The organism is Streptomyces sp. RG80 (assembly GCF_040446465.1).
Lineage (GTDB): Bacteria > Actinomycetota > Actinomycetes > Streptomycetales > Streptomycetaceae > Streptomyces.
In genome coordinates, this window is the sequence record NZ_JBEAAJ010000005.1 from 446,355 (window position 1) to 502,613 (window position 56,259).

At 72.1% G+C, this 56,259-nt stretch carries 51 protein-coding genes and 1 pseudogene (2 of these 52 running past the window's edge); 21 read left to right on the forward strand and 31 right to left on the reverse strand.

Annotated elements, in window-relative coordinates:
- On the reverse strand, nt 1-255 hold the beginning of the coding sequence (locus ABKA17_RS19770; protein ID WP_353693415.1) for a DNA-binding protein NsdB. Its footprint begins 1,236 nt before the window's first position; 255 of the gene's 1,491 nt are visible here — the first part of the coding sequence; the start codon lies at nt 253-255; the stop codon falls past the left edge of the window.
- A gap of 255 nt (nt 256-510) precedes the next feature.
- Between ABKA17_RS19770 and ABKA17_RS19775 the strand changes: the two genes are divergently transcribed.
- Nucleotides 511-1,650 (forward strand): aminoglycoside phosphotransferase family protein, encoded by a 1,140-nt coding sequence (locus tag ABKA17_RS19775; protein WP_353693416.1) that lies wholly within the window; start codon nt 511-513, stop codon nt 1,648-1,650.
- Nucleotides 1,651-1,909: 259 nt separating this feature from the next.
- The gene (locus tag ABKA17_RS19780; RefSeq protein WP_353693417.1) at nt 1,910-3,862 is read left to right on the forward strand and encodes an N-acetylmuramoyl-L-alanine amidase; all 1,953 of its coding nucleotides are present in this window, start codon (nt 1,910-1,912) and stop codon (nt 3,860-3,862) included.
- Between the two features lie 57 nt (nt 3,863-3,919).
- Here the strand turns inward: ABKA17_RS19780 and ABKA17_RS19785 are convergent, their stop codons facing one another.
- The 8 genes from ABKA17_RS19785 to ABKA17_RS19820 form a co-directional block, all read right to left on the reverse strand.
- The gene (locus ABKA17_RS19785; RefSeq protein WP_353693418.1) at nt 3,920-4,417 is read right to left on the reverse strand and encodes a glycosyltransferase family protein; all 498 of its coding nucleotides are present in this window, start codon (nt 4,415-4,417) and stop codon (nt 3,920-3,922) included.
- 102 nt (nt 4,418-4,519) lie between these two features.
- Nucleotides 4,520-7,402, reverse strand: a complete 2,883-nt coding sequence (locus ABKA17_RS19790; RefSeq protein WP_353693419.1) for an ATP-binding protein — start codon at nt 7,400-7,402, stop codon at nt 4,520-4,522.
- 183 nt (nt 7,403-7,585) lie between these two features.
- Nucleotides 7,586-8,488, reverse strand: coding sequence for a universal stress protein (locus tag ABKA17_RS19795; RefSeq protein ID WP_353693420.1), 903 nt, complete (start codon nt 8,486-8,488; stop codon nt 7,586-7,588).
- A 160-nt stretch (nt 8,489-8,648) separates the two neighbouring features.
- Complete coding sequence (locus tag ABKA17_RS19800; protein ID WP_353693421.1) at nt 8,649-8,891, reverse strand: DUF397 domain-containing protein; 243 nt, start codon at nt 8,889-8,891, stop codon at nt 8,649-8,651.
- Between the two features lie 106 nt (nt 8,892-8,997).
- Nucleotides 8,998-10,164, reverse strand: coding sequence for a thiolase family protein (locus tag ABKA17_RS19805; protein ID WP_353693422.1), 1,167 nt, complete (start codon nt 10,162-10,164; stop codon nt 8,998-9,000).
- Nucleotides 10,161-11,210: a thiolase family protein gene (locus tag ABKA17_RS19810; RefSeq protein WP_353693423.1), complete on the reverse strand. Its 1,050-nt coding sequence runs from the start codon at nt 11,208-11,210 to the stop codon at nt 10,161-10,163. The genes ABKA17_RS19805 and ABKA17_RS19810 overlap by 4 nt, the downstream gene beginning before the upstream one ends.
- Nucleotides 11,207-12,148, reverse strand: coding sequence for a Zn-ribbon domain-containing OB-fold protein (locus tag ABKA17_RS19815; RefSeq protein WP_353693424.1), 942 nt, complete (start codon nt 12,146-12,148; stop codon nt 11,207-11,209). The genes ABKA17_RS19810 and ABKA17_RS19815 overlap by 4 nt, the downstream gene beginning before the upstream one ends.
- Before the next feature lie 13 nt (nt 12,149-12,161).
- On the reverse strand, nt 12,162-12,962 hold the full coding sequence (locus ABKA17_RS19820) for a crotonase/enoyl-CoA hydratase family protein (protein ID WP_353693425.1): 801 nt from the start codon (nt 12,960-12,962) through the stop codon (nt 12,162-12,164).
- 165 nt (nt 12,963-13,127) lie between these two features.
- Here ABKA17_RS19820 and ABKA17_RS19825 point away from each other — a divergent pair, with 165 nt between their 5' ends.
- On the forward strand, nt 13,128-14,738 hold the full coding sequence (locus ABKA17_RS19825; RefSeq protein ID WP_353693426.1) for an acyl-CoA synthetase: 1,611 nt from the start codon (nt 13,128-13,130) through the stop codon (nt 14,736-14,738).
- Nucleotides 14,739-14,854: 116 nt separating this feature from the next.
- On the forward strand, nt 14,855-16,666 hold the full coding sequence (locus tag ABKA17_RS19830; protein WP_353693427.1) for an alkaline phosphatase family protein: 1,812 nt from the start codon (nt 14,855-14,857) through the stop codon (nt 16,664-16,666).
- Here ABKA17_RS19830 and ABKA17_RS19835 read toward each other — a convergent pair.
- Nucleotides 16,644-17,359 (reverse strand): annotated as a pseudogene (locus tag ABKA17_RS19835) (alpha/beta fold hydrolase). The gene ABKA17_RS19830 and the pseudogene ABKA17_RS19835 sit on opposite strands and share 23 nt — an antisense overlap.
- Nucleotides 17,360-17,397: 38 nt before the next feature.
- Entirely contained in the window at nt 17,398-18,252 is an 855-nt protein-coding gene (locus tag ABKA17_RS19840; RefSeq protein WP_353693428.1) for an alpha/beta fold hydrolase, read from the reverse strand.
- 193 nt (nt 18,253-18,445) lie between these two features.
- Between ABKA17_RS19840 and paaK the strand changes: the two genes are divergently transcribed.
- Entirely contained in the window at nt 18,446-19,741 is a 1,296-nt protein-coding gene (gene paaK, locus ABKA17_RS19845; protein WP_353693429.1) for a phenylacetate--CoA ligase PaaK, read from the forward strand.
- Between the two features lie 22 nt (nt 19,742-19,763).
- On the opposite strand, the gene ABKA17_RS19850 is transcribed toward paaK, so the two are convergent.
- A complete protein-coding gene (locus ABKA17_RS19850) occupies nt 19,764-21,257 on the reverse strand; it encodes an acyl-CoA synthetase (RefSeq protein ID WP_353693430.1) in 1,494 nt (497 codons plus the stop codon).
- 108 nt (nt 21,258-21,365) lie between these two features.
- Here ABKA17_RS19850 and ABKA17_RS19855 point away from each other — a divergent pair, with 108 nt between their 5' ends.
- Entirely contained in the window at nt 21,366-23,756 is a 2,391-nt protein-coding gene (locus ABKA17_RS19855) for a penicillin acylase family protein (protein WP_353693431.1), read from the forward strand.
- 6 nt (nt 23,757-23,762) lie between these two features.
- On the opposite strand, the gene ABKA17_RS19860 is transcribed toward ABKA17_RS19855, so the two are convergent.
- Together ABKA17_RS19860 and ABKA17_RS19865 are read right to left on the reverse strand one after the other, a co-directional pair.
- Entirely contained in the window at nt 23,763-25,316 is a 1,554-nt protein-coding gene (locus ABKA17_RS19860; RefSeq protein ID WP_353693432.1) for an acyl-CoA synthetase, read from the reverse strand.
- Nucleotides 25,313-26,422: an NAD(P)H-dependent flavin oxidoreductase gene (locus ABKA17_RS19865; RefSeq protein WP_353693433.1), complete on the reverse strand. Its 1,110-nt coding sequence runs from the start codon at nt 26,420-26,422 to the stop codon at nt 25,313-25,315. The genes ABKA17_RS19860 and ABKA17_RS19865 overlap by 4 nt, the downstream gene beginning before the upstream one ends.
- A gap of 85 nt (nt 26,423-26,507) precedes the next feature.
- On the opposite strand from ABKA17_RS19865, the gene ABKA17_RS19870 reads away from it, so the two are divergent.
- The gene (locus ABKA17_RS19870) at nt 26,508-28,268 is read left to right on the forward strand and encodes a serine hydrolase domain-containing protein (protein WP_353693434.1); all 1,761 of its coding nucleotides are present in this window, start codon (nt 26,508-26,510) and stop codon (nt 28,266-28,268) included.
- Nucleotides 28,269-28,286: 18 nt separating this feature from the next.
- On the opposite strand, the gene ABKA17_RS19875 is transcribed toward ABKA17_RS19870, so the two are convergent.
- Nucleotides 28,287-29,624 carry an aminotransferase-like domain-containing protein gene (locus ABKA17_RS19875; protein ID WP_353693435.1) on the reverse strand — a complete coding sequence of 446 codons (1,338 nt, stop codon included), beginning with the start codon at nt 29,622-29,624 and terminating at the stop codon, nt 28,287-28,289.
- Nucleotides 29,625-29,719: 95 nt separating this feature from the next.
- Here ABKA17_RS19875 and ABKA17_RS19880 point away from each other — a divergent pair, with 95 nt between their 5' ends.
- On the forward strand, nt 29,720-30,343 hold the full coding sequence (locus ABKA17_RS19880; RefSeq protein ID WP_353693436.1) for a DJ-1/PfpI family protein: 624 nt from the start codon (nt 29,720-29,722) through the stop codon (nt 30,341-30,343).
- 12 nt (nt 30,344-30,355) lie between these two features.
- On the opposite strand, the gene ABKA17_RS19885 is transcribed toward ABKA17_RS19880, so the two are convergent.
- From ABKA17_RS19885 to ABKA17_RS19910, 6 genes are all read right to left on the reverse strand, one after another.
- Nucleotides 30,356-31,921 (reverse strand): phytoene desaturase family protein, encoded by a 1,566-nt coding sequence (locus tag ABKA17_RS19885; protein ID WP_353693437.1) that lies wholly within the window; start codon nt 31,919-31,921, stop codon nt 30,356-30,358.
- A 275-nt stretch (nt 31,922-32,196) separates the two neighbouring features.
- A complete protein-coding gene (locus ABKA17_RS19890; RefSeq protein ID WP_353693438.1) occupies nt 32,197-34,434 on the reverse strand; it encodes a serine/threonine-protein kinase in 2,238 nt (745 codons plus the stop codon).
- 56 nt (nt 34,435-34,490) lie between these two features.
- Nucleotides 34,491-35,333, reverse strand: a complete 843-nt coding sequence (locus tag ABKA17_RS19895) for an oxygenase MpaB family protein (RefSeq protein WP_353693439.1) — start codon at nt 35,331-35,333, stop codon at nt 34,491-34,493.
- Between the two features lie 9 nt (nt 35,334-35,342).
- Nucleotides 35,343-36,521 carry an acyl-CoA dehydrogenase family protein gene (locus tag ABKA17_RS19900; RefSeq protein WP_353693440.1) on the reverse strand — a complete coding sequence of 393 codons (1,179 nt, stop codon included), beginning with the start codon at nt 36,519-36,521 and terminating at the stop codon, nt 35,343-35,345.
- Between the two features lie 126 nt (nt 36,522-36,647).
- A complete protein-coding gene (locus ABKA17_RS19905) occupies nt 36,648-37,409 on the reverse strand; it encodes a CbtA family protein (protein ID WP_353693441.1) in 762 nt (253 codons plus the stop codon).
- Nucleotides 37,410-37,434: 25 nt separating this feature from the next.
- The gene (locus tag ABKA17_RS19910) at nt 37,435-37,656 is read right to left on the reverse strand and encodes a CbtB domain-containing protein (RefSeq protein ID WP_353693442.1); all 222 of its coding nucleotides are present in this window, start codon (nt 37,654-37,656) and stop codon (nt 37,435-37,437) included.
- 287 nt (nt 37,657-37,943) lie between these two features.
- On the opposite strand from ABKA17_RS19910, the gene ABKA17_RS19915 reads away from it, so the two are divergent.
- The gene (locus ABKA17_RS19915; RefSeq protein ID WP_353693443.1) at nt 37,944-38,510 is read left to right on the forward strand and encodes a histidine phosphatase family protein; all 567 of its coding nucleotides are present in this window, start codon (nt 37,944-37,946) and stop codon (nt 38,508-38,510) included.
- A 21-nt stretch (nt 38,511-38,531) separates the two neighbouring features.
- On the opposite strand, the gene ABKA17_RS19920 is transcribed toward ABKA17_RS19915, so the two are convergent.
- Nucleotides 38,532-38,903 carry a four-helix bundle copper-binding protein gene (locus ABKA17_RS19920; protein WP_353693444.1) on the reverse strand — a complete coding sequence of 124 codons (372 nt, stop codon included), beginning with the start codon at nt 38,901-38,903 and terminating at the stop codon, nt 38,532-38,534.
- A 106-nt stretch (nt 38,904-39,009) separates the two neighbouring features.
- On the opposite strand from ABKA17_RS19920, the gene ABKA17_RS19925 reads away from it, so the two are divergent.
- The 5 genes from ABKA17_RS19925 (at nt 39,010) to ABKA17_RS19945 (ending at nt 42,047) form a co-directional block, all read left to right on the forward strand.
- The gene (locus tag ABKA17_RS19925; protein WP_353693445.1) at nt 39,010-39,375 is read left to right on the forward strand and encodes a DUF6479 family protein; all 366 of its coding nucleotides are present in this window, start codon (nt 39,010-39,012) and stop codon (nt 39,373-39,375) included.
- A 50-nt stretch (nt 39,376-39,425) separates the two neighbouring features.
- Nucleotides 39,426-39,776 (forward strand): DUF8129 domain-containing protein, encoded by a 351-nt coding sequence (locus tag ABKA17_RS19930; protein ID WP_353693446.1) that lies wholly within the window; start codon nt 39,426-39,428, stop codon nt 39,774-39,776.
- 228 nt (nt 39,777-40,004) lie between these two features.
- Nucleotides 40,005-40,997: a dihydroxyacetone kinase subunit DhaK gene (dhaK, locus tag ABKA17_RS19935; RefSeq protein WP_353693447.1), complete on the forward strand. Its 993-nt coding sequence runs from the start codon at nt 40,005-40,007 to the stop codon at nt 40,995-40,997.
- A 47-nt stretch (nt 40,998-41,044) separates the two neighbouring features.
- On the forward strand, nt 41,045-41,644 hold the full coding sequence (gene dhaL / locus ABKA17_RS19940; RefSeq protein WP_353693448.1) for a dihydroxyacetone kinase subunit DhaL: 600 nt from the start codon (nt 41,045-41,047) through the stop codon (nt 41,642-41,644).
- A complete protein-coding gene (locus tag ABKA17_RS19945; protein ID WP_353693449.1) occupies nt 41,637-42,047 on the forward strand; it encodes a PTS-dependent dihydroxyacetone kinase phosphotransferase subunit DhaM in 411 nt (136 codons plus the stop codon). The genes dhaL and ABKA17_RS19945 overlap by 8 nt, the downstream gene beginning before the upstream one ends.
- Nucleotides 42,048-42,290: 243 nt before the next feature.
- On the opposite strand, the gene ABKA17_RS19950 is transcribed toward ABKA17_RS19945, so the two are convergent.
- Nucleotides 42,291-42,986, reverse strand: coding sequence for a glycoside hydrolase family 75 protein (locus ABKA17_RS19950; RefSeq protein ID WP_353693450.1), 696 nt, complete (start codon nt 42,984-42,986; stop codon nt 42,291-42,293).
- 380 nt (nt 42,987-43,366) lie between these two features.
- On the opposite strand from ABKA17_RS19950, the gene ABKA17_RS19955 reads away from it, so the two are divergent.
- On the forward strand, nt 43,367-44,332 hold the full coding sequence (locus ABKA17_RS19955; RefSeq protein WP_353693451.1) for a fibronectin type III domain-containing protein: 966 nt from the start codon (nt 43,367-43,369) through the stop codon (nt 44,330-44,332).
- A gap of 178 nt (nt 44,333-44,510) precedes the next feature.
- Nucleotides 44,511-45,038, forward strand: a complete 528-nt coding sequence (locus ABKA17_RS19960; protein ID WP_353693452.1) for a hypothetical protein — start codon at nt 44,511-44,513, stop codon at nt 45,036-45,038.
- Nucleotides 45,039-45,044: 6 nt separating this feature from the next.
- On the opposite strand, the gene ABKA17_RS19965 is transcribed toward ABKA17_RS19960, so the two are convergent.
- From ABKA17_RS19965 to ABKA17_RS19985, 5 genes are all read right to left on the reverse strand, one after another.
- The gene (locus tag ABKA17_RS19965; protein WP_353693453.1) at nt 45,045-45,593 is read right to left on the reverse strand and encodes a PadR family transcriptional regulator; all 549 of its coding nucleotides are present in this window, start codon (nt 45,591-45,593) and stop codon (nt 45,045-45,047) included.
- A 32-nt stretch (nt 45,594-45,625) separates the two neighbouring features.
- The gene (locus ABKA17_RS19970; RefSeq protein ID WP_353693454.1) at nt 45,626-47,641 is read right to left on the reverse strand and encodes an oxidoreductase; all 2,016 of its coding nucleotides are present in this window, start codon (nt 47,639-47,641) and stop codon (nt 45,626-45,628) included.
- Between the two features lie 129 nt (nt 47,642-47,770).
- Nucleotides 47,771-48,031, reverse strand: a complete 261-nt coding sequence (locus tag ABKA17_RS19975; RefSeq protein ID WP_353693455.1) for a Rossmann-fold NAD(P)-binding domain-containing protein — start codon at nt 48,029-48,031, stop codon at nt 47,771-47,773.
- A 51-nt stretch (nt 48,032-48,082) separates the two neighbouring features.
- Entirely contained in the window at nt 48,083-48,265 is a 183-nt protein-coding gene (locus ABKA17_RS19980) for an SDR family NAD(P)-dependent oxidoreductase (RefSeq protein WP_353693456.1), read from the reverse strand.
- Nucleotides 48,262-49,134 (reverse strand): helix-turn-helix domain-containing protein, encoded by an 873-nt coding sequence (locus ABKA17_RS19985; RefSeq protein WP_353693457.1) that lies wholly within the window; start codon nt 49,132-49,134, stop codon nt 48,262-48,264. The genes ABKA17_RS19980 and ABKA17_RS19985 overlap by 4 nt, the downstream gene beginning before the upstream one ends.
- A 128-nt stretch (nt 49,135-49,262) precedes the next feature.
- Here ABKA17_RS19985 and ABKA17_RS19990 point away from each other — a divergent pair, with 128 nt between their 5' ends.
- A complete protein-coding gene (locus ABKA17_RS19990; RefSeq protein ID WP_353693458.1) occupies nt 49,263-50,030 on the forward strand; it encodes an SDR family oxidoreductase in 768 nt (255 codons plus the stop codon).
- An 18-nt stretch (nt 50,031-50,048) separates the two neighbouring features.
- A complete protein-coding gene (locus ABKA17_RS19995; protein WP_353693459.1) occupies nt 50,049-51,221 on the forward strand; it encodes a M20 family metallopeptidase in 1,173 nt (390 codons plus the stop codon).
- Here ABKA17_RS19995 and ABKA17_RS20000 read toward each other — a convergent pair.
- Nucleotides 51,182-51,544 carry a hypothetical protein gene (locus ABKA17_RS20000; RefSeq protein WP_353693460.1) on the reverse strand — a complete coding sequence of 121 codons (363 nt, stop codon included), beginning with the start codon at nt 51,542-51,544 and terminating at the stop codon, nt 51,182-51,184. The genes ABKA17_RS19995 and ABKA17_RS20000 overlap by 40 nt on opposite strands.
- A 294-nt stretch (nt 51,545-51,838) precedes the next feature.
- Here ABKA17_RS20000 and ABKA17_RS20005 point away from each other — a divergent pair, with 294 nt between their 5' ends.
- Complete coding sequence (locus tag ABKA17_RS20005; RefSeq protein WP_353693461.1) at nt 51,839-53,917, forward strand: SpoIIE family protein phosphatase; 2,079 nt, start codon at nt 51,839-51,841, stop codon at nt 53,915-53,917.
- A 116-nt stretch (nt 53,918-54,033) separates the two neighbouring features.
- On the forward strand, nt 54,034-54,735 hold the full coding sequence (locus ABKA17_RS20010) for a hypothetical protein (protein ID WP_353693462.1): 702 nt from the start codon (nt 54,034-54,036) through the stop codon (nt 54,733-54,735).
- Here the strand turns inward: ABKA17_RS20010 and ABKA17_RS20015 are convergent.
- Nucleotides 54,725-55,516: a putative protein N(5)-glutamine methyltransferase gene (locus tag ABKA17_RS20015; RefSeq protein ID WP_353693463.1), complete on the reverse strand. Its 792-nt coding sequence runs from the start codon at nt 55,514-55,516 to the stop codon at nt 54,725-54,727. The two genes, ABKA17_RS20010 and ABKA17_RS20015, sit on opposite strands and share 11 nt — an antisense overlap.
- Nucleotides 55,517-55,630: 114 nt before the next feature.
- Between ABKA17_RS20015 and ABKA17_RS20020 the strand changes: the two genes are divergently transcribed.
- On the forward strand, nt 55,631-56,065 hold the full coding sequence (locus tag ABKA17_RS20020) for a MarR family winged helix-turn-helix transcriptional regulator (protein ID WP_353693464.1): 435 nt from the start codon (nt 55,631-55,633) through the stop codon (nt 56,063-56,065).
- Nucleotides 56,066-56,071: 6 nt separating this feature from the next.
- On the opposite strand, the gene ABKA17_RS20025 is transcribed toward ABKA17_RS20020, so the two are convergent.
- A protein-coding gene (locus ABKA17_RS20025; RefSeq protein ID WP_353693465.1) for a GNAT family N-acetyltransferase crosses the window boundary here: on the reverse strand, nt 56,072-56,259 show its 3' end. Its footprint extends 565 nt past the window's final position; only the last 188 of its 753 coding nucleotides appear in the window; the start codon falls outside the window, past its right edge — the gene reads right to left on this strand; the stop codon is at nt 56,072-56,074.

The window sequence follows — 56,259 nt, forward strand, 5'->3', positions numbered from 1 at the left end:
CCGGACCAGACCGAGGTCCTCGATGGTCACGACACGGCCGAGACGCTCGGTGAACAGGGCAGCCAACACACGGGGCACCGGGTCGCGCGGGACTTCTCCCATGTCGATCCAGCGCCGGACCCTCGAGGTGTCGGTCGAAAGCTGGGGGTGGCCCATGGCCGCCGCCTGCCGATTGACCAGCCTCGCGAGTTCACCCTTGGACCAGCCGGCCAGGCCGAACAGGTCCGAAAGTCGGGTGTTGGGTTGTCCGCTCACGTCAAGCCCCCAGGTTCTCGGCTGAGTTGACAGTAGCCCGGTGAGAGTTGCCGGGCGACTATTCGCCAGGGTTCGCCAGGGTGCGCCAGATGGTGTGCCACTGGGCGATAGGTGTCAGGTAGGAACGCGCCACCCCGACCCGGTCGCTGCCATATGACGGGTGCATTCCCCAGGGTGCCCCCCGTGGGCGACCGGGCCGGGTAGCGCACTTGCGCAGACATGCACTGCTGGCACACGAAGGGATCTGTTTCGCCCATGTACGCAGCATCGTCCTCCGTGTCCGCCCCGCCCCGGTCGCTGCACCCCCGCCCGGCGGGCAGCGGCCCCTACCTCGACCCCGCTCGCCCGGCGGCCCCCGTGCTCGGTGCCGGCAGGACGCGGCGCGTGCCGGGGCTCGGCACCCAACCGCTCAGCGGGAGACTCGACTTGTCCGGCCCTCAGGGCGCGCAGCTGCGTACGGCGATCGCGTCGGTGCACCGGATCTGCCCGGAGTTCGCTCCGGTCCAGGTGCTGCGCCGCAGCGGACGCTCCGTCCTCCTGGTGGGGACGACCGGGCGCAGCACGGCCGTCGCGAAGTGTTTACTGGACCACTCCCCCGCGTGGGCCGAGCGGATCCGGCACGAGATAGCGGCATACCGCTCGTTCGTCCGGCATCGCCCGCCCGTGCGGGTGCCCCGGCTGATCGCGGCGGATCCGGACAACTGCACTCTGGTGATCGAGCGGATGCCCGGGCGGGTGGCGGCACTCCACCGGCATCCGGCGGAGGCACCGCCGCGGGCGGACATCCGGGCGGCGCTCGGCGCGATCTGCCGGCTCAACGCCTGGCGGCCGCCGGCGGGCACCTTCGACGCCCCGGTGGACTACGCGGCCCGTATCTCCCGCTACCACGAGCTGGGGCTGCTCACCGACCGCGACATGGGCGACCTGCAGAAGCTGCTGCACGGCATCGCGGCGACCGCGGGCCGGCACGGCATGGGCCAGTTCTGCCACGGCGACGCCCTGCTCTCGAACATCCTTCTCTCACCGGCCGGTCCAGTGCTGGTGGACTGGGAGCACGCGGGCTGGTATCTGCCGGGGTACGACCTGGCGACGCTGTGGTCGGTGCTCGGGGACGCGCCGGTGGCCCGTCGCCAGATCAGCCAGATCGCGCAGTCGGCGGGCCCGGCCTCGCGCGACGCCTTCCTGGTGAACCTGATGCTCGTACTGACGCGTGAGATCCGTACCTATGAGACGGCCGTGCAGCGTTCGATGCACGACACGACCCCGGCGGCACCGGGAGTGGCCCACCCGGGTGCTGCGCCGTCCGGCGAGGAGCAGCGGCTGCTACTGAGGCGGCTGCACGACGACTGCCAGCTGGCCCGCCGGGCCGTACGCGCGGCGGTCGGCACTCGCTGAGGGGACGACGGTCCGCGGTGCGCCCGGGAGAGTGGCGCACCGCGGACCTTCGTATGTCCCCTCGCAAACGGCCCATTGGTGTAAGCCACTGACGCCTCGCAGGCCTGCGAGGCGTCGGCGCGAAACTCCCGGCACCCCTGCTTGACAAGGGAATTCCTCCTTCCCTGGGCATGATTGACGGATCGTCGGCAAGCCGGTACCACTGACGCACGCCCGGCCCCGCACGGCTCATCGCGCCCGACCGTCCCAGGAGGCTGCCTTGCGAGTCACTGCCACCAGAGCCCCCGGCCACAGACGCACCTGCACCGTCCTCGCCACGGCGGCCCTGCTGCTCCCCCTGCTCGGGGCGGCACCGTCCGCGGGCGCGCCGGCGTCCGCTTCCGCGAACGGCCTCCAGCTGGCGTTCGCCTCGGCCGCCGCCCGGTACGAGGTGCCGCAGAGCGTCCTCCTCGGCGTCTCCTATCTCCAGTCCCGATGGGACTCCCACGCCGGGGCGCCGAGTGTGACCGGCGGCTACGGCCCGATGCACCTGACCGACGCCCGGACCGCGCTGGCCGATGCCCCGCACCACAGCGAGGGCACGGAGGACGCGCGCGGTGACAGCGCCCGGCCGGCCGTGCTGCCCGAGACCGAGGTGCCGGCGCCGACCTCCTTCCCCGCCCGTCTGACGACCTTGCCGAAGGCGGCGGAACTGACCGGTCTGAGCGCGGCGGAGCTGCGCACCGACCCCGCGGCCAACGTCGCCGGCGGCGCCGCGCTGCTGGCCGACGCCCAGCGCGACCTCGGCGAGCCGCTCAGCGACGACCCGGCGGACTGGTACGCGGCGGTGGCCCGGTTCTCGGGCGCGGACGACACGGCTACGGCGACGGCGTACGCGAACGACGTGTACGAGGTGATCCGGACCGGCGAGGAGCGCACCACCGACGCCGGCCAGCTGATGGCCCTGGCCGCCCAGCCGGACCTGTCCCCCGACACCGGGCAGCTGCGCGGGACGGGCCTGCGGACCCTCGACGCCAAGAAGACGGAGTGCCCGAAGTCGGTGTCCTGCGAGTGGATCCCGGCGCCGTACGAGCAGTTCGGCGACAACGACTACGGCAACCACGACCTGGGCAATCGTCCGAAGTCCCAGAGCATCAGGTACATCGTCGTCCATGACACCGAGGGCGCCTGGGAGGGCGTCCTGAACCTGGTGCAGGACCCCACGTATGTGTCGTGGCAGTACACGCTGCGTTCCACCGACGGTCATATCGCCCAGCATGTGAAGGCCAAGGACGTGGCCTGGCACGCGGGCAACTGGTACGTGAACGCCAAGTCGATCGGCCTGGAGCACGAGGGCTTCCTCGCGAACCCGGACGCCTGGTACACGGAGGCGATGTACCGGTCCTCGGCGCGGCTGGTGAAGTACCTCGCCAAGAAGTACGACATCCCGCTGGACCGGCAGCACATCCTCGGGCACGACAACGTGCCCGGCCCGACCACGTCGACCGTCGGCGGCATGCACACCGACCCCGGCCCGTACTGGGACTGGCGGCACTACTTCGAACTGCTCGGCAGCCCCTTCAAGGCCACCGGCGGCAAGCAGGCCGGGCTGGTGACGATCCGGCCGGACTACGCGACGAACCAGCCGGAGTACACCGGCTGTGTGACCAAGGGTGTGCCGTGCGCGGCGCACGGCTCCAGCGAGGTGCGGCTGTACTCCGGACCCGGTGAGAGCTATCCCCTGATCAAGGACATCGGTCTGGGCACGGTGCCGGGCACCGGGGTGAACGACATCTCCTCACGGGTCTCCACCGGCCAGCAGTACGCGGTCGCCGCGCGCGACGGCGACTGGACGGCGATCTGGTACCTGGGCCAGAAGGCCTGGTTCAAGAACCCGGTGAAGGACCCGACCGCGGTCCGCGCCAAGGGCCGGGTGGTCACGCCCAAGGCCGACGTGGAGAGCGTCCCGGTCTACGGGCGCGCCTACCCCGAGGCCTCCGCGTACCCGGCGGGAGTGCCCGCGCAGGCGGTGTCGCCGCTGCCGTACAAGCTGCTCAAGGGCCAGAAGTACGTGGTCGGCGAGAAGGTTCCGGGTGAGTACTACTACGCGGTCACGTTCACCACGGACTCGCACCGGGTCGTGGTCGGCAAGGATCTCTACTACGAGATCCAGTTCGGTCACCGGGTGGCGTTCGTGCGGGCGGCCGACGTCGACGTGCAGGTGTCCCGGTAGCGAAGGCCCGGCGGGTGGCGGCGCCACTCGTCGGGCCCAGCGGTCGTGCCGGCTGGGTCAGCCCTGCTGGAACAGCTCTGCCGGCAGCGGCTTGAGAAGGGCGTAGAGGTCGTCGGTGATCGGACGGTCCCACGCGGCGATGGTCACCAGGACGTTGTCGCTGCGGTCGAACTGGACGCAGGAGATCCGGCTCTCGGAGAGCTTCAGGCGCCGCACGATCAGGAGGTTGTCGCCCTGCATCACCGGTACGTCCTCGGCGCCGACGACGGTCACCTCCTCGTCGTTCTCCAGCGCGATCAGCAGCTGGGCCACCTCGAAGGGAACCTCGCCCTCGGCCAGCTCACGGGCCGGGGAGCCTTCCGGGAGGTTGCCGATGACCATCGCGGGGCCGCGGCCGCCGAAGAGGTCGTAGCGCAGGAAAACGCCCTGGCAGGTGCCGTCGGGGGCGGGCAGCAGGCCGGCGCCGAGGTTGCCGGGCCAGTCGCCCGGGTCCATGGCCAGGACGTCGAAGTCGGGGCCGGCGGGAGTTGCGCTGCGGCGGCGGAGGAACGACATGGGCCCATGGTACGGGTTGCCGTTCGGCGATGGGCGCGCGCGGTCCTGGGGCGCTGGGGTCGCCGTCCGGGCAGGGGGCGTGGTGAGCCGGTGGGTCGGTCCTCACATGGGGTTCAAAGCCGCCGCAAGTCCGGTGGGGTCCGTGCCCACCTTGCGGTAGACCGCCGAGAGCAGGCGGGTGACGGCCGGCTCGTCGACGTGCAGCGTCTTGGCGATCTCCGTCTTCGTCCGGCCCTCGGCCGTCATGGTGGCCGCTGTGCGTTCGCGGGTCGTCAGGGTGTCCGTGTCCGTCGTGTGCAGGCGACGGGGGCGCAGTCCCGCCGCGGCCAGCTCGTCGCGGGCGGCCTCCACCAGGCCGTCGGCGCCGCAGTGCACCGCCGCGTCGAGCCCTCGGTAGAGGTGCTCGGCCGCCTCCGCCGCCCGACCCGCCCGGCGCAGTTCCGTGCCCAGGGCAACGAGTGCGCACGCCAGCTCGTACGCGGCCGGCGAGCATTCCAGGTGGGCGACCGACTCCTCCAGGTACTTCACGCGCACCGACCCCGAGGACACCTCGGCCGCCGTACGCAGTGCTGCCCCGATGGTGGACGGCGTGCCGAACTGGCGGGCGCGGGTCACCGCTTCGAGGGCGGTGGCGACGGCGCGTTCCGGGGTGTCGTGGCTCTCGGCGCGGGCGAGGTGCAGCTGCCAGGGGCACCAGGCGGGGCTGCGGATGCCGCGCGGGTCGAGGCGGCGGCCCGCTGCCCCGAGCTGGTGGGCCGCTTCCTTGGTGAGGCCGCGGGCCAGGAGCAGTTCGCCGTACACGGTCTGGGCGTCGGGGAAGACCACGGCGGCCGGGAAGGGTTCGGTGAAGGAGTAGTCCTCGGCGATCCGCGCGGCCTCCGTGACGCGGCCGCGGGCGAGCAGGACCTCGATGAGGATGCCGACGGCGTACCAGTGGGCGGGGGTGCCCGGCCCGACGCGCTCGGCCAGTCTGAGCCCGGCCCGCACGAAGTCCTCGGCCTCGGCCAGCCTGCCGCGGCGGAAGCGGACGTAGGCGAGCAGGGTGTAGCCGAAGGAGAGGTGGGCGCCGCGCCAGCCCTGCCGCTCGAAGTCGGCGATCCCGGCGGCGAACAGTTCTTCGGTACGGCCGGGGCGGTCGGCGTACATGAAGGCCAGCGCCACCAGCACGGGTACCTCGAAGCCGCGGTCGGGCTCGGCCCAGCCGAGGCCGCCGGCGAGGGCACGTTCGGCGTGGTGGAGGGCGACCTTGGCGGGTTCGCCGCGCAGGGTCGCGTCCCAGGCGCGCAGGCCGATGATGTACCGCTCGGTGAGGTCGCGGCCCTTGAGGCGGTCGGCGAGCTGGGTGAGGCGGCGGGAGCGGGAGGGGTGGTCGGGTTCGTCGGCGCGGAAGGCGTCCCACATGAACTGCTCGGCGACCATGCGCAGCTTGACGCGGGCGTCCTCGGTCACGCGGATCTCGCGCGCGAGGGTCTCGGAGGCCTCGGCGAGGCGGTCGCTGTGGGCGAGGACCTGGGAGAGGCGGTAGACGATGTGGTGGCGCAACTGCCGGTCCGCGATGGGCTCTTCGAGGGCGGCTCGCAGGTGGTTGACCGTGGTCGCCGGTTCGGTGAGCAGGGACGCGCTGCCCAGTTCGTACAGGACGGCGGCCCGGTCCTCGAAGGGCGGGGGTTCGCGCAGGGCGCGGGCGAGGTAGCTGCGGGCGGCGTCGGGGGCGCCGGAGCGCAGTGTCTCGCCGGCGGCGGCGCGCAGTTGCTGTACGACCCAGTTGTCGCCGTCGGGGTGGGTCTCCAGCAGGTGGCGGGCGGCCGCGGCGGGGCCCTGGCCGTCGTTGATGACGCACCAGGCGGCCTGGCCGTGCAGGGCGACGCGGACACCGGAGGGGATGGCCCGGTAGACGGCGGTGGCGATGAGCGGGTGGACGAATTCCAGGGTCTCGGCGCCGGTGAGGATCCGGGCGCCGCGCAGGGCGTCGGCGGCGTCGGCGGCCTCCTCGTGACCGAGTCCGGCGACGGCGGCCGCGAGCAGGGGGTGGATCTCGGTGCCGAGCACGGCGCAGGCCCAGGCGAAGCGGACGGTGGAGGTGCCGAGGCGTTCGAGGCGGGCGACCAGTCCGCTGCCCTTCACGGCGGCGGCGAGGTCGCGCAGCAGATGCGCCCCGGCCTCGGTGGGGGTCAGGCCGCGGTCGCGGACCTTGGCCGTGAGCTCGACGGTCTCGAAGGGGTTGCCCGCGGTGACGGCCCAGCACTCGCGGCAGAACGCGTCGTCGGCGTATCTGCCGAGTGCCTCGCGTACGAGACCGGCGACGGCGACCGCGCTGAGCGGTTCGAGGTCGATCGGCCGTCCGCCGGCCCGTCCGGGAAGGCCCCTGAACGACTCGGCGTGGTCGGGGAGTTCGTCGGGCCGGTAGGCGACGACGAGCAGCAGCGGGAGTTCCTCGGCGCGCGGCGCGAACGCGGCCAGCCAGCCCAGCGACTCCGGGTCCGCCCAGTGCGCGTCGTCGAGGGCGAGGACCATCGGGGCGCGCTGGACGGCGAGATGGGTGAGCACCCAGTCGAGGCCGTCGCGCAGTCCCTGCTGGTCGGGCGGGGCGCCGTCGGTGGGGGCGCACAGCCCGAGGGCCGGTCCGACGATGTCGTACCAACTGCCCAGCTGTGCCCGGACATCGGCCTCCGCCGCACCGGCGAACTGGGGTTGCAGCAGCTGTCGGGCGACGTGGAAGGCCACCCGCTGCTCCTGGTCGCCGCCCCGGGCCGACAGTACGGTGCAGCCTCGGGCGGCGGCCCGCCGACGGACCTCGGCCAGCAGCGTCGTCTTGCCGATCCCGGCCCGCCCGGCGAAGGCGAGCAGCGCGCCGCGGGGCCGGCCGACCGGCTCGGCGCCGTCCGCACGCAGCCCGGTGAGCTCGCCCAACGCCTCGTCGACGGCGGCGAGTTCACTCTCACGCTCGAAGAGCGTCCGGTTGCTCCTGGTGCTGCGCCGACCCATGGTTGCACCCCCTGCCGCGGCGATGCACCCGCGCGGGGAGCGGGCACGCACCGCGACCTACAGGCACCTCAGCGTACGCCTGACGGGGGTCGCGCGACCCGGTTCGACCACTACTGACCGACGCTGTCGGCAGGTCTTTTGTGCCCGACGTGATGCTGAGCCGCCCGTGCCCGTGGCGCCCCCTCAGGCCTCCACCGACTCCGGCGGCACCACCGCCACCGGACTCACCGCGTGGAGCAGCACCGCCTGGGTCACCGAGCCCATCATGCGGGCCGGTGCCAGGAGGCGGCGTCGGTGGCGGCCGACGACGACCAGTTCGGCGTCCTGGGAGGCGCCGACGAGGTGGCCGGCCGCGTCGCCGGGTGCCACGTACAGATCGACGCGCACGTCCGGGTGGTGCTTGCGGTGCGGGGCGAGGAAGCCCTCGGCGAGGGTGCGGGTCTCGCCCTCGACGGCGTCCTGGTCGACCATCACCGGGACGAGTTCGCCGGGCATCGCCCAGGTCTGGAGCGGCCACTGGTAGGCGGTGACGACCTGGAGGCGGGCACCGCGCAGTGCGGCCTCGGCGAAGGCGAAGGCGAGCGTGGTCTCGTCGGGGCTGTCGGCCTGGAGTCCGACGACGACCCGCGGTCCGGGTTCGGCGGGCACCGTCGCCTCGACCGCACGGCCCGGTCGGGGCACCACGACCACCGGGCACTCCGCGTCGCGCGCGGCGGCCATGCCGTTGGAGCCGAGGAGCAGGCTGGCAAAACCGCCGCGCCCCCGGGAGCCGAGCACCAACAGCTGTGCGGTGGAGCCCAGTTCGGGCAGCACGGCGGCCGGCGCGCCTTCGAGGGCGAGGTACTCCAGCACCGGCCGGTCGGCGACCTCCGCCAACCGGGCGCGTACCTGTTCCAGCACCGCGTCCTCGTCCGGCTCGGGCGGCCCGGCGACCAGCACGTCGGGCTGGGCCCACGCGGCGTACTGCCGCACATGGACCACCCGCAGCGGTGCCCGGCGGGCGCGCGCGGCGTCCAGGGCCCAGTCCAGGGCACGCAGGCTGTCGTCCGAACCGTCGACCGCCGCGATGACCGGCAGAGTGCTCATGGGTTCCTCACCTCCGGAGTACGACCTCCCCCCGGTGCCAGCGTCGCCCAGGCGACGGCCCCGGGAGGCTGCTCAAGGTCGCGTGTCCGGAAAAACGGGTGGAACACCCCCGGTTCGGCCCGCCATCACGCGTGCGGGCCCTGTCACACGGGACAGCACGTCACGTGAGGTCGAACTCCCCTTCCCGCGCCCCCGACACGAACGCGCCCCACTCGGCGGGTGTGAAGATCAGGGAAGGGCTCTCCGGGCTGCCGCTGTTGCGCATCGCGATGAAACCCTCGACAAAGGCGATCTGGACATCCCCCAGGCCACGGCTGCTGGAGTGCCAGTCGGCACCGCTGAGGTCCAGCTCGGGCTTGTCCCAGCCCATGAGCGGCTGCTGCTGGATGGTGGTCTCGGCCACGTCCGTGCTCCTCCCGATTGCGTCGTCCGCGGCCAGCCTAGCGATCGACTTCGACCGCCGACAGGCCACGTGAGGGGGACCTTTCGGTGACCTTCGGGAGGGCATTTCACGCATCAGGGGGTTCGGCCCCCACGAGCCACATCGAGAAGAACTGGGATCCGCCGCCGTAGGCGTGCCCGAGCACCTTGCGGGCCCCGTCCACCTGGTGTTCTCCGGCCTGGCCGCGCACCTGGAGGGCCGCCTCGGCGAAGCGGATCATGCCGGAGGCGCCGATGGGGTTGGTGGAGAGCACCCCGCCCGACATGTTGACGGGCAGATCGCCGTCGAGTTCCGTCACCCCGGACTCGGTGAGCTTCCAGCCCTCGCCCTCGGCGGCGAAGCCGAGGTTCTCCAGCCACATGGGCTCGTACCAGGAGAACGGCACGTACATCTCCACGGCGTCGATGTCCCGGCGCGGGTCGGCGATGCCGGCCTGCCGGTACACGTCGGCCGCGCAGTCCTTGCCGGCCTGCGGCGAGACGGCGTCCTTGCCGGCGAAGAGGGTGGGTTCGCTGCGCATGGCACCGCCGAGCATCCAGGCGGGCGGTCGTGGCGCGCGGGCCGCCCCGGCCCGGTCGGTCAGCACCATCGCGCAGGCGCCGTCGGAGGACGGACAGGTCTCGGAGTAGCGGATCGGGTCCCAGAGCATGGGCGAGGCCTGGACCTTCTCCAGGGTGATGTCGTGCTCGTGGAGATGCGCGTAGGGGTTCTTCAGCGCGTTGCGCCGGTCCTTGTACGCCACCAGTGAGCCGACCGTGTCCGGGGCGCCGCTGCGCCGCATGTACGCGCGTACGTGCGGCGCGAAGAAGCCGCCCGCCCCGGCCAGCAGGGGCTGCTGGAAGGGGATGGGCAGGGACAGGCCCCACATGGCGTTGGACTCGGACTGCTTCTCGAAGGCCAGGGTGAGGACGGTGCCGTGGACCCGGGCCGCGACCAACCCCGCGGCTACCAGGGCCGTGGAGCCGCCGACGCTGCCCGCCGTGTGCACCCGCAGCATCGGCTTGCCCACGGCGCCGAGCGCGTCCGCGAGATACAGCTCGGGCATCATGACGCCCTCGAAGAAGTCGGGCGCCTTGCCGATGACGACGGCGTCGACGTCCGCCCACTCCAACTCGGCGTCGTCCAGGGCGCGTCGGGCCGCCTCCCGCACCAGCCCCGCGATCGACACGTCCCGGCGGGCCGCGACATGCTTGGTCTGGCCGACACCCACGACGGCCACGGGTTCCTTGCTCATCGCGGATCCCCTTCCAGTACGGCGACCAGGTTCTGTTGGAGACAGGGACCGGAGGTGGCGTGGGCGAGGGCCCGGTCGGAGTCGCCGCGATGGATCCGGGCGGCGGCCTCTCCGATGCGGATCAGCCCGGCGGCCATCATCGGGTTGGCGGCCAGCGCCCCGCCGGAGGGGTTGACCCGTACCTCGTCGCCGAGCCCCAGCGCCTTGCGCAGCACGACCTCCTGCGAGCTGAACGGCGCGTGCAACTCCGCGGTGTCGACGGGCCGCTCGAAGGCACCGGCCCGTTCGGCGGCCAGCCGCGCGGAGGGCGAGTCGGTGAGGTCGCGGACGCCGAGGCTGTGCGGTTCGATGCGGTGGTCGATACCGCGGATCCAGGCGGGCCGCGCGCACAGTTCGCGGGCCCGCTCCCCCGCCGCGAGGATCACCGCGGCGGCGCCGTCGCCGATGGGCGGGCAGTCGCCGGTGCGCAACGGCCGTACGACGTACTCCCCTTGGGGGACCGGACCCCGCAGTTGGGCACGGGTGTTGTCGGCGGCGTCCGTGCGGCTGCGGGCGGCGACGGAGGCGAGGGCGGGCTCGTCGGTCTCGCCCGCGTCGATGAGCGCCTGCGCCTGGAGGGCGGCGAGGGCCACGGAGTCGGGCCACAGCGGCGCCACGTAGTACGGGTCCAACTGCCGGGTCAACACGTCCCGCAGGGAGCCCGGCGAGGACTTGCCGTAGGAGTACACGAGCGCGGTGTCCGCGTCACCGGTGAGCAGCTTGGTCCAGGCCTCGTACAGCGCCCACGCGCCGTCCATCTCGACGTGCGACTCGGAGATCGGCGGCCAGGCGCCGACCCCGTCCAGGGCGAGGGTGAAGGAGAAGGCACGGCCCGCGAGGTAGTCGCTGGAGCCGGAGCAGGTGAAGCCGATGTCGGCGGTCTTCAGGCCGGTCTGCGCCAGGACGTCGTGCAGGACCGGCATCAGCATCTCCACCTCGGACATGTCCTCGGTGGTGCGCAGGGTGTCGGACTGGGCGAAGGCGACGACCGCGATGTCCCGGGTCACAGCAGCTCCCTGTAGGTGTCGTAGTCCGCGTCGGGTTCGCCGGTGGGCCGGTAGTGGTCGGGATAGCGGCCGCCCTCGGTCCACACCGGCTCGACCCGGAGCCCCATCCGCACCTGGTCGTACGGGATGCCGCCGATCCGGCCGTGCAGGGCGAGCCCCGCGCCGTCGAGGGCGATGTGGGCGTAGACGTACGGGACTTCGATGTCGAGGTTCTTCGCCTTGATGTTGACGATGCAGAAGGTGGTGACCGTGCCGCCGGGGCCCACCTCCACCTGTTCCGACGTGGCGACACCGCAGGTGGGGCAGGCGCCGCGCGGCGGGACGTACACCTTGCGGCAGGAGGGGCAGCGTTCGCCGACGTTGCGGTGTTCGGCCAGGGCGTTGATGTACGCGGTCTGGGCGCGGCCGGGCGAGTAGGTGTAGTCGAGGCGTGCCTGGGCGACTATGCCGGCGACCGGGTTCTCGACCTCGCCGGCTTGGACGGTGACCACGGACTCCTCGCCGTCGTACGGCTCGAAGCAGGCGATGTCGGTGATGGCGCCGGACCGTTCCTCGGCCCAGCGGATGCGGACGCGCATGCCGGTGCATACGACGTCGGGGCCGGGGGCGTCGAGGGCGTGCAGGAGGGCGGTGTCGGCACCGTCGAGCTGCACCAGGACCCAGGCGAAGGGCGTGTCGAGCGGCTGACCACGGCGTGGAGCGGGGTTCCAGGCCCAGGTGGTGACGGTGCCGGTGACGCCGACATGGACGAGATCCTGGATCTCCTCGGCGGTGACGGGGTCGTACTCGACCGGCGGGACGAGGGTACGGCCGTCCCGGGTCCGTACCCCGAGGACGAACCGCTCGCGCAGGCCGGTGAGGAAGGCGCTCTGGACCGGGCCGAGGGAGCGGGTGAAGGGGAACTCGACGACGAGCGGCGCTTTGAGGACTTCGGGCACGGTGACTCCCTCGTCAGGCTCGTTTGTAGACGGGCGGTCGCTTCTCCGCGAAGGCGCGGGCGCCCTCCTTGGCGTCGGCGGTGTCGAAGATCGGCCAGCCGCGCTTGAGTTCGGCGGCGAGGCCGTCGGTCTCGGTCAGCTCGGCGGTCTCGTACACCGATGCCTTGACGGCCTCGACGGCCAACGGGCCGCAGGCGTTGATCTGTTCGGCGATCTCCAGGGCCTTCGCCAGTGCCGTGCCGTCCGGTACGACGTGGCCGACCAGGCCGATGTCGGCTGCCTCGCGGGCTGTGTACGGGCGACCGGTGAGGAGCATCTCCAGGGCGTGGGTGCGCGGGATCTGGCGCTGGAGGCGGACCGTCGAGCCGCCGATCGGGAACAGCCCCCGCCTGACCTCGAACAGGCCGAAGGTCGCCGACTCGCCCGCCACCCGGATGTCGGTGCCCTGGAGCATCTCGGTGCCGCCCGCCACGCAGTGGCCCTCGACGGCGGCGATCACCGGTTTGCGGGGGCGATGGTGGCGCAGCATCGCCTTCCAGTGCAGGTCGGGGTCGGCCTTGAGCCGGTCCCGGTACTGCTCCCCTTCCATGCCCTGGCCGGCCAGGGCCTTGAGGTCCATGCCCGCGCAGAACGAGCCGCCCGCGCCGGTGAACACGATCGAGCGGACCGAGTCGTCGGCGTCGGCCTCGACCCAGCCGTCGTACAGGCCGACGAGCATTGCCAGCGAGAGCGCGTTCTTGACCTCCGGCCTGTTGAGCGTGAGCACCAGTGTGGCGCCTTCGCGCTGCACGGTGAGGTGTTCCGTCCCACCCATCGCCCATCTCCCCTCTGAAAGAACGAGAACAGGTTGCAGGAGCCGACCGGGCTCTTCAAGAGTTTTCTGACAGACAGTCAGATTTCTTCGCGCGGAGCCTTCACAGTTGGGTCGCCCTTTGCTCTGATGACCGGCAACCGGTGCGGAGTGAGGTCAGGAGGAGCGGTGGAGTACAACCTTGCCGACCTGTTCGAGTCGGTCGTCGACGTGGTCCCGGGCCGTGAGGCGCTCGTGTACGTGGACCACCCCGGCACGGGCGTGGAGCACCGTCTGACGTACGCGCAACTGGACGCGGCCGCCAACCGCGTGGCCCACCATCTGATCGACAGCGGAATCCGCCCGGGCGACCATGTCGGGCTGCATCTGTACAACGGCATCGAGTACCTCCAGATCGCGATCGGCTGTCTGAAGGCCCGGGCCGTACCGGTGAACGTCAACTACCGGTACGTGGAGGACGAGTTGGTGTACCTGTACCGGGACGCCGACCTGGTGGGGCTCTTCTTCGACGCGGAGTTCGAGCACCTGGTTTCGGCCGCGCTGCCGCTGACGGAGAAGCTGCGGTACGTGGTGCGGGTGGGTGAGGGCGGGTCCGGCGTGGACGCCGTGGCCTTCGCGGAGGTCGAGGCGGCCGGTTCCCCCGAGCGCGGGTTCCCGCGGCGCTCGGGCGACGACCAGTTCATCATCTACACGGGCGGCACCACGGGCATGCCGAAGGGTGTGATGTGGCGTCAGGAGGACCTGTTCTTCGCGGGCATGGGCGGTGGCGCGCCGACCGGCGAGCCGGTGAACAAGCCCGAGGAACTCGCCGAGCGGGTCGCCGCCGGCGGCGAGGGGATCACGTTCTTCCCGACCGCCCCGCTGATGCACGGCACCTCCACGCTCACCGCGTTCATCGGCTTCAACTTCGGCCAACGGATCGTGATCCACCGCAAGTTCGCGCCCGAGGAAGTGCTGCGGACCATCGAGAAGGAGAAGGTCACCAGCATGTCGCTGGTCGGCGACGCGATGCTGCGACCGCTGATCGACGCCCTCGAAGGGCCCATGAAGGGCACGGACACCTCGTCGATGTTCAACGTGTCCTCGTCCGGGGCGATCATGTCGGACACCGTGCGCCGGCAGTTCCAGGCGCTCGTCCCGAACGTGATGCTGCTGAACAACTTCGGCTCCACCGAGTCCGGCTTCAACGGCACCGCCACGGACGACTCCGGCCCCGAGCGCGGCTTCCGCGTCCGGGTCAACACCCGTACCCAGGTGGTCGATCCGGCCACGCACGAGCCGGTCGCGGTGGGCGAGGTGGGCCGGGTCGCGCAGTGCGGCCATGTGCCGCTCGGCTACTACAACGACCCGCGGAAGACGGCCGAGACCTTCTTCGAGAAGGACGGCGAGCGTTGGGTGCTGCTCGGCGACATGGCCACCGTCGACGAGGAGGGTGTCGTCACCGTCCTCGGCCGGGGCTCGCAGTGCATCAACACCGGGGGCGAGAAGGTGTACCCGGAGGAAGTCGAGCAGGCGCTGAAGTCCCATCCGGACGTGTACGACGCCCTGGTCGCCGGTGTGCCGGACTCCAAGTGGGGTCATCATGTGGCAGCCGTCGTACAACTGCGAGAGGGGGCGGCGCGGCCGTCCCTCGACGACATCCAGACGCACTGCCGCACCCAGCTGGCGGGCTACAAGATCCCGCGGCAGCTGGTGATCGAGGGAGCCATACGGCGCTCCCCGAGCGGGAAGGCGGACTACCGCTGGGCGCGGGAGGTGGCGGTGCGAGCGGACGGCTGAATTCCGCGCCCGTGGGATTGAACCTAAGGTGACGTGCGGACGTACTGGTGGTGGCAGGCTCGGTCACAGGGCTCTGTTAGCCATGCCATCGCAAGACCGCACGGAAGGACCGCCGGGTGTCGCTCTTCACACCTCGCTCTCGTCAGCAGTCGGATGTCGCCGAGGGCGGGGTGGACACGAACAAGGACGCGGCCAGAGAGGCGGACGACGAGGCGGCCGGGGAGACGACCGGGGAGACGACCGAAAACACCGTCGAGGACGCGGTCGAGGAGGTCACGGCGAAGTCCGGCTGGTTCGGCTGGCGGACCCGCTGGCCCCGTACGGCACGCGGCGTGACCATCGGCACGACCGTCCTCGCCGCCCTCCTGGTGTTCGGCGCGCTGCTCATGCCCAACCGCCTGGACCGGATGAACGTCCAGGCGTTCCTCCGGCTGCCCGTGGAGGCGATCCTCCTCGCGGGTCTCCTCCTCGCGCTGCCGAGGAGGTCACGGCGTGTCACGGCCGTCGTCTCGGGTGTGCTCATCGGCCTGTTCACCATCGTCAAGTTCCTCGACATGGGCTTCCGCCAGACCCTGGCCCGCCCCTTCGACCTGGTCTTCGACTGGATCCTGCTGGACGACGCGACGGACTTCGTCAGGGAGTCGTTCGGCCGCACGGGACAGATCCTCGCGGTGGTGGGGGCGATCGCCCTGGCCGTCGCCGTGCTCACCGCCTGCACACTCGCCGTGGTGCGGCTGACGAACGTCCTGGTCCGGCACCGTCCGGTGGCGCTGCGCGGCACACTCGTCCTCGGCACCGTGTGGATCCTCTGCTTCACCCTGGGCGTGCAGTTCGGCGGTGTCCCCTTCGCCACCAAGGGCAACACCCAGTTCGTCGCCAACCGTGTCCAGCAGGTGCGCGACGGCCTCTTCGACGCCAAGGAGTTCGAGAAGCTCGCGGCCGTCGACGCCTTCGCCAAGACCCCGCCCGACCAGCTGCTGACCGGGCTGCGCGGCAAGGACGTCCTGTTCACCTTCATCGAGAGCTACGGCCGCGTGGCGATCGACGACCCGGCGATGGCCCCGGAGATCGACGCGACGCTCCAGGCGGGTGACAGCCGGCTCAAGGCGGCCGGGTTCTCCTCGCGCAGCGGCTGGCTCCGCTCGCCGGTGACGGGTGCGGGCAGCTGGCTGGCCCACTCGACGTTCCTGTCCGGTCTGTGGGTCAAGAACCAGCAGCGGTACCGGAGCCTGACGACCGGCGACCGCGCGACCCTCACCGGCTACTTCCAGAAGACCGGCGACTGGCGGACGGTCGGCATCGTGCCGGGGGTGCGCAAGTCCTGGCCGGAGGGCAAGTACTTCGGCCTCGACCACATCTACGACTCCGAGCACCTCGGCTACAACGGCCCCTACTTCAGCTGGACGCCGGTCCCCGACCAGTTCAGCCTGGAGGCCTTCGAGCGCCTGGAGCACGGCAAGGAGAACCGCGACCCGATCATGGCGGAGATCATCCTGGCCTCCAGCCACAACCCCTGGTCTCCCATCGCCCACATGATCGACTGGGACCAGCTCGGCGACGGCTCGGTCTTCGAGCAGATCAAGAAGGAGGGCACGGACCCGAAGGAGGTCTGGAAGAGCTCCAAGCGCGTCCGCACCGAGTACCGCAAGGCTGTCCAGTACTCACTGGACAGCCTCACCGAGTGGGTCGAGCGCTACGGCGACGACAACACGGTCCTCGTCTTCCTCGGCGACCACCAGCCCGTCCCGACCGTCACCGGGGGCGACACCAACAAGGACGTGCCCATCACCATCGTGGCCCGCGACCCCAAGGTGCTGGACCGGATCTCCGACTGGGGCTGGACGGAGGGGCTCAAGCCCGCCGGAAACGCGCCGGTGTGGAACATGGACAAGTTCCGGGACCGGTTCATGACGGCGTACGCGAAGTGACGTCCCCCCGGGTGAGGAACGGCTCCACGACCTCCAGGAACTCCTCCGGCCGCGTCTCGTGCACGAGATGCCCGGCGTCGACGGTCACCAGCCGGGCCCCGGGAACACGCCCGGCGACCGCGGCGACCTCCTCCTGAGGGATCGGGCTGGTGACCCCGCCCCCGATCACCAGGGTCGGCATGGTGATCCGCCCCATGTGGTCCCACCACACAGGATCGGGGGCGTTGCGCTGCCCGTCCGTCGCCCGGATCATCGCCCAGTCGAACGGCAGGTCACCTCGGGGCGTTGGGCGGGCGGCCGAGGCGGGTCGAGCGGGAGGGGCGCGGGGACGTCCTCCAGCACGAGACGTCGTACGAGATCGGGTGCCCGCTGGGCGAGGAGGCAGGCGACCAGGCCGCCGAGGGAGTGCGCGACCACGTCGGTGCGGGCGATGCCGAGGGCGGCCAGGAAGTCCCGGACGTCGTCGCGCATGTCCTCCAGCCCGTACCGTCCGGGCCAGTCACTGCGTCCGTGACCGCGCAGGTCGGGGGCGTACACCCGACGGGGACGCGGTCCCGTGCCGAGGCGCTCGGCGATCGGCGTCCAGTCCGCGCCGTCGGCGCCGCGGCAGTGCAGCAGGAGGACCGGCGGCGCGCCCTCGGGCCCCCAGGTGCGGTACGCGAGGGTGATGCCGTTGGCCTTGACGGTGTCCATGCCGGGCAACGTAACCGGTCGGCGCGTGGGGCAGGCCCCTACTCTGCCGACGGCAGAGGCTCCCCGAGGAACGCGGCGATCCGTCGTACGAACCACTCGGGATCGTCGAGCCACGGATAGTGCCCGGCTCCGGGCTGGACCGTGAGCTCGGCGTGGGGGAACACGTCCGCGGCACGGCGGGCCAGCGCGGGCCGGGGTGCGTTGTCGACCTCGCCGGCGAGAACGAGCACCGGACACGTCAGCCGCCCGAGCGCCTCCCTGGTCGTGTCCGGGTCGTAGGCGCCGGCCGACCCGTACACCTCGGCCGCCTCGTCGTTGCACTCCTCCTCCCCGCGAGCGTCGTGCTGTGCGGCGGCCTCGTCCCAGCGGCCGTAGAAGAAGGGCGCGAAGACGGGGTCGTAGTCGCCGGTCCCGTCGAGCCAGGACTCGAACGCCGGAAAGGCCTTCTCGAACCAGGGCTCGTCCTTGCGCAGCGGGGCCGCGGCCAGCCGGTCCGCGTCCGTCACAGGCATGCCCAGCGCCCACGGTGTGGCCGTGACCAGCACCAGCCGCCGCACCCGCCGCGGGTACCGGGCGGCGTACAGCATGGCGAGGCTGCCGCCGGCCGAATGCGCGAGCAGGTCCATCCGCTCCAGGCCCAGATGGACCCGCAACGCCTCCACGTCGTCCACGAGCCGGTCGCAGCGGTACGACCCCGGGTCGGCCGGTGCGGCGGAGTCCCCGGTGCCGCGCAGATCGAGCAGGGCGAGCCGGCGGTGCGCGCTCAGGCCGCCGAGATCCCCGAGGTAGGCCGAGGCGCGCATGGGTCCGCCGGGGAGGACGACGAGGGGTTCGCCCTCGCCCCGGAGGTGGTAGGTCAGCTCGGTTCCGTCGGGTGCGGTGAAGGTCGGCATGGCGCCGATCCTGGGGGCTGTCGGGTCGTGGCCGCAACGGAGTTCGATCAGTCGCCCGCGTCGGAGGGGACGCGGGGAGAAAGTCCGGGCCGACCCCTTGATTGAGGTCCGGCGGGCTGAATTACTGATCTCGAACACCTCGACCGAATGATCGGTCGTCCGTATTGCTGTGGTTGGCGAGGGAGACGTCCCGATGGCGGATGCGACGGAGCTGTTGGACGCGGGAGAACGGCTGGACCCCGAGGCGCTGCGGGCGTTGCAGCTGGAGCGGCTGCGGACGTCGCTGCGGCACGCCTACGACAACGTGCCGTTCTACCGGGAGTCCTTCGACAAGGCGGGCGTCGGTCCGGACGACTGCCGATCCCTCGCCGACCTCGCCCGCTTCCCCTTCACCACCAAGGCGGACCTGCGCGAGAACTACCCGTACGGGATGCTCGCCGTGCCGCGCGACCGCGTCCGCCGTATCCACGCCTCCAGCGGCACCACCGGGCGTCCTACGGTCGTCGGCTACACGGACGGCGACCTGTCGCTGTGGTCCGACATGGTGGCCCGTTCGCTGCGGGCCGCCGGCGCCCGCCCCGGCGACATCGTCCATGTGGCCTACGGATACGGCCTGTTCACCGGCGGCCTCGGCGCCCACTACGGCGCCGAGCGGCTCGGCTGTACGGTGATCCCCGCATCCGGCGGCATGACGGCCCGTCAGGTCCAGCTGATCCAGGACCTCAAGCCGGCCGTCATCATGGTGACCCCCTCCTACATGCTCACGATCCTGGACGAGTTCGAGCGTCAGGGCGTCGATCCGCGCGGTACCTCGCTGCGGGTGGGCGTCTTCGGTGCCGAGCCCTGGACGCAGGAGATGCGCCGGGAGATCGAGGAGCGGTTCGCCATCGACGCGGTCGACATATACGGGCTGTCCGAGGTGATCGGTCCGGGCGTGGCCCAGGAGTGCGTGGAGACCAAGGACGGGCTGCACATCTGGGAGGACCACTTCTATCCCGAGGTCGTCGATCCGATCACCGGGGAGCTGCTGCCGGACGGTGAGACGGGCGAGCTGGTCTTCACCTCGCTCACCAAGGAGGCCATGCCGGTCGTCCGGTACCGCACCCGGGATCTCACGCGGCTGCTGCCGGGCACGGCCCGGGTGTTCCGGCGGATGGAGAAGGTCACCGGGCGCAGTGACGACATGGTGATCCTGCGCGGTGTGAACCTCTTCCCCACCCAGATCGAGGAGATCGTGCTGCGCACGCCGGGCGTGGCACCCCACTTCCAGCTCCGCCTCACCCGTGAGGGCCGCCTCGACGCCCTCACCGTACGGGCCGAGGCCCGGCCCGACGCCGGTGCCGGCGACCGGGAGGCGGCCGCCCGGGCCATCACCTCGGCGGTGAAGGACGGCATCGGCGTGTCCGTCACCGTCGAGATCGTCGAACCCGAGTCGCTGGAACGCTCGGTGGGCAAGATCCGGCGGATCGTGGACCTGCGGCCCCACTAGGACCTGACAGGCGAAGGAGGGCCTAGGCGAACCGGTCCCGCAGCTCCCTCTTGAGGATCTTCCCGCTCGCGTTGCGCGGCAGCTCGTCCACGAAGACCACCCGTTTCGGGGCCTTGAAGTGGGCGAGCTTCTCGCGTGCGTGGTCGATGAGTTCGGCTTCGGTCACCTCGCCGCGCGGGACGACGACCGCCGTGACGGCCTCGATCCACCGCTCGTGGGGCAGTCCGATCACCGCGACCTCGGCGACGGCCTCGTGGGTGTAGAGCGCGTCCTCGACCTGGCGTGAAGCGACCAGTACGCCACCGGAGTTGATGACGTCCTTCACCCGGTCGACGATCGTGAAGTAGCCGTGCGCGTCGCGGATCGCGAGGTCGCCGGAGTGGAACCAGCCGTCGCGGAAGGCCTCGGCGGTCTCCTCGGGCTTGTCCCAGTAGCCCTCGCACAACTGCGGGGAACGGTAGACGATCTCGCCCGGTGTCCCGTCGGGCACGTCCTTGCCGTCCTCGTCGACCACGCGCGCGTCGACGAAGAGGACGGTCCTGCCGCAGGAGTCCATCCGGCCCTTGTGCTCGTCGGGCGCCAGGACGGTCGCCAGGGGGCCGATCTCGCTCTGTCCGAAGCAGTTGTAGAAGGCGAGTTTCGGGAGGCGTTCGCGCAGCCGCTCCAGCACGGGCACCGGCATGATCGACGCCCCGTAGTAGGCCTTGCGCAGCCCGTCGAGGTTCCGGGTGGCGAAGTCGGGCCGGTTGGACAGGCCGATCCACACGGTGGGCGGTGCGAAGAGGCTGTCCGCGCGGCCCGCTTCGATCAGGTCGAGGATCCGGTCGCCGTCGGGCGCGTCGAGGATGACGTTGGTCGCGCCGACCGCGAGATACGGCAGCAGGAACACATGCATCTGGGCCGAGTGGTACAGCGGCAGCGAGTGCACGGGGCGGTCCCCGGCGCTCAGGTCGAGGGCCGTGATCGCGCTCAGGTACTCGTGCACCAGCGCGCGGTGCGTCATCATCGCGCCCTTGGGGAGGGCGGTCGTACCGGAGGTGTAGAGGAGTTGGACGAGGTCCTCGCCGCGAGCCTCGGGGCCGTCGTACGCGGGTGCCGACGCCAGGCGCGCGAGGAGCGAGTCGTCCGCGTCGCGCAGCGGCAACGTGCGTACGCCGTCCGCGAGTCGAGCCGTGAGGTCCGGGTCGGCCAGGACCAGCGCACTGCCCGACTGGCCGACGAGGTACGCCAGATCCTCACCGGTCAGGTTCTGGTTCACCGGCACGTGCACCAGGCCCGCGCGGGCGCAGGCGAGGAAGACGATGAGGTAGGCGTCCGAGTTGTGGCCGTAGGCGGCGACCCGGTCGCCGGGTGAGAGCCCTTCGCCCAGCAGCACGCTCGCCGCGCGGGAGACGGCCTCGTCGAGTTCCTCGTACGTCCAGGCGCGGTCGCCGTACTCCACCGCGACCCGGGCGGGGGTGCGCCGGGCGCTGCGCCGCAGCACCCCGTCAACCGTGCTGCCGTGTTCGGGCGTCATGACACATGATCCTCGGTCCGTGGCGGCGGGAGGTCAAGCACCGGTCCACGGACACATACCCGTTGGTACGCTCAACCGCTCCTTCCCTCAATGACGTTGGGAGGCACGATGCGCACACGCCTGAGACGAGTCGTCGTCATGGCTGTCGCCCTGTTCACCGCCACATCCGCGCTGCCGGCAGCCGCGGCCCAAGGCCAGAACCGTCACCAGCACCCCTCGCACGGCGGCCTGTCCGCCACGATCCGCTACACCGAGTACGGCATTCCGCACATCGTCGCCAAGGACTACACGGACCTCGGCTTCGGCACCGGCTGGGCGCAGGCCGCCGACCAGGTGTGCACACTGGCCGACGGTTTCGTGACCGTGCGGGGCGAACGTTCCCGCTGGTTCGGACCCGACGCCGCGCCCGATCTCTCGCTCTCCTCGGCTGCCAGGAACCTCTCCAGCGACCTCTACTTCCAGGGCGTACGAGAGGCGGGCACGGTCGAGAAGCTGCTCGCCGAGCCGGCGCCGCGCGGTCCCAGCCGCCAGGCGAAGGACCTGATGCGGGGCTACGCGGCCGGCTACAACGCCTGGCTGAAGCAGAACCGCGTCACCGACCCGGCCTGCAAGGGCGCCGCCTGGGTCCGCCCGGTGACGACTCTCGACGTGGCCGTACGCGGCTTCGCGCTCGCCGTCCTCGGCGGCCAGGGACGGGGCGTGGACGGCATCACCGCCGCCCAGCCGCCCACGACGACCTCGACCGCCGCGCCCGACGCCCAGGACACCGCCCGGGCGGCCCGCGAGCTGCTGGCCGCCGACACGGCCGACATGGGATCCAACGCCGTCGCCTTCAGCGGCGCGACCACCGCGAACGGCCGTGGGCTGCTGCTCGGCAATCCGCACTACCCCTGGCAGGGTGGCCGCCGCTTCTGGCAGTCCCAGCAGACCATCCCCGGTGAACTCGACGTCTCCGGCGGCTCGTTGCTCGGCTCGGCCACGATCTCCATAGGCCACAACGCGAAGGTGGCGTGGAGCCACACCGTCGCGACCGGCGTCCCCCTCAACCTGCATCAGCTGACCCTCGACCCGGCCGACCCGACGACCTACCTGGTGGACGGCCAGCCGGAGCGGATGACCAAGCGCACCGTCACGGTCCGGGTCAAGGACGGCGCTCCGGTGACCCGGACCCAGTGGTGGACCCGGTACGGCCCGGTCGTCACCTCCTTCGGCGCCTCGCTGCCGCTGCCCTGGTCCAGCGGCACGGCGTACGCCCTCAACGACCCCAACGCCGCCAACCTGCGCGCCTCCGACACCGCCCTCGGCTTCAGCAAGGCCCGCAGTACGACGGAGGTCCTCGGCTCGCTCCGGCGCACCCAGGGCCTGCCGTGGGTCAACACGATCGCCGCCGACTCGGGCGGCCACACCCTGTTCAGCCAGTCCCAGGTGCTCCCCCGGATCACCGACGAACTGGCCCAGCGCTGCTCCACCCCGCTCGGCAGGGTCACGTATCCCTCCGCAGGGCTGGCGATCCTCGACGGCTCACGCGGCGACTGCGCGCTCGGCTCCGACAAGGACGCCGTCCAGCCGGGTGTCTTCGGTCCGGCGAAGATGCCGACCCTCACGGACGCCCCGTACGCGGAGAACTCCAACGACAGCGCCTGGCTGGCCAACGCCGACCGGCCGCTGACCGGGTACGAGCGGGTCTTCGGCACGATCGGCACCCAGCGGTCGCTGCGGACCCGGGGTGCGGTCGAGGACGTGTCGGCGATGGCCGGGCGTGGGCGGCTGACCGTGCGGGACCTCCAGGCGCAGCAGTTCGCCAACCGGGTGCCCGCGGGCGACCTGGCCGCGTCCGACGCGGCGAAGGCGTGCGCGGCGCTGCCGGGAGGTACGGCAACGGGCAGTGGCGGCACGGCCGTTGATGTGAGCGAGGCCTGTGGGGTGCTCGCGGCCTGGGACCGTACGGTGAACTCCGACAGCCGGGGCGCGCTGCTCTTCGACCGGCTGTGGCGGAAGATCCCCGCGGCCCAGCTGTGGAAGGTGCCGTTCTCGGCCGCCGACCCGGTCCGCACACCGAACACCCTCAACACGGCGGCGCCCGCCTTCGCGACGGCTCTCGCGGACGCGGTGACCGAGTTGCGGGCGGCGGGGATCCCGCTCGGCTCCCGGCTGGGGGACCACCAGTTCGTCGTACGCAACGACCAGCGCATCCCGGTGTCGGGCGGCACGGAGTCCCTGGGCGTCTGGAACAAGGTGGAGCCGGTGTGGGACCCGGCCCACGGGGGCTACACGGAGGTGACCACCGGCTCCAGCTACATCCAGGCGGTCGGCTGGGACGGCAGCCGTTGCCCGGTGGCCCGAACTCTCCTGTCGTACTCCCAGTCCTCGAACCCGAACTCACCGCACTACAGCGACCAGACCCGGCTGTACTCCGCGGAGAAGTGGGTGACGTCCCGCTTCTGCGAGAAGGACATCCTGTCGTCGCCTTCGCTGAGGGTGGTCCGGGTCCGCTCGTGAGCCGGCTCAGACGGGGCGGGTGCGTCCCTCCCAGTAGGGATCCCGCAACCGGCGTTTGTACAGCTTGCCGTTGGGGTCGCGGGGCATCTCGGCGATGAAGTCGAGGGTCTTGGGGCACTTGTAGCCGGCGAGCTGTCCGGCGCAGTGGGCGAGGATGTCAGCGGCCAGGTCCGGGCCGGGTGCACGACCCGGCGCCGGTTCCACCACGGCCTTGACCTCCTCGCCCCAGTCGTCGTGCGGGATGCCGAAGGCGGCGGCGTCGGCGACGGCGGGGTGCTGGAGCAGCACGGACTCGATCTCGGCCGGGTAGATGTTGACCCCGCCCGAGATGATCATGTCGATCTTGCGGTCGCGGAGGAAGAGATAGCCGTCCTCGTCGAGAAGACCCAGGTCGCCGACGGTGAAGAAGTCACCGATGCGGTTCTTCCTCGTCTTGCTCTCGTCCTTGTGGTACGAGAAACCGCCGGTGTTCATCTTCAGGTACACGGTGCCCAGTTCACCGGCCGGCAGCCGGTTGCCGTCGTCGTCGAAAATGGCCAACTCGCTGATGGGCCAGGCCTTTCCGACCGTACCGGGCTTCTTCAGCCAGTCCTCCGCGGTGGCGAAGGCGCCGCCGCCCTCGCTGGCCGCGTAGTACTCCTCCACACAGGGTCCCCACCAGTCGAGCATCGCCCGCTTCACATGGTCGGGGCAGGGGGCGGCGCCGTGGATGGCGTGGCGCATGGAGGAGACGTCGTAGCGTTCCCTGATGCCCTGCGGCAGGGCGAGGAGCCGGTGGAACTGCGTCGGGACCATGTGCGTGTGGGTGCACTTCTCCCGGTCGATGAGCCGGAGCATCTCCTCGGGCGTCCACTTGTCCATCAGCACCAGCCGGTGGCCGATGTGCAGGGACGCGCTCGCGAACTGGAGCACGGCTGTGTGGTAGAGCGGTGAGCAGACGAGGTGCACATTGTCGTCGTACGGCCTGATGCCGAAGATGCCGAGGAAGCCGCCGAGGTAGGCCTCCTCGGGGAGCTTGCCGGGCAGCGGGCGGCGGATGCCGCGAGGGCGGCCTGTGGTGCCCGAGGTGTAGTTCATGACCCAGCCGAGCGTGCGGTCCTGCGGCGCCGACTCCGGTTGCCCGTCCAGGAGTTCGGCGTACGGCCGGAAGCCCTCGACCTCGCCGACGGCGTACCGGTGGGTGGCCGGGAGACCGGCCTCGTCGGCGGCCTGGCGGGCGGGGCCGGCGAAGCGCTCGTGGGCGAGGAAGACCTTGGCGCCGGAGTCGGCGACGATCCAGGCGATCTCCGGGCCGACGAAGTGGTGGTTGACGGGTACGAGGTAGAACCCGGCCTGGGTGGCGGCGAGATGGGCGGTGAAGAACTCGACGCCGTTGGGCAGGACGACCGCGAAGGCGTCGCCGCGCTCCATGCCGGCCGCGCGCAGTCCGTGGACGAGGCGGTTGGCGGCGGCGTGCAGCCGGCCGGCGGTCCACTCCTCGCCGTCGGGGGCGACGAGGACGGTCCGTTCGGGGTCGACGGTGGCCTGGGCCCAGAAGCCCGTGGGGGGTGTGCTCGTCACTGGCCGCTCCTTCCGGCGATGCGGTTGACGCGGTCGACGGCCCGCTCGAATCCGCGGGTCAGGTCGTCGAAGACCGCCTGGACGCTGCGTTCGCTGTTCATCCGGCCGACGATCTGCCCGACGGGGGTGCCGAGCAGCGGCTGGACCTCGTACTTCTGGATGCGGGTGAGGGCCTCGGCGACCAGCAGGCCCTGAAGGGGCATGGGAAGGGTGCCGGGTCCGCTGGGGTCGTCCCAGGCGTCCGTCCACTCGGTCCGCAGCTGACGTGCGGGTTTCCCGGTCAGGGCGCGGGAGCGGACCGTGTCGCCGGAGCCGGCGGCGAGGAGTTTCGCCGTCACCGCGGAGGAGGAGAGTTCGGCCTCGGTGCAGGTGAGCCAGAGCGAGCCGAGCCATACCCCCTGGGCGCCCAGGGCCAGCGCGGCCGCCACCTGCCGGCCGCTGCCGATGCCGCCCGCGGCCAGGACCGGCAGCGGGTCCACGGCGTCGACCACCTCGGGGGTGAGCACCATGGAGGCGATCTCACCGGTGTGGCCGCCCGCCTCGTAGCCCTGGGCGACCACGATGTCGATGCCGCCCTCCTGGTGCTTGACCGCGTGCCGGGCGCTGCCCGCCAGGGCGGCGACGAGGACGCCCCGTTCGTGGGCGCGCTCCACGACGTCGGCGGGCGGGGAGCCGAGGGCGTTGGCGAGCAGCTTGATCGGGTAGTCGAAGGCGACGTCGAGCTGGGTCCGGGCGACCTGCTCCATCCACCCGGTGATCCGCCAGCCGGACGCCTCGCCCTCGGCGAGCTCGGGCACGCCGTACTTGGCGAGGGTCTCCCTGACGAACTCCCGGTGCCCCTCGGGGATCATGGCCTCGACGTCGGCCTCGCTGACGCCTTCGACCTTCTTGGCGGGCATGACGACGTCCAGGCCGTAGGGCCTGCCCTCGACATGGGCCTCGATCCAGTCGAGGTCGCGTTTGAGGTCGTCGGGGGCGGTGTAGCGGACCGCGCCGAGCACCCCGAAGCCACCGGCCCGGCTGATGGCCGCAGCGACGGCGGGGAACGGCGTGAAGCCGAAGATGGCGTGCTCGACTCCCAGTTTCTTGCTCAGCTCCGTCTGCATGGGCGCAGGATGCCGCAGACCTCGGGAGGACGGAAGAGGTTTTCTGATGCTCCGTCAGATTCGATGGTGGGGTTAAAGTTTCACGATGACCGATGAGGTGCACAACGGACTGACTCGCCGTCAACTCACCCGAAGAGCCCTCGCACTCGGGGGCGCATTCGCCATCGCTCCGTTCCCCGCGGGGCCCGCCGCCGCATCAGCGGCCGGCCGCAGCACCTTGCGCCACGGCACCCCGGAGCAGGCCGGCCTGCTCGCCGCTCACCTGCGCCAACTCGTCACCGACGCCGAGGTGTTCCTCGGCCCCTCCCCCAAGCACCCCTGGTACGCGGGCGCCGTGCTGCTCGCCGGGCGCGGCGGCACCGTGGCCCTGCACCGGCCGATCGGCATGGCGGTGCGCTACTCGGCGTACGACGAGAAGACCGACACCGGCGTCGAGCTCCCGCCCGGGGAACAGCTCCCCATGACCGAGGACACCGTCTTCGACCTCGCCTCGGTCTCCAAGCTGTTCACCTCGATCCTGGCGGTGCAGCAGATCGAGCGGGGCACGCTGGAACTGGAGGGCACGGTCGCCTCGTACCTCCCGGAGTTCGGTGGCGCCGGCAAGCAGGACGTGACCATCCGTCAGCTGCTCACGCACACCTCGGGATTCCGGGCGTGGATCCCGCTCTACAACGCGCCGACGTACGAGGACAAGCTCCGCCTCATCTGGAACGAGGCGCCCCTCAACCCGCCGGGCACCAGGTACCTCTACTCCGACCTGAACCTGATCTCGCTCCAGCTGGTCCTCGAGAAGATCACCGGCCGCACCCTGGACACGCTCCTGCGCGACGAGATCACCGGCCCGCTCGGCATGCGCCGCATCCGCTACAACCCGCCCGCCTCCTGGAAGCCGCGGATCGCGGCGACGGAGGACGCGCGCAAGCCCTGGTCCGGCCTGGACCGCGGACTGGTGTGGGGCGAGGTGCACGACGAGAACGCCTTCAGCCTGGGTGGCGTCGCCGGTCACGCGGGCGTCTTCTCCTGCGCCTGGGACCTGGCGGTGCTCGGCCGGACGCTGCTCAACGGCGGCTCCTACGGCCGGGTTCGCATCCTGCGCCGGGAGTCGGTGGAGCTGATGTTCACCGACTTCAACACCGCCTTCCCGGGCGACGAACACGGCCTCGGCTTCGAGCTCTACCAGCACTGGTACATGGGCGCGATGGCCACCCCGCGCACCGCGGGACACACCGGCTTCACCGGCACCTCGCTGGTCCTCGACCCCACGACCGACTCCTTCCTGATCGTGCTGGGCAACTCGGTCCACCCGGTGCGCGGTTGGCGCTCCGGTTCGGCGCCCCGGGTCGCCGCGGCGAACAACCTGGCCCGCGCCGTCCCCGTCCGCCCCCGGTACGGCCGTACCGCCTGGTTCTCGGGCATGACGAGCCCCACCACCGCCACCCTCACGCTCCCCGCCCTCGACACCTCCTCCGGCGACGCGCGGCTGCGCTGTGCGGTGTGGTGGGACACCGAACCCCAGGCGGACGTCCTGGCGCTGGAGGCCACGACGGACGGCGGCACCACCTGGCAGCCGGTCCCCTTCACGACCACCCGCCCCGACACCGGGCACCCGACGGGCACGGTCACCGGCTGGTCCGGGCGTGTCTGGCACGGACTGACGGCTGACCTCCCGCCGCACAGCCAACTCGCCCTGCGCTGGCGGTACTCGACCGACCGGCTGTATGTGGGGCGCGGGGTGTACGTCGACGGGTTGCGGGTGCGCTCGGACGACGCCGTGCTCTTCGACGAGGCACGGCCGGGCGACGCAGACCGGATCGCCTCCGTCGGATGGGTTCCGGCCGCTGATTGAACCAACGTCCCGCGGAGTTCAGGCGTAGGCGTCCTCGATGGCGACCCGCCGCACTGTGCGCAGCGTCGACCGGAGGCGGTCCGGATCGGTCGAACCGAGCGCGAGGCGGAGCGCCTGCGGTGTGTGCGTCGAGGTGGTGAAGGGCTCCGCCGTGCTCACCGAGATGTGCTGACGCGCGAGGGTGGCCGTCAGGCGGTCGGCGCGGGCGTCGTCGGGCAGCGGCAGCCAGATGAAGTAGGAGGAGGGGTGGCCGATGCACGGCAGGCCCGCCAGTTCCTGCCTGGCGAGTGCTTGACGGGCCCTGGCGTCTTCACGCTTCCGAGCCTCCAGGTGGTCCAACGTGCCGTCCGCCAGCCAACGGCACGCGATCGCGGTGGTGAGGGCCGGGGTGTTCCAGGTGGTCGCCCTGATCGCGCGTTCGAGCGACGGCACCATGGGCGGCGGGGCGGCGACGAAACCGACCCGTAGGCCGGTGGCGACGCTCTTGGAGATCCCCGAGATGTGGACGGTGATGTCCGGCGCGGTCGCGGCCAGCGGCGGTGGCGGGTCCTCGACCAGGTAGGCGTACGAGGCGTCCTCGATGACGAGCGGACCGTACCGCCGGGCGATCTCGATCAGACGGGTCCGCTCGGGCGCCGGCATGACCCATCCCAGGGGGTTGTGCAGGGTGGGCATGGTGTAGATCGCCCGCACGGGGCGGGTCGCGCACAGCTTCTCCAGGGCATCGAGATCCGGCCCGTCGGCGCCGCCGGGCAGGGGCACCAGGTCCAGATGAAGGGCGTGCGCGAGCACCTTGAAGCCCGGGTACGTGAGTGCGTCGACCGCGACGACGTCGCCGGCCTGGAGCGTGGCCATGACGGTGACGGCCAGGCCGTGCTGCGCACCGTTGACGATGAGGATCTGATCCGCGTCCGGGGAGATTCCCCGACGCCTCAGGTGCCGTGCGACCACGGCTCTGTCCTCGGGACGCCCTCGGTGCGGCTGGTAGCACAGCAGCGAGTCGAGGTCACCGGAGGCGGCCACGTCCCGCAGGGCCTGCCGTAGGAGATCCGCCTGGCCGGGCAGCGACGGGTAGTTGAAGTTGAGGTCGACCGCGTCCGTGGCGACGAACTGAAGATCGATCCCGTGGCCGGCGGGAACGGCGAGCGCACGCACGAACGTGCCGCGGCCCTGTTCCCGGCTCACCAGGCCCATCGCCTCCAGCTCGGCGTACACCCGGGTCGCGGTCACCACGGCGATGCCCTCGCGGGAGGCGAGCGCGCGGTGTGTCGGCAGCCGTGTGCCCGCGGCGAGGCGGCCGGTCCGGATGTCGGAGGCGAGCTCGTCGACCAGCTTCTTGTACCGCGAGGCTGCCATGCGCCGAATTGTATCCATGACAATTCTTTGACTGTCCTGCCCGCGGGTTCCTACCGTCAGAGCCCACGCATCCAGCTCCGGGAAGGACAGCCGCCGTGCACATCGCCATCCTCACCTTCGAGGGCTACAACGAACTCGACTCCCTGATCGCGCTCGGTGTCCTCAACCGCGTCAAGGCCGACGGCTGGCGGGTCACCGTCGCCACGCCCGGCCCCAGGGTGACGTCCATGAACGGGGTGGTCATCGAGCAGATGTCCACGCTCGAGGAGGCGTGCGCCGCCGACGCCGTCATCGTCGGCAGCGGTGTCGCCACCCGCGAGGTCGTCGAGGACCAGGGGATCATGAACGTCCTGCGCGGACTGGACCCCTCGCGCCAGCTCATCGCGGCACAGTGCTCCGGCGCGCTCGTGCTGGCCAAGCTGGGCCTGCTCGACGGGATCCCCGCCTGCACCGACCTGACCAGCAAGCCCTGGGTCGTCGCCGCCGGCGTCGAGGTGCTCGACCAGCCCTTCTTCGCCAGGGACACCGTCGCCACCGCCGGCGGCTGTCTGGCCTCGCACTACCTCGCCGCCTGGATCATCGCCCGCCTCCAGGGGACGGACGCCGCCGAGAGCGCGCTGCACTATGTCGCCCCGGTGGGCGAGAAGGAGGAGTACGTCGAACGCGCCTGGCGCAACATCACCCCCTACCTGCCCGCGGGAACGCCGGCCCTCGTCTGAGCCGCCGGCGCCTCACTCCCCGAGCGCCTCCAGCACCACCATCGCCGCGTTGTGCCCCGGCACCCCGCTGACCCCGCCCCCGCGCACCGCACCCGCCCCGCACAGGACCACGTTCGCGTGCCGGGTCTCCACGCCCCAACGCCCCGTGCCCTCCTGCTCGTAGGGCCAGGACAGGTCGCGATGGAAGATGTTGCCGCCGGGCAGTCGCAGATCCCGTTCCAGGTCCAGCGGCGACTTGGCCTCGATGCAGGGCCGGCCGTCCGCGTCGACGGCCAGACAGTCGGCGACCGGTTCGGCGAGGTGCGCGTCGAGCTGGGCGATCGTCGCCTTCAGCAGCTCCTCGCGTACGCCGTCGTTGTCCGCGTCGAAGAGCCGCGCGGGCGTGTGCAGACCGAACAAGGTCAGCGTCTGGTACCCCTCCTCCACCAGCTCCGGGCCCAGGATCGTCGGGTCGGTCAGCGAGTGGCAGTAGATCTCGGAGGGCGGGGCGGTGGGCAGCGTGCCCGCGTCGGCCTCGGCGTGGGCGGTGGCGAGCTGCTCGTAGCCCTCGGCGATGTGGAAGGTGCCGGAGAACGCCTCGCGCGGGTCGACGGAGCTGTCCCGCAGTTTCGGGAGCCGCTTGAGCAGCATGTTCACCTTGAGCTGGGCGCCCTCGGCCGGGGCCGGCGGCTCGTCCCCGGTGAGATCCGCCAGGGCTTGCGGGGAGGCGTTGACCAGGACGTGCCGGGCGGCCACGACGCCCTCCCGGTCGGCCGTCCGAAACGCGGCCTCCGCCGTACGACCGTCCGTGGCGATCCGTACCGCCTCGTGGCCGGTGGCGATGACCGCGCCGGCGGCGCGGGCCGCGGCGGCCAGGGCGTCGGTGAGGGCGCCCATACCGCCGACCGGGACGTCCCAGTCGCCGGTGCCGCCGCCGATGACGTGGTACAGGAAACAGCGGTTCTGCCGCAGCGAGGGGTCGTGGGCGTCGGCGAAGGTCCCGATGAGGGCGTCGGTGAGGACGACGCCCCGGACCAGGTCGTCGGCGAAGCGCTCCTCCACGGCCGCGCCGATCGGCTCCTCGAACAGGGCCCGCCAGGCCTCCTCGTCGTCCACCGTGCGGCGCAGCTCGTCGCGGGTGGGCAGCGGTTCGGTGAGGGTCGGGAAGATCCGTTCGGCGACGCGGCCGGTCATGCCGTAGAAGCGCTGCCAGGCCTCGTACTCGCGCTCGCCGCCCGTCAGTCGCGCAAAGGCCTCGCGGGTGCGGCGTTCACCGCCGCCGACGAGGAGGCCGGTGGGCTGTCCGTCGCGCTCGACGGGGGTGTACGAGGAGATGGTGCGCTTGCGGACCCGGAAGGTCAGCCCCAGGTCCCGGACGATCTTCTTCGGGAGCAGGCTGACCAGGTACGAGTACCGCGACAGCCGTGCGTCGACGCCGGCGAAGGGCCGGGTGGAGATCGCGGCGCCGCCGGTGTGGTCGAGCCGCTCGAGGACCAGGACGGAGTGTCCGGCCCGGGCCAGGTAGGCGGCGGCGACGAGGCCGTTGTGGCCGCCGCCGACGATCACGGCGTCGTACGTGTGTCCCTCGAGTGCAGGCATGTCTCTTCGTAACACGCGATGATCGCGGGCGGCCAGGGGTGTACGGCGACGGCGGCGCCGCCGGCCGGGCTTCCAGGACTCACCAGCACCGACCGTTCGGCGTGGGCCAAGGGGGCCGCCCGACACCGGCGATGGCGCCGACGGCCGCCGGCAGGGCGCAACTCACCGACGCCGGCCGCACGGCGTAGGAGTCAAGAACCACCCGCCAGTCGGCGTCGGCAGCAGCGCCCGCCGGACTCGCGCAGCACGCCGGCGGCAGCCGTACGGCGCGGGTGTCAGGGCCCGCCCGAGGCCCGCTGCTGGCGCAGCACCGCCACCCTGCGGTACAGCTCGACTGCCTCGGCGCCGCGGCCGAGCTGTTCCAGGCAGTGGGCCTCGTCGTTGCGGCTGGCGAGGGTGTCGGGGTGGTCGGCGCCCAGGACGCGTTCGCGGGCGGCGGCGACCCTGCGGTACTCGGTGAGGGCGTCGGTCCAGCGACCGAGCCAGCCGAGGCCGACGGCGACCTCGCGGCGGCTGACCAGGGTGTCGGGGTGCTCGGGGCCGAGGACGCGCTCGCGGATGGCGCACACGTCGCGGGACTCGGCGAGGGCCTCTTCCCAGCGGCCGAGGCGGCCGAGGTTGACGCCGAGGCCGTGGCGGGCGCGGAGGGTCTCGGGGTGGGCGGGGCCGTGGACGCGGGTGCGGTCGTCGATCAGGTCGCGGTACAGCTGGAGCGCTTCCGAGCTGCGGCCGAGGCGGCCGAGGCTGATGCCGACCTCGTAGCGGGCGGCGAGGGTGTCGGGGTGGTCGGGGCCGAGGGCCTGGGCGCGTGCCTCGGCGACCTCGTGGTAGGTCTGGAGGGCTTCCGGCCAGCGGCCCAACTGGCCCAGCGCGTAGGCGACTTCGTAGCGGGTGACCAGGGTGTCGGGGTGGGCGGGGCCCAGCACCCGGGCGCGCGCGGCCGCCACGTCGCAGGCCATGCGGTAGGAGTCCTCCAGTCGGCCGAGCCGGCTGAGGTTGAAGGCGAGGTTGTGGCGGCAGCGCAGGGTGTCGGGGTGATCGGCGCCCATGGTGCGCTCACGGGCGGCGAGAACGGAGGTGTAGACCTGGTGGGCGTCGAAGTGACGGCCCAACTGGCCGAGCACGTAGGCCATTTCCTGGCGGGCGGCGAGGGTGTCGGAGTGGTCGGGGCCGAGGGCGAGGCTGCGGGAGCGGGCGACGTACTTGTACTCGCGCAGGGCGTCGGCGGCGCGGCCGGTGCGGCTGAGGGTGAAGGCGATCTCGTAGCGGCTGGCGAGGGTGTCCGGGTGGTCGCCGCCGAGCAGGTGTTCACGCTCGGCGGCGACCGCCCGGTGCACCTCGCCGGCCTCCGCCCAGCGGCCCAGCCGGCCCAGGCTGAGCCCCGCGTTGTGCCGTCCGGCCAGGGCGGTGAGCGCTTCGGTGGACGGGGCCGCCGGTTCGTCCGGCGTGGCTCCCTCGGCCTGCCGGCCGGTGACGGGGCGTGGGATCCATTCGCCGGTGAGGCCCGCTCCGGCGTCCGGTGGCGTCGCGGCGAGGCCGGCGCCGGTGGCCTTGTGGCCGGTGGTCATGCCCCGGGTCCAGGAGGGCAGCCGGGCCGGGCCGGCCGCGGGTTCGGGCCGGAGCGTCGGCTGAGGGGTGACCACGGTCGGCACATACGCCGGTGTCGTACGGCCCATGCTGATCCGGCGGCCCAACTCACGGGCGTCATGCGGACGTTGCTCGGGCAGTTTGGCCAGCAGATCGAGGATGATCTTCTCGAGGTAGGCGGGCACCTCCGCGCGGTGGCTGCGCGGCGGGCGGGGCGGGGTGTCGCGGTGGCCGACGAGGATGGCCCAGGCGTCGTCGAGGTCGAACGGCGGTACCCCGGTGGCGATCTCGTAGAGCACGCAGCCCAGTGAGTACAGGTCGCTGCGCTGGTCCACCTCGGAGCCGCCGATCTGCTCCGGGGACATGTAGTGCGGGGTGCCCATGGCGATGCCGGTGCCGGTCAGCCGTGAGGTGAAGCCGATGTCGTGGCCGAGCCGGGCGATGCCGAAGTCGCAGATCTTCACCGTGCCGTCGGTGAGTCGCATGATGTTCGCGGGCTTCAAGTCACGGTGCACGATGCCCTGTTGATGGGTGTAGGCGAGGGCGGCGGCGACCTGGTCGGCGATCTCCACGACGTCCGCGACGGGCAGCGGGTGATGTTTGTTGTCCTCCAGGAGCTGGCTGAGGTTGCGGCCCTCCAGCAACTCCATGACGAGGTACAGGATTCCGTCGGACTCCCCGAAGTCGTGGACCACGGTGACCCCGCGGTGCTGGAGCGAGGCGGCCACCCGGGCCTCTCTGCGGAACCGCTCGCGCAGCACCCGGGTGAAGGACTGGTCGTGGGACGGGCCGAGCGGCTTGAGGCACTTCACGGCGACCCGGCGGCCCAGCGACTCGTCGCGGGCCCGCCAGACCTCGCCCATGCCGCCGCGCCCGATCAGGTCGAGCAGCCGGTAGCGGCCCTGGATCAGCTTGCTGTCCCCCATCTGCTGCGATCGCCCCCGATGGTCTCGCCCGCCCCTGGCCCGTCCAGTATGGCGAGCTATCTACCCACTTTGTACGGGGCCGGGCGCGAGCCGGGGCCGAGCCGTGACATGGCCCGGAGAATGTGTTTGGGCGGGAGTTGCCAGCGAAGACGTGCGGGAACACAGCGCAAGAGGGTGCCCGTGGCACGCAACTGGCGGGTGACGGTGGTGGGTTTCGGGGCCGGTCTGCCGTACAGCTCGTGGGCGTACGGCGGCAGAGCGGCGTACGCCAGTTGTGCCACGCGCCGCCACAGCACCTCGCGCGCCGGAACGAGGAGGGGGTGCGTGGGCGGCCTGAGCAGGAAGTCGTCCACCGCGCGCGCCTCGGGTCCGACGGCGAGTTCGGGGCGCACCTTCTCGAAGTAGGCGGCCATCTCGGCCTGGTCGGCGGGTACGGCGTCCGGGTCGAGCCCCACCAGGCGGGCGCTGACCCGGTGTTCGGCTATGTAGCGGTCGGCCTGGGCGTCGGTGAGGCGGAATCCTGAGCGCCGCGCGACGTGCAGATAGGAGTCGATCTCGGCGCAGTGCACCCACAGCAGCAGTTCGGGTTCGTCGACGCCGTACCGCTCCCCCGTGTCCGGGTCGACGGCCGACAGCATGGTGTGGATCTTCCGGACCCGGGCGCCCGCCTTCTCGGCCGCCTCGGTGGTGCCGTAGGAGATGGTGCCGACGAAGTTCGCGGTGCGCATGAGCCGGCCCCAGGCGTCCTTGCGGAAGTCGGAGTTCTGCATGACCCCGCGCACCGCACGGGGGTGCAGGGCCTGGAAGTAGAGCGCGCGGACGCCGGCGACCCACATCATGGGGTCGCCGTGCATCTGCCAGGTGACCGACTTGGGTGTGAAGAGCCCGGGATCCGCCATGGACGCAGGTTAACGCCGTACCCGCGGCATCCCCAGACCGATCCACGAGATGATCTCCCGCTGGATCTCGTTGTTGCCGCCGCCGAAGGTGAAGATGACGGCGGAGCGGTAGCCGCGTTCCAGTTCGCCGTGCAGGACGGTGCCCGCGGAGCCCTCCTTGAGGGCACCGGCCGCGGCGACGATCTCCATCAGCCAGGCGTAGGCGTCGCGGCGGGCCTCGGAGCCGTAGACCTTGACCGCGGAGGCGTCCTGCGGGGTGAGGGTGCCGTCCTGGACGGCGCTGACCATCTGCCAGTTGAGGAGCTTGAGGGCCTCCAGGCGGGTGTGGGTCCGGGCGAGGTTGCGGCGTACCCACGGCAGGTCGACGACGCGGCGGCCGTCGGCGAGTTTGGTCTCCGTCGCCCAGCGCTGGACGTCGTGCAGGGCGCGGATCGCCATGGTGCCGTGGGCGGCGAGGGTGACGCGTTCGTGGTTGAGCTGGTTGGTGATCAGCCGCCAGCCCTGGTTCTCGGCGCCGACGCGCCGGGTGACCGGGACGCGGATGTCCTCGTAGTAGCTGGCGGTGGTGTCGTGGCCGGCGAGGGTGTTGATGACGGTGCAGGAGTAGCCGGGGGCGGTGGTCGGCACCAGCAGCATGGTGATGCCCTTGTGGGGCGGGGCGCCCGGGTCGGTGCGGGTGGCGAGCCAGACCCAGTCGGCGGTGTCGCCGTTGGTCGTCCAGATCTTCTGCCCGTTGACGACGTACTCGTCGCCGTCGCGCACCGCGCGTGTCTTCAGGGAGGCCAGGTCGGTGCCCGCGTCGGGCTCGCTGTAGCCGATCGCGAAGTCGATCTCGCCGGAGAGGATCTTCGGCAGGAAGTACGCCTTCTGCTCGTCCGTGCCGTACTGCATGATCGTCGGGCCGACGGTGTTCAGCGCCATCAGGGGCAGCGGTACGCCGGCCTGGGCGGCCTCGTCGAAGAAGATGAACTGCTCGATGGCGGTCAGGCCGCGCCCGCCGTACTCCGTCGGCCAGCCGACGCCGAGCCAGCGGTCGGCGCCCAGCCGCTGGATGATCTCGCGGTAGAAGCGCTTCTGCTCCCTCCGGTCGCCGTGCCGGGCGAGCGAGTCCTCGGGCACCAGCTCGGCGAAGTAGGCGCGCAGTTCGGTGCGCAGCCGCTGCTGCTCGGGCGTGTATTCGAGATGCACGGCGCCTCCAGGCTCCCGGGCGAGGTCCCTGACGGCGCACACGGTAGAACGTGTTCCAGAAATAGGGAATGGCGGGAGCACGTGAAAGGGCCCCGGCGTACCGGGGCCCTGTTCATGGCACGTCGATCAGTGAGCGACCGGAGTCGGCCGCGCGGTGCCGGTCGTCTCCGCGGCCGTCTTCGGGGTCAGCAGCCGCTCCGCCAGCAGCCCGAAGACCAGCCCGAAAGAGGTCCACAGGGTCACCTGGACGGCGAGCGCGGCGAGCCGGTACTGCCACAGCAGGGCGGCCGGGAAGTGCTCCGGCACCTCGTTGAACGACGGCAGGAAGGCGTACGCCAGACCGACGGCGAGGACGAAGGACGCGCCCGCCGCGAGAGTGGCGTTCCAGTTGCCGAGGCGCGGCGCGAGGCGTTTGCCCAGGATGACCGCGCCGACCGTGAGGAGCACGCTGAGCACGATCATCAGGAAGAACAGCGCGGTGCGCTGGTTCAGGGTGTCGGGGTCGCCCACGGCCGGCGGGTTGGCCGGGTACTTCAGGAACGGGACGACGTAGACGGCGACCAGTCCGGTGGCCGCCAGGAGCAGCGCGCTCGCGCGCGGTCCGAAGCGACCGATACGGCCGAGCGCGAAGCAGTAGGCGAGGGCCGCGATACCGCCGAAGGCGACCCCGTACACGAGAACGCCGGTGGACAGACCGGCGGTGGACTGGAGGGTGCGGCTGACGAGTTCCTCGCCGCCGTGCTCGTGGGCGTGCGCCTCCTCGAAGGCGATCGCCTGGTCGACGCGCGGTTCACCGAGGAAGTACGCCACGACCAGGGCGGCCAGCCCGGCGGCGAGGCCCGCGAGCATGCCACGGACCAGCAGGTTTCTGACAGTTGCGGAGTTCATGCGCTCGAGTGCTTCCTCGTCGCTGTCAGTGGCAGGGGAAGCCGAGCAGGTGGCGGGCGTCGTGCACCCACTCGTGGACGCCCTCACCGGAGACGAGGGAGGTCGCGCCCTGTTCGGCGCCGACGAAGTAGAGCAGGACCAGCATCACCACACCGAAGAAGACCGCCCAGGGGGCGATGGCGCCGATCGGCAGTTTCGCGGGTACGGCGGTGGGGCTGGTGGTCGGCTGGGCGACGGACTGCGCCATGGCAGGTACCTCCTGGGGGAACTCGCGTCCCGTGTCAGTGGTGCACAGGACGACGGGGCGGGTCTGACTCACCCGGCCCGCACCCGAAGGGCGTTCCCGGCATACAGTGGCGCGACCGTGCCGGAATCCCACCGGCTTCCACCGAACCGTCGTCGATATCGACGAGAAGGTACCGCGTGGAGGAGGTGCGGCCAAGAGCGCGCGGGAGCGCCCCGGGCGCTCCCGGCAGGCGGTTCGGTCCGTCAAGTACCGATCTTGGAGGGGACGTTGAGCGGGGGAACGGTCGTATGACGAGCCGAGTGATGTTGATCTCACCGGCGGTCACCGAGGCGCTGCGGGAGGCCAGGTTCGACGAGGGCTGCTCTCTGGACGCGTCCGGCCTGCGCCTCGCCCGGGCCGCCGCGGGTTCGCTCCCGGCGGCGGAACGCGCCCTCGCCTCCCCCACCGTGCGCTGCCGCGAGACGGCCGCCGCGCTCGGACTCGACGCCGCGGACGCCGTACCCCTGGCGGCGCTGGACGCGGGACGCTGGCGCGGCTCGACGCTGGCCGAGGTGGGCGCCGGCGAGCCGGAGTCGCTGGCACGTTGGCTGACGGATCCCGACGCCGCGCCGCACGGCGGCGAGTCGGTGCGCGCGGTGTGCGACCGGGTCGGGGCGTGGCTGGACTCGATGGCCGGGGAGCCGGGGCGCACCCTCGTCGTGGCCGAGCCCGAGATCGTGCGCGCGGCCGTCGTACGGGCGCTCGGCGCACCGGAGTCGGCGTTCTGGCGCACGGACGTCGCGCCGCTGACGGCGGTCGAGCTCAGCGGCAGGGCGGGGCGCTGGAACGTGCGCCTGGGCAGCCCGCTCGGCTGACGTCCGAAGCCGCGGCCGACGTCACTTCAGCGTCGCCATGAAGTCCGTGCAGGCCTGCGCGCAGGTCCGGCAGGCCTTCGCGCCCTCCTCACCACCGGGGTGGTTGTCGAAGGCGTGCGCGCACTCCAGACACACGGTCCGGCACCACTCGAGCTGGACGCGGATGCCGTTCTCGTCCAGACGGTTCTGCTCGGACAGCAGTCGGCAGGTCGCGTCGCAGACCTCCGCGCACATGATGCCTTTACGTCGTACGAGTTCCAGTTTCTCGGTCCCGTCCGGGTCCACGAGGCTCGCGCGCAGTGCGCACGCCCGGGCGCACTCGGTACACGCCTGCGCGCATGCGAAGCGGTCCTCCAGGAACCGGAAGAGCTCCTGCTCGGTTGTCGTCGTCACACTGCGCGAGTAGCCGCGGGGTGGACCGCCAAACCCGGTGTTCCCAAGGGTTACGGCCGGTTTCTCCGCTTTGGTTCACACGGGGCGCCAGGGGTACTCGCGTGCCATGACTACCGCATGGATGGATCTGGCCGCGGGCCGTGGCGCCCTCGGCGTCGGACTGATCGTCGCGGGTGTCGTGGTCGTGGGGCTGCTGCTGGGCGCCTTCTGGATGGGCGCCCGGGTACGGCGCCGCGAGCTGCCCCCGCCGCGTCCCGAGGAACAGCCGCGGCTGCCGGAGGGCGGCCCGGTCCGTGAGGTCGTGGAGAACCGGGAACCGGACGAGGTGCCCCACAGCGATCACCGGATGACCCCGCACGAGTCGCCCGCGTTCGGCAATTCCTCCACCCGGACCGGTCCGGACAAGGACCGGCCACGCTGGAGCGAGGGCGGCAGCGGTTCCTTCGGCAGCGGTGGGCCGGGCGGCCGCTGACCGGCCGGCGCGCAGAGGGAAGAACCTACGCCCCCGAGGAAGTGAGATCCATGGCCGACTCCGGCCGCAGCACCCTGCCCCTGCCCGACTACGACCACCTGCCCCTCGGCGGCCTGGAGAGCCGCGTACGGTCGCTGAGCGCGGAGGACGTGGAGAACCTGCTCGCCTACGAGCGGACGCACGCCGACCGGCTCCCGGTGACCGAGGTCCTGACGGCCCGTCTGGAGCAGCTGGAGGCGGGCGCCGAGCCGACCTCCGGCGATCCGCAGGCCCTGCGCCCCGAGCAGCGGCAGGAGCAGACGGGCTCCCCGGTGACGCCGGTGACCTCGCCCCAGCCGTTCAGCCCGCCCCCGCACGGCACGCCCGACCAGCGAGGCAAGCCGAAGGGTGACCGCACGTAGTCGCCCGGAGCGGCGATCCGCCGGTCCTGGACGCCGAGGGTGTCCGGGACCGGTGACACGACCCCGACCATCATCCCCACCCCGCGTCCCGCGCGGCGAGACGCGCCGCCACGCCTCCTGGCACACCGTGAGCCGACCGTGCACGTGACCTTCGCCTCCTCAAGGTCGATACTGACCAGCTGAGACGCAAGCCATCGGCCCACCTGTCAGTGTCACCAGGAGGTACCCATGAGGATGCTCATCAACGTCCCCGAGACCGTCGTCGCGGACGCGCTGCGCGGTCTGGCGGCCGCTCATCCCGAGCTCACCGTCGACGTGGAGAACCGGGTGATCGTACGGCGGGACGCGCCCGTCGCCGGGAAGGTCGCTCTGGTCTCCGGTGGCGGTTCGGGGCACGAGCCGCTGCACGGCGGGTTCGTGGGTCCCGGCATGCTGTCGGCGGCGTGCCCCGGCGAGGTGTTCACGTCCCCGGTCCCGGACCAGATGGTGCGGGCGGCGGCCGCCGTGGACAGCGGGGCCGGCGTGCTGTTCATCGTGAAGAACTACACCGGTGACGTGCTCAACTTCGACATGGCGGCCGAACTCGCCGAGGACGAGGGCATCCAGGTCGCCAAGGTGCTCGTCAACGACGACGTGGCGGTCACCGACAGCCTCTACACGGCCGGGCGGCGCGGCACGGGCGCCACGCTGTTCGTGGAGAAGATCGCCGGTGCCGCCGCGGACGAGGGACAGCCGCTGGAGCGCGTCGAGTCGATCGCCCGTCAGGTCAACGAGAACTCCCGCAGCTTCGGCGTCGCGCTCAGCGCCTGCACCACGTACGCCAAGGGCAGCCCCACCTTCGACCTGCCCGGCGGGGAGCTGGAGCTGGGGATCGGCATCCACGGCGAACCGGGCCGGGAGCGGCGGTCGATGATGACCTCGGGCGAGATCGCCGACTTCTCGGTGAACGCGATCCTGGAGGACATGAACCCGCGCAACCCGGTCCTGGTCCTGGTCAACGGCATGGGCGCGACCCCGCTCCTTGAGCTGTACGGGTTCAACGCCGAGGTGCAGCGGGTGCTCACCGCCCGCGGTGTGGCCGTGGCCCGCACACTCGTCGGCAACTACGTCACCTCCCTCGACATGGCGGGCGCCTCGGTCACCCTGTGTCAGATCGACGAGGAGCTGCTGCGACTGTGGGACGCGCCGGTGCGGACGGCGGGGCTGCGCTGGGGCATGTGAGACGGCGGCAACGGGCAGTCAACGTACCTACCACGCAAGGAGATCCAGTGCTCGACGCCGACTTCTTCCGCCGTTGGATGACGGCGACCGCCGCGTCCGTCGAACGTGAGGCGGACCGGCTCACCGCCCTCGACTCGCCCATCGGCGACGCCGACCACGGCAGCAATCTGCAACGCGGGTTCCGGGCGGTCGCGGCGGAGCTGGAGAAGGAGGCCCCGGGGACGCCGGGCGCGGTGCTCACGCTCGCCGGACGCCGGCTCATCTCCACGGTCGGCGGGGCGTCGGGGCCGCTGTACGGCACGCTGCTGCGGCGTACCGGCAAGGCGCTCGGGGAGGACGCGGAGGTCAGCGAGGGTCGGTTCGCCGAGGCCTTCCGTGCCGGGGTGGACGCGGTGATGGCGCTGGGGGGTGCCGCGCCCGGCGACAAGACCATGATCGACGCTCTGGTGCCGGCCGTGGACGCGCTCGGCGACGGTTTCGCCGCGGCTCGGGCCGCCGCCGAGGAGGGTGCGCTGGCGACCACTCCCTTGCAGGCGCGCAAGGGCCGGGCGAGCTATCTCGGCGAGCGGAGCATCGGTCACCAGGACCCCGGGGCCACCTCGGCCTCGCTGCTGGTCGCGGCGCTCGTGGAGGCGGACGGTGAGTGACGACAGGCTGGTCGGGATCGTGCTGGTCTCGCACAGCGCGGCGGTGGCGGCGTCGGTCGCCGAGCTGGCGAAGGGGTTGGCGGGCGGCGGCGTGGACGTCCCTGTCGCCCCGGCGGGCGGCACCGTGGACGGCGGGCTCGGCACCAGCTCCGAGCTGATCTCCGCGGCGGCCGCCTCGGTGGACCGCGGTGCCGGGGTCGCCGTCCTCACGGACCTGGGCAGTGCCGTCCTGACCGTGAAGGCGTTGCTGGCGGAGGGCGACGAACTCCCCGACCGCACCCGCCTGGTGGACGCCCCGTTCGTCGAGGGCGCGGTCGCGGCGGTCGTCACAGCGGCAACCGGCGCCGACCTCGCATCGGTGGAGGCGGCAGCCGCGGAGGCATACACCTACCGCAAGACCTGAGCCCGACGAGCACCGCGAGGCATGCGACCGGCCGAGTTCCGAAAGGCCCGCGCCGGATCTCGTGCGAGCCCCTCCGCCTCGGCCCTCGCCGGTCGGTCTCCGCGTCCGCGGTGCGCCAGGCGTAGTGCTCCACCGGCGATCGCAGGGCCGCGTTGAACATCGCGGCCTGGACGGCGGCCGCAGGTCGTCCGCACACGCCCCGGTCCGCTCCGCGGCGTGTGCGCGGTCGGCCGCCGCCGGGGCTCAGCGGTCGCGGACGAACAGTCGTGCCAGGCGCTCCCCCGTGGCGACGGCGGCGTCGTGGTCCTCGATGGGTTTCACCTGGGAGTCCTTGAAGACGATGTAGGTGACTCCGGAGGCCGTGCCGCCGCCGCGAGGGTCGGGCCGGATGCCGAGCGCGCGGGCGCTGGCGTAGGACGCCTCGCCGATGATGTCGCGCGGGCCCACGTCCCCGACCACCGCGTACTGCACCCGGCCCCGGTAGATGACGGCCGCGACCGAGCCGCCGCGGACGCCGCTCGCGCGGTAGTCCCAGATCCGGCTCGGGGTGGGCACCACGATGAACGGCAGGCGGGCGGCGTCCAGGTGGCGGCCGTCGGACTGCTGGTAGGCGGTGGCGCCGGTGAAGAGCGGGTCGGTGCGGCGGTTGCAGCGACGGCTGGGGCGGCCGTCGCAGTCGATGTCCATGTCCGCCTTCCAGAACACGGCGTCCCGGGTGCCGCAGACCCGGACGGTCGCGGGTCTGCCGTCGTCGCTGCGGTAGCGGCCGCGGGAGACGGGGGTGCAGTCACGCACCTTGGCCAGCAGGTCGGCGGCTCGGACATCGCCCTCGTGGCGCACCACCGACTCCTGGGCCTGGGGATCGACGGGGGGCGGCGTCGACGTCGGGGCGAGCAGGGCGGCTCCTGCCGCGGCCAGGGTGAGCGACCGGACACGCACGATGAGGGACCCTCTCCTGGGGGACATGTGACGGGCACTCAGTCAAATCTGATGCCGTTTCGGAGATGCGGCCACCGGTAGGGGGCCGGACGGTGCACGCCCCTTGCCGGGTCACCGGCGGTCCCGAACTGCCGACAGGGGCCGGGCACCTGAGCCTGCGTCGGCTCCGGCTGCCCGGCCACCCGCGTCCGGCGCGGGAACAGCGACGACAGCGGTCCGCGCCAACGGCACGAACTCCCGATCCCTCAAGGTGAGTTCGGCCGCGAGGAGCTTCAGCATACGTAACCGTTCCGTCCGCTCACCAACGACGGCCCTCTTGCCTCGCTCCCCCACCCGGCGCCATATTGGTCCGGACCAATACCGTCCCGGGGGGCCGTACCGTGCGCCGTTTCCTCGCGCTCTGCGGAGCGATCACTCTGGTCGCCTCCTGCGGCTGGGGCGGCGACGGGGCGGAGGGGCGGCTCCCCGCGGCCCCCGTGGGTGTCACCGCCGCGGCCGGGAGCGCGACCAGCGTGCATGTCATGTGGAACGCGACCGGCCAGGGTGTCGAGGTCTACGAGGTATATCGCGGCACCACGAAGGTGAAGGAGGTACCGGGTTCGCAGCACATGGTGGACGTCACCAGGCTCAGGCCGTCCACCATGTATGTCTTCACCGTGCGGGCCCGGGACACCGACGGGCGGCTCGGCCCGAGCAGCGGTGAGGTCCGCGCGAGGACTCCGGCGGCCGGCGCGGCGGACGGAGCGCCCCCGACGGCACCCGGGGCCGCGCGCGGCAAGGTGATCGGCGGCCGGGCCGTACAGCTGTCGTGGTCCGCGTCCTCGGACGACCGGGGCGTGATCTCGTACGACATCCATCAGGGCACGACGAAGATCCACAGTGTGGGCGGGAGCCAGACGGCGGCCGTGGTGACGGGGCTGCGGCCGGGCACCCGCTACTCCTTCACCGTGCGGGCTCGCGACGCGGCCGACAACGTCTCCCCGGCGAGCGGTACGGTCCGCCTCACCACCGCGCCGGGCGCCGACGCGGGCACCGGCACCGCGCCCACCCGTTTCCGGGCATCGACCCGCCTCGGCGACGACGGGGCGTACTACCTCGACCTGTCCTGGGTGCCACCGCGCGCGGACGGGACGGTCACCGAGTACCAGGTCCACCTGGACGGCCGTCCGGCCACGTCGCTGGTGTTCGGCGGGAGCGCGCCGAGCGACCGGGCGACCTACGGCTTCTATGTGGGCCGCGACGCCGGGGTCACGTACCGGGTGCGGATCCGGGCCAGGCTGCCCGACGGGACGTGGGGCGGATTCTCACCGGAGCGGACGGTGACGACGGGCGGCTCGCGGCCCTGAGGAGCGGCGGCGAGGAGGGCCTTCCCTGAGCCGGACGATGGAATCCGTCACCTGCCCGGGGGCGGTCCGCATGCGCGACGGGCCGGGAGGACGTTGGCTGCCCCTGAGGCGCACGGGCCTTCCCCGACCTCGGCGGCGCAAGGGATGTACCGCCAACCGTGCCCCGGAGGGCAGTCCATTGCGTACTACTCAGCTTCTCCTCCGCTCCGGCCTGACCGCGGTCGCGGCCGCCGCGCTGGCCGCGGCACCGGCGGCCGCGGCCTCGGGGATCTCCGTGAGCACCACCGGATCCACGGTGTCCGTCACGACCAGCGCGTGCACCCAGGACGCCGGCGGCAACTGGGGCACCGCCTCGCTCCTCAACAGCAGCCAGGCGAACTTCGCGCAGGGCCGCCAGGTGGCGCTGTCGGGGACCAGTGCCCTCCAGTCGGCCGCCTGGTCGAGCGTCAGCCCCGGCACTTACACGGTCATCGTCATGTGCTCGAACAACATGACCGCGGGCACCCAGTCGGTCATCGTCTCGACCGCATCGACCCCCACGATCTCCGCCACGGCCTCCCCGTCGCGGGGTGTCATGGGCGGGCTGGGCGGCGGCATCAAGAGTTACGGCGCCCTCACCCTCGGCGCCGGCGCCGCCCTGGTCGGCATCGGCGGCATCGCGGCGGCCTGGTTCCTGCGCCGTCGCGCGAAGCCGTACCGCCTCTAGGGCCCTCTAGGGCCGTTGCTCGGGGAGTTCGGCGAACTCCGCCAGCGCGTGGGTGAGCCACTGCGTCCAGAAGGTCTCCAGATCGAGGCCCGCCCGCAGGACCAGATGCTGTAGCCGGTCCTGCGGGCTGTCCTTGCCCGGCGGGAAGTCGCGCTTCTCGATCTCCTCGTACTCCGCCAGCTGCCGCCGGTGCAGTTCGAGGTGGCGGCGCAGATCGGCCTCGATCCCCTCGGTCCCGACCACGGCGGCCGCACGCATCCGCAGCAACAGGGGGTCGCGGTGCGGCTTGGGGTCCTGGGACGCGGCGGTCCAGCGGGCCAGTTCGTCCCGGCCCGCCGGCAGTACCTCGTACCGCTTCTTCTGCCCCCGGGTCGGCTGGTCCGGGGTGAGGGCCCGGATATGGCCCTCCGCCTCGAGTTTTCCCAGCTCGCGATAGATCTGCTGGTGTGTCGCCGACCAGAAGTAGCCGATCGACCTGTCGAAACGCCGGGTCAGCTCCAGCCCCGAGGACGGCTTTTCCACCAGGGCGGTGAGGATCGCGTGCGGCAGTGACATGGAGTCATCCTAAGGACGCCGTTGGGCGGCCCCTAGAGGCCGGCCGCGACCTCGGTGCCCTGCTTGATGGCCCGCTTGGCGTCCAGTTCGGCGGCCACGTCGGCGCCACCGATCAGGTGGGCGCTCGCACCGGCGGCGACCAGCTCCTCGTACAGGTCCCGGCGCGGTTCCTGGCCGGTGCACAGGACGATCGTGTCGACCTCCAGGACCGTGCTCTCCTCGCCGACCGTGACATGCAGTCCGGCGTCGTCGATCCGGTCGTAGCGCACGCCCGGGACCATGGTGACGCCGCGGTGCTTGAGCTCGGTGCGGTGGATCCAGCCGGTGGTCTTGCCGAGGCCTGCGCCGACCTTGCCGGTCTTGCGCTGGAGCAGGTGCACGCTGCGCGGCGGGGCGGGCCGCTCGGGGGCGGCGAGGCCGCCGGGTCCCGTGTGGTCCATGTCGACGCCCCAGAGGCGGAAGTACGTCGCCGGGTCCTCGTGCGCCTTGTCGCCGCCGTCCGTGAGGAACTCCGCGACGTCGAAGCCGATGCCGCCCGCGCCGAGCACGGCGACCCGCTCGCCGACGGGCACCTTGTCGCGCAGGACGTCGAGGTAGCCGACCACGCTGGGATGGTCGACGCCGGGGATGTCGGGGGTGCGCGGGGTGACGCCGGTGGCGACGACGACCTCGTCGTAGCCGATGAGGTCCGTGGCGGCGACCCAGGTGTTGAGCCGTACGTCCACGCCGTGCCAGTCGAGCTGGTGGCGGAAGTAGCGCAGCGTCTCGTCGAACTCCTGCTTGCCGGGGACCTGGCGGGCCACGTTGAGCTGGCCGCCGATCTCGCCCGCGGCGTCGAAGAGGACGACGTCGTGGCCGCGTTCGGCCGCCGAGACCGCGCAGGCCATGCCCGCCGGGCCCGCGCCCACGACCGCGACGCGCTTCCTCAGCCGGGTCGGCGACAGCACCAGCTCGGTCTCGTGGCAGGCGCGCGGGTTGACCAGGCAGGAGGTGATCTGGAGGTTGAAGGTGTGGTCGAGGCAGGCCTGGTTGCAGCCGATGCAGGTGTTGATCGCCTCGGGCTTGCCGGCCTCGGCCTTGATGACGAAGTCGGGGTCGGCGAGCATCGGGCGGGCCATGGAGACCATGTCCGCGTACCCGTCGGCGAGCAACTCCTCGGCCAGCTCGGGGGTGTTGATGCGGTTGGTGGTGACGAGCGGGATGCCCACCTCGCCCATGAGCTTCTTGGTGACCCAGGCGTAGGCGCCGCGCGGCACCGAGGTGGCGATGGTGGGGATCCGGGCCTCGTGCCAGCCGATGCCGGTGTTGATGATGGTCGCGCCGGCCGCCTCGACGGCCTTGGCGAGGGTGACGACCTCGTCGTGGGTGGAGCCGCCGGGGACCAGGTCCAGCATCGACAGCCGGTAGACGATGATGAAGTCCTCGCCGACGGCCTCACGCACCCGCCTCACGATCTCGAGCGGGAACCGCATCCGGTTCTCGTACGAGCCGCCCCAGCGGTCGGTGCGGTGGTTGGTCTGCCGGGCGATGAACTCGTTGATGAGGTAGCCCTCGGAGCCCATGATCTCCACGCCGTCGTAGCCGGCCTGCCGGGCGAGGCGGGCGGCACGGGCGTAGTCGTCGATGGTCTGCTCGACCTCGGCGTCCGTGAGCTCGCGGGGCACGAAGGGGCTGATCGGCGCCTGGATCGGGCTCGGCGCGACGAGGTCCTGGTGGTAGGCGTACCGGCCGAAGTGCAGGATCTGCATCGCGATCCGGCCGCCCTCGCGATGCACGGCCTCGGTGACGACCCGGTGCTGCTCGGCCTCAGCGTCGGTGGTGAGCTTCGAGCCGCCCTCGTACGGCCGGCCGGCGTCGTTGGGCGCGATACCGCCGGTGACGATCAGGCCCACTCCGCCGCGCGCGCGGGCCGCGTAGAACGCCGCCATCCGCTCGAAGCCGCGCTCGGCCTCCTCCAGGCCCACGTGCATGGAGCCCATGAGGACCCGGTTGGGCAGCGTGGTGAAGCCCAGGTCAAGCGGGCTCAGCAGGTGGGGGTAACGGCTCATCGGGGCCTCCGTGGCGGCGGTGTCTGCCCTCTTGTTGTAGAGGACCGCGGACGGTTTATGCAACTAGTTGCACAACCGACGGGGAGTGATCCGAGCCACGTCCGGTGGACGAAAGGGACCCAGCCCGCCTCAGGCCGCCGGGTAGTCCGCGCCGAGTGTGACCTCCTTGCAGGCGTCGAAGCCGGCCCTGAGGCTGTCGAGCCGCTCGGTGGCGATGTCGTACGCCGCCCTGCCCAGCAGCAGGCGCAGCGGCGGCTCAGCGGACTCGACGGCGTCGATCACTGTGGCGGACTGCCGCATGGACGGCCCCGACCAGTTGGTGCGGAAGGCGGCGGGCTCGACGATCGTCACGCCGATGCCCAGCGGAGCGACCTCGGCGGCGAGGGACACCGGACAGGCCCTCCACCGCGAACTTGGTCGCGTGGCCGAGGGAGGAGAGGTTCACGACATGGCCGGACCGGCGGGCGCGCACGCTTCCGCTCGCTTGACGGCTTCGGCGAGGGTGTGCGGGTCTCGGGCGGTGGCCGCCACGCGGTGGCCGCGTTCGACGGCGGTGGCGGCGAGGGCGCGGCCCAGGCCGGTGGAGCAGCCGGTGATGAACCAGACCGGTGTGCCGTCGTTCACGTGTGGGTGTCCTTGCTCGAAGTGTGATCGGGGAGAGGCTCGGCCGCGGTGAGGCTGCCGAGCAGGGCGAGCGCCTCTTCGGAGGGGCTGCCGGACTCGGCCTGGTAGACGACCAGTTGCTGCCCGGGGGCGCTGTTGACGGTCAACGACTCGTAGTCCAGGGTCAGTTCGCCGACCAGTGGATGCCGGAAGCGTTTGGTCTCATGCGTCTTCCGGCGGATGTCGTGGCGGGCCCACAGCCTGCGGAACTCCTCGCTCCTGAGCGCGAGTTCACCGACCGTGGCGATCAGCCGCGGATCGTCGACGTCGGTTCCCGCGTCGGCGCGCAGCCCGGCCACGGTGTTGACCGCCACGCGGTCCCAGTCCGGGTAGAACTCCCGGGCGTCGGGGTCGAGGAAGACCAGTCGCAGCAGATCCCCGCTGTGGGTGTGGCCGGCGAACAGCGCCCGGCCCAGGGCGTTGTCGGCCAGCACGGTCAGACAGCGGCCCAGGACCACCGCCGGGGTGGTGTGCCAGCCCGCCATCATCCGCAGCAGGGCGGGGCTGACCCGCTCCGGCCGCCCCGGACGCGTACGGCCGGCGGGGCGGGGGCCGACGGGGCGTGCCAGGCGGTGCAGGTGCTCGACCGCGTCGTCCGCCAGGTTCAGGGCGCGGGCCAGCGCGTCGACGACCTGGGCCGAGGGGTTGCGCTCCCGGCCCTGCTCCAGGCGGACGTAGTAGTCGATGCTGACCCCGGCCAGCAGCGCGACCTCTTCCCGGCGCAGTCCCGCCACCCGGCGCCGGGTGCCGGCCGGCAGTCCCGCGTCCTCGGGCTGTACGAGAGCGCGGCGAGCCCGCAGAAACCGGCCGAGCCGGTTGTCGCTGTCCATGGCATCGACCGTACGTCCGGCCGGGGCGCGAGGGGCGTGCCCAAGGTGGGCGCGGTACTCCTACGATCCGCTCTCCCCGGGGCGGCGCGGCCTGGTCCCGGATCCGGGCCTGTCCCACGGTGGACGGCATGACACACACCCAGAACCTCATCGACCGGACCGCTGTCGTCACCGGCGCCACCAGCGGGATCGGCGCGGCCACCGCTCGGCGCCTGGCCGCCGGCGGCGCGAGCGTCGCCCTGCTGGGGCGCCGCGAGGACCGGCTCAAGACGCTGGCCGACGAACTGCGCCGTACCGGCACGGGAGCGGTCCTGCCCGTCACCGTGGACCTCACCGACGCCGGGGCCGTCACCGAGGCGGCCACCGCCGTCACCGGAGCGCTCGGCACCGTCGACCTGGTCGTCGCCAACGCCGGCGCCATGCTCGGCGCCCCCTTCGAGCGGGCCGAAACCGCGGAGTGGGACCGGATGATCGACGTGAACCTGCGCGGTCTGCTGCACACCTCGCGGGCCTTCACCGACGGCCTCCTCGCCACGGCCGCGCGGGGCCGCCCCGCGGACCTGGTCCATGTCGGCTCGGTCGGCGGGCATCTGCTGTTCCCCGACTGGTCCGTCTACTGCGCCACCAAGGCGGCCGTCGCCCATCTGACCCGCAATCTGCGCGCCGAGCTCGGGCCGCGCGGGGTCCGGGTGAAGAACATCGAACCGGGCGTCACCACCACCGAGTTGGGCGCGGACATGCTGGACGCCGGTATGCGCGAGACCCTGGACCGGATGCGCACCGGCCTCGATCCGCTGGCCGCCGAGGACATCGCCGAAGCCGTCGCCTTCGCCGTCTGCGCGCCGCTCCACGTCAATGTCGCCGAGATGGTGGTGGTGCCGGTGCGGCAGGGCTGATCGCCGTATCGTCCTCGGGTGGACTCCGTCGTGCGCCTGGCCCAGCAGCTGATCCGCCGCCCGAGCCGGGGAGGGATCGACGACTACGGCCCCGTCCTGAGCGTCCTGGAGGACTGGCTGACCACGCGCGCGTTGCCGCATCGACGCCTCTACGACGACGGCACCGTGGTCGGGCTGCTGGTGGAGGTCGCGGGCGGGCTGTCCGGCCCCTGGTGGGCGCTGAACGCCTGCGTGGACACCGCCCCGTACGGGGACGAGGCCGCCTGGTCGTTCCCGCCGGACCAGGGTGACGTGGTGGACGGTTGGCTGCGGGGCAGGGGCGCGGCCGACTCCAAGCTCGCGGCGGCGATGTTCTGCGGTATCGCGGCGGAGCTGCTGGGCCGCTCCTTCCCCGGCGGCCTGGCCGTACTGCTGGACGTGGACGAGCACACGGGAGGCTTCGGGGGCGCCCGCGCCTATCTGGCAGATCCGGCGGCGGTGCGCCCGGCGGGGATGATGATCGGCTATCCCGGGCTGGACGAGGTGGTGGTCGGCGGCCGGGGGTTCTGGCGGGCCACCGTCGCGGTGCACGCCGCCGCCGGCCACTCGGGGTCGAGGCGTACGACACCCGGTGCCGTGTCCCGTGCGGCGCGGCTCGTGGGGCTGCTGGAGGAGGCCGAACTCCCGGGCGCCGACGCGGAGTTCCCGTTGCCGCCCAAGCTGACGGTGACCTCGGTGCATGGCGGTGAGGGCTTCTCGGTGGTGCCCGACCTGTGCGAGGTGGGGGTGGACGTCCGCACCACTCCCGGATTCGGCGCCGGGGCCGCGGAAGCTCTGGTGCGCGCGGCGGCGGCCGAGCTGGACGCGCGCGTGCCGGTCCCCCGGCCGACCGTCGTCTCACCGGTGGCGTCGTGGCCGCCCTTCCGGCTGGCCGAGGACGAGCAGCCCGCCGCCGCGCTCCTGGACGCGGCCGGCCGCGAGGGCCTGACGGTCCGGGCGAAGACGGCGGGCCCGTCGAACATCGGCAATCTGCTCGCGGCCGAGGGCATCCCGGCGACGGCCGGCTTCGGCGTGCGGTACGAGGGCCTGCACGGCACGGACGAGCGGGCCCGCCTGGCGGACCTGCCCGTGGTCCACGCCGTGTACCGGCGTGCCGTACTGGATCTGCTCGGTCAGCGGCTCTCGAGGCGTACGTGCAGCTCGCGCTCCTGATCGCCGGACATCGACGAGAGGTCACGTACCGTGAACAGCGAGTCCAAGGTCGTGCGCAACCGTTCGATCGCCCAGTAGCCGCCCTGCGCGTCGGCCTCCACCGAGGACGACAACCGCGCGGGCGCCGGGCACGCGTGCGCGTCGGTGACCTCGAACGTGCCGAGCCACACCATCGGCCGTGTCTCGTGCAGCTGCTGCGGCACCTCGTCGGCGCCCCGGTCCGACTCGAAGCATGTGCACAGCGTGTCGAACACGATCCGGGCGTCCTCCTTGTTGCATCCGCTGATCTCGATGGAGACGGACTCCTCATGCGATCGGTCCATCACGATGGCTCCTCTCGTGGCGGTGGCGCGGCAGGGCGGGTTCCCCGCGAACCGCGCCACATCCCCAGAAAAGCACCACAGTCCAAACGGGACCAGCCCGTGGGGCCGCGGGGTCGTCCACAGGCCGGTCAGGGCCGGAGACCGTGCTGCTACCGTCGCCGCACGCGTTCGGGCGTGTTGAGGGATGGTGGAAGAGGGCGCCGGGGGCGCTCCCGGGACGGTTGGGCGCGGTAGAACAGGGGAGTCGGCACGGGGGACGACGTGCCGTGTGGACGGTCGAAGGCGGTGCGTGCGATGAGTGCAACCGGGTCTCCGGTCGCCGAGGGCGACGGGCCGGTGCGCGGAGCGGTGCGGCCCACCGGGCTGCTCGACGTGCTGGGCGTGGCCTCGGTGGTCCTGGACGCCGAGGGCCGCATCGTGCTGTGGAGCCCCCAGGCGGAGGAGCTGTTCGGCTACACGGCGCAGGAGGCGCTGGGGCAGTTCGCCGCCCGGATCATGGTCCACGAGCAGTACCTCGACCTGGTCGTCAAGCTGTTCGCCGACGTCATGGCCACGGGTGAGGGCTGGGCCGGCGCCTTCCCGATCCGGCGCAAGGACGGGGGCACCCGTCTGGTGGAGTTCCGCAACATGCGGCTCCTCGACGACCGGGGGGACGTCTACGCCCTGGGGCTCGCGGCCGACCAGTCCACCGTGCGCAGCCTGGAGCGGGACGTGGCGCTGTCGACGCGGATGATCTCCCAGTCCCCCATCGGGCTCGCCGTCCTGGACACCGACATGCGCTACGTGACGGTCAACCCGACACTCGAACGGCTCAACGGCGTCCCCGCCGAGGAGCACATCGGCCGGACGATGCGCGAGGTCCTGCCGGACATCGACGTGGACGCCGTCGAGGCCGCGGCCCGCGGCGTCCTGGAGACCGGCCGGCCGCTCGTCGACCAGCGCACCATGGGCCGCACCCCGGCCGATCCGGAGGACGAGCACGCCTGGTCGGTCTCGCTCTACCGGCTGGAGGACGCGGTCGGCACGGTGCTGGGCGTGGCCGCGTCGGTCGTGGACATCACCGAGCAGCACCGGGCGGCCGTCGAGGCGGAGGCGGCCCGGCGCCGGCTCGCCGTCATCGCGGACGCCTCCGCCCGTATCGGCACCACTCTGGAGCTGGACCGCACGGCCCGCGAACTGGCCGACGTGGCCGTACCGGAGCTCGCCGACATCGCCGCCGTGGATCTGCTGGAGGCGGTGGTGGACGGCCGGCGCAGCAGCCTCGGTCCCACCGAGCCGGCCGTGATCCGGGCCCTCGCCGTCCGCGCGGACCACGCCTCGGCGGCGCTCGACGCCGCCGACCAGCCCGGACAGGTCGCCCGGTACGGCGCCGACCGCCTGGTCACCGAGTGCGTACGCACGGGCCGGCCGGTGATGGTGGCCGAGGTCGAGGAGGCGGATCTGCCGCGCATCGCCCGCTCCCCCGAGGCGGCGGGGCTGCTGGCCCGGGCGGGCGTCCACTCGTATCTCGCCGTCCCGCTCATCGCGCGCGGCGAGGTGCTCGGCGCCCTCGATCTCAAGCGCACCCGCAATCCGCTGCCGTTCAGCGAGGACGATCTGCTGCTGGCCAGGGAGCTGGCGGCCCGCGCGGCCGTGCAGATCGACAACGCCCGCTGGTACCAGAACGCCCGCGACACCGCCCTGACCCTCCAGCGCAGCCTGCTGCCGAGCCACCCGCCGGTGACCGGCGGTCTGGAGGTCGCCTCCCGCTACCAGCCGGCCGGGGCCACGGCCGAGGTCGGGGGCGACTGGTTCGACGTGATCCCCCTGGACGGCTGCAAGACCGCGCTGGTGGTCGGCGATGTGATGGGCAGCGGCATCAACGCCGCCGCGACCATGGGCCGGCTCCGCACCGCGACCAACACCCTCGCCTCCCTGGACCTCGAACCGGCCCGTCTCCTGGAGCACCTCGACCGGATCACGCAGGACCTCGAACACTCGATCGCCACCTGCGTCTACGCCGTCCACGATCCGCATCTGCGCCAGTGCCGGATCGCCAACGCCGGTCATCTGCCGCCCGTCCGCCTGCGCGCGGGACGCAAGCCGGAGCTCCTCGACCTGCCCACCGGGGCTCCCCTGGGCGTGGGCGGTGTCGCCTTCTCGACCACGACCGTCGACCTGGAGCCCGGGGACCGCCTGGTGTTCTACACGGACGGCCTCGTCGAGACCCGCCAACATCCCCTCGACGAACGCCTGGACGCGCTCCTGGACCTCCTCGACGGCCCCGACCGGCCTCTGGAGGAGTTGTGCGACCTCCTGGTGCGCACCCTGCACCAGCCGGACAACTCCGACGACGTGGCGCTGCTCATCGCGCGTGCGCAGCAGCCGAGTTGACCTTCACGGATCAAACGGAGCCAACGGATTCACAGGAACCCGTTACCCGTTTCTTATCGTCCGCCCACCACAATCTCAGCAGGACATGGCATGGGGATGCCGGGTGGGAGCGAGCCATGACGCAGGATCCGGAACACGAAGCGACGACGCCGGCCGAGGTGCTCGTCGGGCCGGGCGAGGACACTCCGCTACGAGAGCGCTGGCAGCGCCGGTCCGTCCGCGCACGGGCGTTGACCGCGACGGCCGCGATCGCCGTCCTGACCCTCGGCGGCACGGCGGTCGCCTACGCGGCCACCTCGTCGGGCTCGGACGGCGGCGCGACACCCTCCGCCTCCGGGTCGGCGTCGCCCTCCCCGGACGGGCCGGGCAAGCACCACGGGCCGGGCCGGTGGTTCGGCGTCGGCGGCGAGGCCGTGCACGGAGAGATGACCGTCAAGGACCGGGACACCGGCAAGTGGGTCGTGCGGGTGTGGCAGCGGGGCACCGCCGAGAAGGTGGACGGCGACCAGGTGACCGTCAGGAGCGAGGACGGGGCGGCCTGGACATGGACCGTCGGCTCGGACACCACCGTGCTGCGTGAGGGCGGCAACGACTCCGGCGCCGACGGCCTGAAGCAGGGCGAGACGGTCTACCTGGCCGGTACCCGTGCCGACGGCGGCACCCGGACGGCCACCCATGTCATCGCCGGCACCTGGGAGCTCAAGGGCCCGGAGAACCGGCGCGGCAAACTCCCGGACGACTGGCGCGACCGGCTCCCGGGCCACGGCCACCGCGACCGGACCGAGCCGAGCCCGTCCGGCAGCGGCGCTACGACCTGACGCCGATCACGACGTTGGCGTACCACTCCTCGGAGACGACCACGCGCGCCGCCAGTCCGCCGCGGGCGAAGGTCTCCACGGCCGTGGGCGCCTGACGTTCGCTCGTCTCGACGAACAGACAGCCGCCGGGGGCCAGCCAGTCGGGTGCCTCGGCGACGACCCTGCGCAGCACGTCCAGACCGTCGCCGCCGCCGTCCAGCGCGACCAGCGGTTCGTGCTCACGCGCCTCGGCGGGCAGGAGCGCGACCTCGTCGGAGGGTACGTACGGGACGTTGGCGGCGAGGATGCCGATCCGGCCACGCAGTCGCCCGGGCAGTGCCGCGTAGAGGTCGCCCGCGTGGGCCTGACCGCCGAAGGGAGCCACGTTCCGGCTCGCGCAGCGCACCGCGGCCGGGTCGATGTCGGCGGCGACCAGTTCGGCGCCCGGGAGCGCGTCGGCGAGGGCCGCGCCCACGGCGCCCGAGCCGCAGCACAGGTCCACCACGACCGTGGCGTCCGGGACCTGGGCCAGGGCCTGTTCGACCAGGAACTCGGTGCGGCGGCGGGGCACGAAGACGCCGGGCTCCACGGCGATCCGCAGCCCACGGAACTCGGCCCAGCCGACGACGAGTTCGAGCGGGACACCGGTGGCGCGACGGTCCACCATCGCGGCGAGTTCGTCCGGGCCGGGGGCGGCGTCGAGGAGCAGCCGCGCCTCGTCCTCGGCGAAGACGCAGCCCGCGGCGCGCAGTGCCGTCACGACGGAGTCGTACGGGGAGGCGGAAGAAGAGAGGGAAGGCATAGGAGCAGCAACCTACCCGAGCGGTCCTGGTGGACGGCCCCCATTTATTCGCCTCGGAAGAGTGCCCCCGCAGTTCAAGTTGTACTCTGCAACCAGAGCTGTGGAGGAGGTCCCGTGGACGCGACCGAGGCCGTCGAGACCATCCAGCGCGAGATGACCGCCTTCGCCCGGCGGGCCCGCGCGTCGGCGGGCCGTATGCACCCCGAGCTGTCGCTCGTCTCCTACACGCTGCTCGGGCACCTGGAGGAGCGCGACGGCTGCCGTGCCACCGACCTCGCCGCGCACTACGCCCTCGACAAGTCGACCGTGAGCCGCCAGGTGACCGCCCTGGAGCGCGCCGCGCTGATCGAGCGGCGCCTGGACCCGGAGGACCACCGCGTCCAGGTGCTGCATCTGACGGATGCCGGGAGGCAGATCCTCGCCCAGGTCACCGAGAGCCGCCGGGCCGCCTTCCGGGAGCGGCTCGCGGACTGGCCGGAGGAGGATCTCCAACGGTTCGCCGGGTACCTCGTGCGGTACAACGCCTGGCCGGCCCCGCACGAGAGCTGACCCGGCCTAGGCGACGGCCACCGCGCCCCCGTCCACGCGCGACCGGGGCGCCCGGGCCGCGGAGAACGCGGTGGTGCGGCGGAGCCGGAATCCCAGGGACTCGTAGAGCCGGATGGCGCCGGTGTTCCCGGCCCCGGTGTGCAGGAACGGCGTGTCGCCCCGCTCTCTGATGCCGTGCGCGACGGCGAGGATCA

Excerpts from the sequence above, each read along its gene's own strand:
- ABKA17_RS19855 (WP_353693431.1), top strand. The coding sequence starts at position 21,366 with ATGCGCACACGCCTGAGACGAGTCGTCGTCATGGCTGTCGCCCTGTTC.
- ABKA17_RS19805 (WP_353693422.1), bottom strand. The coding sequence starts at position 10,164 with ATGAGCAAGGAACCCGTGGCCGTCGTGGGTGTCGGCCAGACCAAGCAT.
- ABKA17_RS19795 (WP_353693420.1), bottom strand. The coding sequence starts at position 8,488 with ATGAGCACTCTGCCGGTCATCGCGGCGGTCGACGGTTCGGACGACAGC.
- ABKA17_RS20010 (WP_353693462.1), top strand. The coding sequence starts at position 54,034 with ATGACGCAGGATCCGGAACACGAAGCGACGACGCCGGCCGAGGTGCTC.
- ABKA17_RS19885 (WP_353693437.1), bottom strand. The coding sequence starts at position 31,921 with ATGCCTGCACTCGAGGGACACACGTACGACGCCGTGATCGTCGGCGGC.
- ABKA17_RS19840 (WP_353693428.1), bottom strand. The coding sequence starts at position 18,252 with ATGCCGACCTTCACCGCACCCGACGGAACCGAGCTGACCTACCACCTC.
- dhaK (WP_353693447.1), top strand. The coding sequence starts at position 40,005 with ATGAGGATGCTCATCAACGTCCCCGAGACCGTCGTCGCGGACGCGCTG.
- ABKA17_RS19865 (WP_353693433.1), bottom strand. The coding sequence starts at position 26,422 with ATGCAGACGGAGCTGAGCAAGAAACTGGGAGTCGAGCACGCCATCTTC.
- ABKA17_RS19775 (WP_353693416.1), top strand. The coding sequence starts at position 511 with ATGTACGCAGCATCGTCCTCCGTGTCCGCCCCGCCCCGGTCGCTGCAC.
- ABKA17_RS19895 (WP_353693439.1), bottom strand. The coding sequence starts at position 35,333 with ATGGCGGATCCCGGGCTCTTCACACCCAAGTCGGTCACCTGGCAGATG.
- paaK (WP_353693429.1), top strand. The coding sequence starts at position 18,446 with ATGGCGGATGCGACGGAGCTGTTGGACGCGGGAGAACGGCTGGACCCC.
- ABKA17_RS19905 (WP_353693441.1), bottom strand. The coding sequence starts at position 37,409 with ATGAACTCCGCAACTGTCAGAAACCTGCTGGTCCGTGGCATGCTCGCG.
- ABKA17_RS19990 (WP_353693458.1), top strand. The coding sequence starts at position 49,263 with ATGACACACACCCAGAACCTCATCGACCGGACCGCTGTCGTCACCGGC.
- ABKA17_RS19910 (WP_353693442.1), bottom strand. The coding sequence starts at position 37,656 with ATGGCGCAGTCCGTCGCCCAGCCGACCACCAGCCCCACCGCCGTACCC.
- ABKA17_RS19875 (WP_353693435.1), bottom strand. The coding sequence starts at position 29,624 with ATGGCAGCCTCGCGGTACAAGAAGCTGGTCGACGAGCTCGCCTCCGAC.
- ABKA17_RS19965 (WP_353693453.1), bottom strand. The coding sequence starts at position 45,593 with ATGTCACTGCCGCACGCGATCCTCACCGCCCTGGTGGAAAAGCCGTCC.
- ABKA17_RS19985 (WP_353693457.1), bottom strand. The coding sequence starts at position 49,134 with ATGGACAGCGACAACCGGCTCGGCCGGTTTCTGCGGGCTCGCCGCGCT.
- ABKA17_RS20015 (WP_353693463.1), bottom strand. The coding sequence starts at position 55,516 with ATGCCTTCCCTCTCTTCTTCCGCCTCCCCGTACGACTCCGTCGTGACG.
- ABKA17_RS20000 (WP_353693460.1), bottom strand. The coding sequence starts at position 51,544 with ATGGACCGATCGCATGAGGAGTCCGTCTCCATCGAGATCAGCGGATGC.
- ABKA17_RS19970 (WP_353693454.1), bottom strand. The coding sequence starts at position 47,641 with ATGAGCCGTTACCCCCACCTGCTGAGCCCGCTTGACCTGGGCTTCACC.
- ABKA17_RS19785 (WP_353693418.1), bottom strand. The coding sequence starts at position 4,417 with ATGTCGTTCCTCCGCCGCCGCAGCGCAACTCCCGCCGGCCCCGACTTC.
- ABKA17_RS19930 (WP_353693446.1), top strand. The coding sequence starts at position 39,426 with ATGGCCGACTCCGGCCGCAGCACCCTGCCCCTGCCCGACTACGACCAC.
- ABKA17_RS19850 (WP_353693430.1), bottom strand. The coding sequence starts at position 21,257 with ATGACGCCCGAACACGGCAGCACGGTTGACGGGGTGCTGCGGCGCAGC.
- ABKA17_RS19790 (WP_353693419.1), bottom strand. The coding sequence starts at position 7,402 with ATGGGTCGGCGCAGCACCAGGAGCAACCGGACGCTCTTCGAGCGTGAG.
- ABKA17_RS19890 (WP_353693438.1), bottom strand. The coding sequence starts at position 34,434 with ATGGGGGACAGCAAGCTGATCCAGGGCCGCTACCGGCTGCTCGACCTG.
- ABKA17_RS19820 (WP_353693425.1), bottom strand. The coding sequence starts at position 12,962 with ATGGGTGGGACGGAACACCTCACCGTGCAGCGCGAAGGCGCCACACTG.
- ABKA17_RS19915 (WP_353693443.1), top strand. The coding sequence starts at position 37,944 with ATGACGAGCCGAGTGATGTTGATCTCACCGGCGGTCACCGAGGCGCTG.
- ABKA17_RS20005 (WP_353693461.1), top strand. The coding sequence starts at position 51,839 with ATGAGTGCAACCGGGTCTCCGGTCGCCGAGGGCGACGGGCCGGTGCGC.
- ABKA17_RS19870 (WP_353693434.1), top strand. The coding sequence starts at position 26,508 with ATGACCGATGAGGTGCACAACGGACTGACTCGCCGTCAACTCACCCGA.
- ABKA17_RS19925 (WP_353693445.1), top strand. The coding sequence starts at position 39,010 with ATGACTACCGCATGGATGGATCTGGCCGCGGGCCGTGGCGCCCTCGGC.